We start from the raw sequence: 54,548 nt of genomic DNA on the forward strand, positions 1-54,548 counted from the left end.
GTGAGCCTGCCCAGGACCCTGCTCACCGGAGCCGGGCTCATCGGCCGCTCGTCACGGCACGTGGTGACCGGCTACTTCGACTACCACGGCCTGCCCCGGCGCGACGAGGCCGGCCGGATCGTCGCCGACCTGCCGGGCGGCAACGCCGTCGAGGTCGACTTCGACGCGGCCGGCCGGATCGCGGGCGTCGGGGTCAAGGTGCTGCCCTGACGCCGGCTGCGCAGGCATGGGGGGATGGAATCCCGACGACCGGCCACGCGACGGCGGCGGCTCCGTCTCCGCGGAGGGAACCACGTACCGCTCCCGCATCTTGGAGCGCAAGGCCGGCGCGACCGCGGAGGCGATGTCCAGGACCTGCTCCCGGGTGATCGGCGCCGGGGACCTCGACGGCGACGGGCGCGGCGACGGCCGGCCCTCGACGGCTCCGGCGAGCTGTGGCGCCAGCACGGCACCGGCACCGGCAAGCTCGCCGACCGTGTGCTGGTCGTCCGCGACCGGGGCAAGTCCTACCGCCAGGTGCTCGGCACCGGCGACCTCAACGGCGACGGCAGGGCCGACCTGCTCTCGGCCGGCTCCGACGGCGTGGCCTGGCTGAACCCGGCCACCGGCCACGGCACCTTGGGCAGCCGGGTCCGCGTCGGCTCGGGCTGGTCCGGCCGCCCCCTTTCCTGACCGGCGGCCCGCACCGGAGGGCACCCCTTGGTGCGGGCCCACATCCCCTGGCCGGGTCGAACGGCCTCATGAGCGATGCAGCATCCGGCCCCTGCTCAGCCCGCCGGCACCGCCGGGTGTACTCGGTGGTGCCGGCGAGCGTCATCGACCGGATGCCGCCTTTGCTCGCCGCGTGCGCCGCCATACAGGGGCGCGCGAACCGGGCCGACGCGGAGCTGAAGTCGACGACTCCCGCGTCATGACCTGCCGACGCCGACGGAGGCGCAGTGTCCGTGCCGCCGTACCGCCTCCACGACGTCGTCATCACTGACCGGGGCACTCCCGCATCCCGGAGTCGGTGCCGGACGGCCCGGGCCCCCTGTGTCTGCGGAACGCGGCAGGGGTCATCCAGCCGCGCAGCGTGGCATCGATCGTCGACCGGAACGTGATCTCCGCCGTGGTGGCGTCGAGGGCGCCGGCCAGTTCGAGCATCACCAGGCCGTGCAGCGTCACCCACAGCGAGAGGGCGATCCGGGTCGCCTCCCCGGTGAGTACGGATGCCGTCGACGCACGGTCGATCGCCGCGAGCAGCGGTCGGACGGGGTCGGCGGTGCCGACCGGGCCCGACGGGTCGAACGACTGCACTCCGCCGAACAGGACCGCGTACAGCCGAGGGTGCTCGCGTCCCCACCGTCGGTACGCGACGGCCAGCGCGTGGAGGTCGGAGAGGGGATCCGCCGAGACCGGCACCGCCGAGAGGTGCTGGTGCAGCCCGGCGACGGCTCTGTCCCGTACCTCGACGATCAGTCCGTCCTTGCCGCCGAACAGCGAGTAGACCGCCGTGGTCGACGTGCCTGCCGCCGCGGCGACGGCGCGCACGGTCAGTGACTCGCGCGTGCCGGTGGCCAGCAGTTCGGTCGCGCACGCCACCAGTCGTTCCCCGACTGACTCGTCGTTCGTTCTCGGCCGTCCCATGGGATCAGTCTAGCGAGTTTGATAACGTCGTTTTGAAACGCCGTTCTGAAACTCTGGGGGCTCTCCATGTCCATATCCGCATCCGCTCCGCGGCCGGTGCGTGCCGTCGGACGCTTACTGGTGGTCACCGCCGCCATCGCGGGCCTGGTCGCCGTCTTCCTCGCGATGCTCGTGCTGACCGACGGGGCCGGCGGGGGTCTGGCCGCGTGGGGGACGGTGGTCGTGGCCGGGACGGCCGTCGCGCTCCGGCGCGGCGGGCGCCGCACCGGGCCCGCCCGGCTCGTTCCCTTCCTGCCGGTGGCTCTCGCAGCCGCGTTGACGGCGTCGGTCTGCATCCCGACCGTCCCGACGGCCCGGCGGTACCCGCCCGCGCTGCCCTTCGTGACCGCCCAGCACTGGAAGCTCTCGACGGGCAGCAGGGTCGCGGTCTACCACTACCCACCCCGCGACTCCGGCGCCCGGCACCCCGTCCCGCTGGTCTATCTCAACGGCGGCCCGATGCGCGGCATCTCGCTGCTGGACCACCGCTTCCTGCGTCTCCTGGCGCGCAAGGGCTACGACGTCTACGCCTACGAGCAGGCCGGTGGCGGACGCAGCGACCTGCTTCCGATGAGCCGGTACACGATCGCCAGGTCGGTGCGCGACCTCGGTGCCTTCGTCGACCGCCTGGGCCGGGGCCGAGTCGACGTCCTCGGCTTCTCCGCGGGCGCGGTCGTCCTCACCCGGGGGCTGGCCGACCCGCGTGTCGCCGGGCGCCTGCACCGGGCGGTCATCGCCGAGCCGGGCCCGATGGACGGCCCCACGGCGCGACTCACCGGGCACACCGGACGCCCCTCAGCGCGCGGCCTCGCTCCGTCCCCGACGGGGCCGCGATCGACCCATGTCCCGCGGTACGCCGTCGCGTTCGGGCTGATGCGTCTCGGGCTCCTCAGCCCCGGCAACGGTCTGATCGGCCAGGCCGAGGGCGACAACGCGTTCACCGCCGCCGACCTCGGCGGCGACACCGCCTCCGCCTACTGCGCGCGCGACGCCCATCGCATCCCGGTGGAGGACACGGCGGAGAACTTCTCCTTCAGCCCCGCCGCCAGTCTCCGCATCCAGCAGACGGTCAAGGACTCGGCGTCCCTGGCCCCCCGACTGCGGCGCTCCCGGACCCCCGCGATGCTGATGATCGCCGAGTGCTCCTCCCAGGTCCGCCGGTGGGAGACCGCCGTCCTGGCCACCGATCCCGCCGTCGAGCGCACCCAGTACCTGCCCGGGGTCGGACATCACCTGTGGAACGGCCTCGACGACAACAACGAACGAGCCGCGGCCGTCATCACCGCGTTCCTCCAGGGTGCACGGGCACCCCTTCCGAACTACCCGACCCGTGCGGACATACCGGCCTTCCTGAGCACCGGGAAGTGAGGCCGGCCGCCGGTCCGCCCGGCCGCACCACGGCACTCCGGCCGTTGTCAGTGGTGGCCCTTACGGTTTGATCAGTGAGGACCTGCGGGAAAGGCCGCGGGTCCGCCCTGGGGAGGGGTCTGCCATGACGTCCGCGGTGTCGACGACGTATCTGGAGTTGTCGCAGGAGGGCGGCGGCGCCCACAAGTTCTACGAAGTGACCGTCGACGGCACAGTGGTGACGGTGCGGTACGGCAGGATCGGCGCCGCCGGGCAGATCCAGACGACGACCTTCCCGACCGCCGAGAAGGCCAGGGCGGCCGCCGCGAAGAAGGTGGGGGAGAAGGTCCGCAAGGGATATGCCCCGGCCGTCCAGGGGCAGCGCGCCCCGCGCCCGGTGACCCGGCGTCAGGTCAGCTCGGCCCCGTCCACCGCGCGGGCGGTCGCGCCCGTGCTGTGGCGGTTCCGCACCGGCTCGGCCGCCTTCGGCATCCATGTCGACGACGACCACTGCTGGGTCGGCAACCAGGCGGGTGACGTCTACACCCTGGGCCACGACGGCGCCGTCCTCTCCCGGTTCAGCCTGCCGGACGGGGTGAAGTGCCTGGTCGCCGACGACTTCTGGATCTACGCGGGCTGCGACGACGGCAAGGTTTACGACCTCTCCTCCAAGCTGCCGTTCGCCGCGTACGACATCGCCTCCGACGTCGACATCTTCTGGCTGGACATCCACGAGGGCATCCTGAACGTGTCGGACCGCGACGGCCGGCTCACCGTCATCGACCACGAGGACGAACACCAGTGGGCCCGCCGCAGCCAGGGCGGGCACGCCTGGATGATCCGCGCCGACGACCGCGCCGCCTACCACGGCCACCAGCGGGGCGTCACCGCCTACGCGCCCGACGGCAGCGGCGAGTTGTGGCACAGGGACACCAACGGCAGCGTCCTCTTCGGCTGGCAGGAGGACGCCGCCGTCTACGCGGGCACCCACCACCACGTGGTCCAGCGGCTGTCGAAGGCGACCGGGGCCATCGAGGCGACATACCGTTGTGACAACGCGGTGTATTCGTGCGCGACCTCCCCGGGCGGGCGGTTCGTCTTCGCCGGGGACGCCGCTTCGTCCGTCTACTGCTTCGACCAGGACGGCACGCGTCTGTGGAAGCTCGGCACGGGCGGCGGCTCGGCGCTGTCGATGCAGTACCGCGACGAGCGGCTGTACCTGGTGACCACCGACGGCTCACTGGTGTGCGTCGACGCGAGCGAGACGGCCATCGCCGCGGCCGAGCAGGGCACGGTCCCGGTCGCACGGGACGTCAAGCTCGCCGCGGCCCTGCCCACCTACCAACCCGCCACCGCCGTGGCCGAGGTGGCCACCGTCGCGCAGGCTCCCGCCGGAGCCGTCGTGGTCGAGTGCGTGCAGGAAAGCGGCCGACTCCGGGTCCACGTGGTGTCCGAGGGCTACGACACCTCCTGGAACGTCCAGTTCCCGCGGGCGATACGCAGGCCGGGCGCCCGCTACGTCGTGGACGCCCTGCACCCGGCGGCCGGCGGCTTCTACCGCGTCCGCGGCGACATCCGCCGCCTGCTGTGACGCCCTCCCCGGCTCCGGGCGGCCGCCCGGAGTCCGGGACCGCACAACAGTCGCCTCCGTCGTCAACTCCCCGCCAGGCAGGGACCGTGAGGTGTTTCGTGTGCCGACCGGCACAGCTGGGCGTGCGCCTCAGGGTCGTGCGCTCGCCGCCTGCGCCAGCACCTCCCGCGCCACCGAGAGCACCTCGGCGCGATCCTCCGGCACCAGTCCGATGCGGGTACGGCGGTCCAGGAGGTCCGACTCGTCCAGTGCGCCCTCGTGCCGGACCGCCCACAGCAGTTCCGCGCGGGTGACCGGGTGACCGGGCAGGACCCGCTCGGCCAGCGCGGGATCCTCGGCCGCGAGGGAGTGGACGGCCTCCGCCTCGGTGCCGTAGCGGCGGACGAGACGCGGGGGCGCGGAAAGGTTGCGCAGCCGGCCGGGTGCGGCGGCGCCGACCAGGGGCAGCGCGGCGGTGGGGGAGGGCGCGGCGGGCAGGCCCCGGGCGGCGGTCGCGGCGTCCACGGCGTCCTGGGCCATCCGCCGGTAGGTGGTGAGCTTGCCGCCGACGATCGTGGTGACGCCGTCGGGAGACGTCAGCACCGCGTGCCGGCGGGAGATGTCGGAGGTGCGGGCGGACGAGCCGTCGTGGCCGTCGTGCCCGGAGGCGTCCAGCAGGGGCCGCAGTCCGGCGAAGGCGCCGACGACCTCCTCCCGGGTCACCGGCGTGTCCAGGACCGAGCCGAGGACGTCGAGAAGGAAGCCGATGTCGGTCTCGGGTACCTCCGGGACGTCCGGGATGCCGCCCTCGACCGGCTCGTCGGTGAGACCGACGTACACCCGGCCGTCGCCCTGTGGCAGGACCAGCACAAAGCGGTTCGTCTCGCCGGGGATGGGGATGTGCAGGCCGGCCGGCAGGGTGCCGAGCCGCTCGGAGCGCAGGACCAGATGGGTGCCGCGGGAGGGCCGGATCCGGATGCCCTCGACGAGGTCGCCCGCCCACACCCCGGACGCGTTGATGACCGCGCGGGCCTTGATCTCACCCTCCTCGCCGGTGAGTTCGTCACGGATCCGGGCGCCGCTGCCGGTCAGCTCCAGCACCCTGACCCGGGTGAGCACCCGGGCGCCCTGCGCGGCGGCCGTCCTGGCCAGGGCGGTGACCAGCCGGGCGTCGTCGGTCACTTTGCCGTCCCAGGACAGCAGTCCGCCGCGCAGTGCGGCCGAGCGCACCGTGGGCGCCAGGTGCCGGGCTTCCGTCGCCGACAGCCGGCGCGGGGCGGGCAGGATCCGGCGTGGGGTCCGGGCGGCCAGCCGCAGCATGTCCCCGGCCCGGAACCCGGCCCACGCCAGCGAGGCCTGGGCCCGGGACACCAGCGGGGTCAGCGGCAGGACGAACGGCTGCGCGGCCACCAGATGCGGGGCGGTCCGCGTCATCAGCACCCCGCGTTCGACCGCGCTCTCGTGCGCCACGTCGAACTGCGCGGAGGCCAGATAGCGCAGCCCGCCGTGGATCAGCTTCGAACTCCAGCGGGAGGTGCCGAAGGCCAGGTCGTGGGCGTCCACGGCGACCACGTCAAGGCCGCGGGCCGCCGCGTCCAGCGCGGCTCCGGCGCCGGTGGCACCGAGCCCGACGACCAGGACGTCGGCGACCCTGCCGTCGGTGGCCTCGGCCAGTTCGCGGCCACGGCGGTGTGCGCTGAGGGACGAGCCGGCGTCGGCCCTGGTGTGGCTCATGGCGTGAGGGTCCTCTCCAGGAGGGTGCGCAACTCGCCGAGGAAGGCGGCGGAGTCGAGCTCCGGATCGTCCTCGTCGGTCATCGTGCGCAGGGACAGGGTGAAGGACTGCACGGTCAACAGCAGGGCGCGGGCCTGTCGTTCGACATGCCCGGGGCGCACGGAGCCGTCCGCGTGGCCGTCGCGCAGACCGTCGGCCAGCAGCGTCAGCAGTGCCTCCTGGCTCGCTCCGCGCCGGTCGAGCACATAGGGCAGCAGCAGTTCCGGATCGACGTCGACGATCTTGCGGAAGAGCGGGTGCGCACGGAAGGCCTCGACGCCCGCCACCAGTCCGTCCACGATCCGGGTGCGGGTGTCCGTGCGCGAGGCGGGCTCGGGGATCGCCCGGGTGGCCACGTCGATCCACTCGCGGGTCATCAGATCGCCCACCAGGGTCCGCAGATCCGGCCAGCGCCGGTACAGCGTCATCCGCGAGACACCGGCGCGGCGGGCCACGTCGGCGAGGGTGGTGCGGCGGACCCCGACGGCGAGCACACAGTCGCGCACCGCGTCGAGCACATGATCGTTGTCCGAACCGTTGTGACGAATAGGCGTCATGTGTCACAGTGTAACGCCCCGGGGGTCGGGCGCAGCAGACACCGTCACCCCGGGGGCGGCCCGCCGGCCGTCGCGTGAACCGAGGACACCGAGCACACCGACCTGTGAGGACGACCGTTCAATGGACATGCTGTGGAACGGCTGGGGCGACCCGGCCAAGGCGGCACCGCTGCCCGACTCGGTGACCGGACTGCTCCGCGACCTGCTCGGCGTCAAGCCCCGCACCACCCCCGCCCTCACCCTCGAGGACATCGAACTGCCCGCCACCACGGCCTCCCCGGCCGCGCTCAAGGCGCTCGCCGAGGCCGTCGGCGACGAAGACCACGTCCGCACCGACAGCGACAGCCGCATCCGGCACACCCGCGGCAAGTCCACCCCCGACCTGCTGCGCATCCGCGCCGGGGACTTCGCGGACGTCCCGCAGGCCGTGGTCCTGCCCGCCTCCCACGACGAGGTCCTCGCCGTCCTGCGCGCCTGCGCCGCCCACGGCCTCGCCGTCGTTCCCTTCGGCGGCGGCACCTCGGTCGTCGGCGGACTCGCCCCCCAGCGCACCGCGTTCATCGCCCTGGACCTGCGCCGCATGAACGGCCTGCTCGACCTCGATCCCGTCTCGCGCACCGCCGTGCTCCAGCCGGGACTGCGCGCCCCCGACGCCGAAGCCCTGCTCGCCGAACAGGGCTTCACCCTCGGCCACTTCCCGCAGTCCTTCGAGTGGGCCACCATCGGCGGCTTCGCGGCCGCCCGCTCCAGCGGCCAGGCGTCCGCCGGGTACGGCCGCTTCGACGAGATGGTCCTCGGCCTGACCCTCGCCACGCCCGAGGGCACCATCGAGACCGGCCGCGCCCCGCGCTCCGCCGCCGGCCCCGACCTGCGCCAGCTGATCCTCGGCTCCGAGGGCGCCTTCGGCGTCATCACCTCCGTCACCGTACGGATCCGTCCGCTGCCGCAGGTGCGCGTCTACGAGGGCTGGCGGTTCGCCTCCTTCGAGGAGGGCGCCGCCGCGCTGCGCAGGCTCGCCCAGGACGGACCCCGGCCGACCGTGCTGCGGCTGTCCGACGAGACCGAGACCCTCATCGGCCTGGCCCAGCCCGACGCCATCGGCGGCGACTCGGCGCAGAGCGCGGCCGGCTGTCTCGCCATCACCGGCTACGAGGGCACGGCCGAGGACACCGCACAGCGCCGGGAGCAGGCGGCGGCCGTCCTCACCGCCTGCGGCGGCACCCTCCTCGGCGCCGAACCGGGCGAACGCTGGGCCCACGGCCGCTACTCGGCGCCATACCTGCGCGACGCGCTGCTCGACGTCGGCGCCTTCGCCGAAACCCTCGAGACCGCCGCCTTCTGGTCCTGCATCCCCGACCTCTACACGGCCGTACGCACCGCCCTCACCGACACCCTCACCGAGGCCGGCACCCCGCCCCTGGTCATGTGCCACATCTCCCACGTCTACGAGAACGGCGCCTCGCTGTACTTCACGGTCGTCAGCGCCCAGGGCGAGGACCCGGTGGCCCACTGGACGCCCGCCAAGCACGCGGCCAACGAGGCCGTACTGGCGGCCGGAGGCACCATCTCCCACCACCATGGAGTCGGCACCGACCACCGCGACTGGTACGTCCGCGAGGCCGGACGGCTCGGCATCTCGGCCCTGCGTGCCGTCAAGCGCCGCCTGGACCCGGAGGGCCTGCTCAACCCCGGTGTCCTGCTCCCCACCGACTGACCCACCGATCCGCTGACCGACCCCACCCGATCCGCCTGCTTCGGAGGCACACCGATGCGACAGTTCACCGCCGTCGTCAACCCCACCGCGGGCGGCTCCACCGGGGCGGCGACACTGCTGCACCTGGCCCGGCTGCTGCGCGAGGCCGGAGCCGAGCTGGAGACGGAGTACAGCAACAGCCTCGCCCACGCCCAGGACATCGCCCGCCGCGCCGGCGAACACGGCCGGATCGTCCTGGCCGTCGGCGGCGACGGCATCGCCGGCGGCATCGGCGGCGCACTCAGCGGCACCGGAACCGTCCTCGGCCTGGTGCCCGCCGGACGCGGCAACGACTTCGCCCGCGCCCTGAGACTGCCCGCCGACCCCGCCGCACTCGCCGACATCCTGCTGCACGCCGAACCACGGCCGGTCGACACCATCGAGGTGGAGTCGGCCGTCCACCCGCGCACCGTCGTCCTGGGCAGCGTCTACGCCGGCGTGGACGCGGTGGCCAACCGGCACGCCAACCACGCCCGGCTGCTGCGCGGCTCCGCCTCCTACTACGCGGGCGGCCTGCGTGCCGTCACCACCTGGCGCGCGGCCGACTACCGCGTCACCGTCGACGGCGAGGAACACACCCACCGCGGCTACACCGTCGTAGCGGCCAACTCCCCCTACTACGGCTCCGGTCGGCTCATCGCCCCCGACGCACGCGTCGACGACGGCCTGCTGGACGTCGTGATGATCCGCGAGGCACCGCGCCGGCTGTTCTTCACCCTGATGAACGAGCTGAAGACGGGCGGACATGTGCACCGCCCCGAGGTGCGCGTGCTGCGCGGCAGGGAACTGCGCATCGAGGCGAACCGCCCCGTCCCCTACGGTGCCGACGGCGAGGTCGACGCCACCCTGCCCGTCACGCTGCGGGTACGACCCGGAGACCTGCCGGTGCTGTACTGACCCCGCGCGGCCGCGGCACGGGAATTCCTGACCCGGACCGAGAAGTGACACCGCATCGGTGCAGGACCGGCCCGCCTTGGGTAAGGGAAGGGAACCGGGCCGAGGGCGCCGGGGAGGGGTTGGTCGCACATGACGCTGGAGCCCGCCGAGGGCGTGGTGCAGGCGGTCGTCCTGTACGACGGACGACTGCTGCTCGTGGCGGATGGCCACGGCTGGGCCCTGCCGTCCGGTACTCCCCAACCGGCCGAGTCGGCCGAGGCCACCGCGGCGCGCGTCGTCTACGAACTCACCGGATACCTCGTGGACGGCACGGAGTCCCTGGCCCAGCGCCACGGTCCGCAGGCAGACGGTGCGTCGGCGGCGGCGGTGGTGTGCCAACTGCTGAGCGAGTCCCCCTCGGACGGGGCCGCTCTCGCACCCGAGCAGGTGCGCTGGGCGGCGATTCCCGAGACCACCGAGGTCGCACTCCCGGCAGCCGTACGCGAGTACCTCCGGGGACACACGCCGGTGTGACGGGCCTGCCGGTCAGCCCGCACCGCGAAGGTGAGCCGCCGCCCGTGACGGAGGCGGACGGTCCGGCACTCACCCCCCCCGGCCGACGACCGGCGTGGCACGCAGATGGCGCATCCCGTCACGCCGACGCCGGCGCCGACGGGCCCGGCACGCCGCACGGCTCTGTCGTGGGTGAGGGCCGGCTGTGCTCTCGTTCGTCGGTCGTGGCGGCAGGACCGGCTCACCGGCCGGGCAGGTCCATCACGTCCACTCCGGTGCCGGCCGGCGCGCCTCCCGGTGGGACCACCGCGAGGCTGTCCGCCGGGGCGAGGCCGCGCAGCATCGCCGGGCCGTCGAACGGCAGCGGCGTCACCTCCTGTCCCGCGGTGAACACCGGCAGCAGCCGGGTGTCGTGCGAATGCCCGGGCAGCGCGGAGCCGGCCACCCGCCGGTCCGGCTCGGTGCCGGAGTGCCCGCCGAGGCGGCGCAGCAGCGGCTCGGCCAGCGGAGTCCACGAGCAGCCGGGCGCCCACCACCCGGAGCGTGTCGTGCAGGAAGTCCACCGGTCCGGCGGCGGCGCTCCCCGTCGTGACCACGACGTCGGCGGGCGAGCGGCGCACGGCCTCCCGGCGAGCGGAGACGTCGTCGGCGAGCAGACGATGGCCGATCAGCTCGGCACCGCAGGCGTGCAGCCACGGCGGCAGCAGCGGCCCGAGCGCGTCACGGACCCGCCCGCCGCGCGGCACGCCCTGCTGGAGCAACTCGTCCCCGAGAACCAGCAGTTCGACGCCGGGCCGGCGGTGCAGCGTCAGCCGGTCGTAGCCGGCGGCGGCCGCCAGGCCCAGCACCCGCTCGGTCACTGTGGTGCCGGAGGGCAGCAGCGGCTCACCGGTCGCGGCACTCCTGGCCGCGTGGCCGGATGTCGCGGCCTTCGGGCACCGGCGCAGGGGAGCGGTCGTACAGCAGGCCCGGCCCGGAGTCCGCCTCGCCGTGCTCGCGCCGCAGTACGGCGGTCGCGCCGGGCGGCACCGGGGCGCCGGTGGCGAGGGGAACGGCCGCGTCCGGCGCGAGCGGCCCCGGCTCCCGTCCGGCCAGGACACAGGCGTCGCCGAGCCGCCACGGGCCCGGTCCGGCCACGGCCAGCCGTCCATCGCGGCGGTCGCGAACGGCGGCAGGTCGGTGAGCGCGAGGAGCGGTTCGGCCAGCGCATGGCGCAGCGCCTCGCTGAGGGTGTCGTGCCGTCGGCCGGGTGCGTCCGGGATGCCGGAATGCGGGGCATCATTGGTGAGCCGTCCGACGAAGTCAAAGAGGCCCCGTCTGTCTGGACAGGCGCCCCCCATCTGATAACCCGCGCTTATCACGCCATCGAAAACACCACTTTGACGTGCCTTTCGAAGGAGGCGGATGCTGCCCCGCAGTGCCCATCGGAGAAAGAGGCGGACCGGATCATGAGCGGTATCGAGGACCCCGTCGACGATCTGTCGGTCACCCCGCCCAAACGCTGGGCGACCGGTGTTCCGGCGGTGACGCACGCACTGGAGTACTCGCTGGGGCAGACGACCGTACGACGCACCGCCCTGACCCTGCTGAACATCAACCAGGTCAAGGGCTTCGACTGCCCGGGATGCGCCTGGCCCGAGCCCGCGCCGGGCAAGCGGCACCGCAACGAATACTGCGAGAACGGCGCCAAGCACATCACCGACGAAGCCACCTCGCGCCGGGTCACCGCCGAGTTCTTCCGCGAGCACTCGATCGCCGAACTCGGAGCCAGGTCCGACTACTGGCTCAACCAGCAGGGCCGGCTGACCGAACCCGTGATCAAGCGGCCCGGCGCCGAGCACTACGAACCGATCGCCTGGGACGAGGCGCTCGACGTGCTCGCCGGGGAGCTCCGCCGGCTGGACTCCCCGGACGAGGCCCTGTTCTACACCTCCGGCCGGCTGAACAACGAGGCCGCCTTCCTGCTGCAGCTCTTCGCCCGCGCCTACGGCACCAACAACCTCCCGGACTGCTCCAACATGTGCCACGAGTCCAGCGGTTCCGCGCTGATGGAGACCCTGGGCATCGGCAAGGGCAGCGTCTCCCTGGACGACATCCACACCGCGGACCTCGTCTTCGTCGTCGGACAGAACCCGGGCACCAACCATCCGCGGATGCTCACCGCGCTGGAGGAGACCAAGCGCAACGGCGGCAAGGTCATCGCGGTGAACCCGCTGCCGGAGGCCGGACTCATCCGCTTCAGGCATCCGCAGAAGGCACGCGGAGTGATCGGCCGGGGCACGGCCATGGCCGACCAGTTCCTGCAGATCCGCCCAGGTGGCGACCTCGCCCTGTTCCAGGCGCTCAACCGGCTGCTGCTGGAGGCCGAGGACGAGCGCCCGGGCACCGTACTCGACCACGCCTTCATCAGCGCCCACACCACCGGCTTCGCCGACTTCGCCGACCACGCCCGGAAGATCGCCTGGGAGGACGTCCTCGCCGCGACCGGGCTGAGCCGCGACGAGATCGAGGCCGTCCACGACCGAGTCCTGCGCAGCGGAAAGATCATCGTCTGCTGGGCCATGGGCCTCACCCAGCACAAGCACGGCGTCCCCACCATCCGCGAGGTCGTCAACTTCCTGCTGCTGCGCGGCAACATCGGCCGGCCGGGCGCGGGCGTGTGTCCGGTGCGCGGGCACAGCAACGTCCAGGGCGACCGTACGATGGGCATCTGGGAGCGCATGCCCCAGACGTTCCTCGACGCCCTGGGCCGCGAGTTCGGCTTCACCCCGCCCGCGAAGCACGGACTGGACTCGGTCGACGGCATCCGGGCCATGCGCGACGGCACCGCGAAGCTCTTCCTCGGCGTCGCCGGCAACTTCGTCCGGGCCACCCCCGACAGTCATGTCACCGAAGAGGCGATGCGGCGGTGCCGGCTCACCGCGCACATCTCCACCAAGCTCAACCGTTCCCACACGGTCTGCGGTGACACCGCCCTCATCCTGCCCACGCTCGGCCGCAGCGACCGCGATATCCAGGCGTCCGGCGAGCAGTTCATCACCGTCGAGGACTCCATGAGCGAGGTGCACGCCTCCCGCGGCCGCCTGGCGCCGGCCTCCCCGCACCTGCTCAGCGAGGTCGCGATCATCAGCCGGCTGGCCCGCCGCACCCTCGGCGACGAACCCGCCATCCCCTGGGAGGAGTTCGAGGCGGACTACGCCGCCGTCCGCGACCGCATCTCCCGCGTCGTACCGGACTTCGAGGACTTCAACGCCCGGGTCGCCGGGCCCGGCGGGTTCCGGCTGCCCAACCCGGTCAACCAGCGTGTCTTCCGCACCTCGAGCGGCAAGGCGGTCTTCACCGTCAACGACTTCACGATGCCGCACATCCCCGAGGGCCATCTGCTGCTGCAGACGCTGCGCTCCCACGACCAGTGGAACACCGTGCCGTACGCGATGGACGACCGCTACCGCGGCATCCGCAACGCCCGCCGGGTGGTGCTCGTCAACCCCGCCGACCTGGCGGCCCTCGGGTTCGCCGACCGCGACCGGGTGGACCTGGTCACCGTCTGGCACGACGGACTGGAGCGCCGGGCGGAGGACTTCCGCGTCGTCGCCTATCCCGCCAGCCGCGGCTCCGCGGCCTCCTACTACCCCGAGACCAATGTCCTGGTGCCGCTGGACAGTGTCGCCGACATCAGCAACACCCCTACGTCCAAAGGTGTGTTGATCCGCCTGGAGCCCACGCGCGGAGCAGGAACATGGGACGAGTGACGGTACGGCGGCGGGTGCTCCGGATTCGCGACGGAGTACCCTCCGCCCGGCCGGACACCCTGGCAGCCGAGGAACCGATGGAGATACGGGTCGGCGGGCGCCCCCTCACCGTGACCATGCGCACCCCCGGCGACGACTTCGACCTCGCGGCCGGCTTCCTCGCGGGCGAGGGTGTCGTCCGTGCCGCCGGCGACGTGACCGGCATCCGCTACTGCGCCGGCGCCACGGCGGACGGGGGCAACACCTACAACGTGGTGGACGTCGGCCTGGCCCCGGGCGTGGCCATGCCCGGCGCGTCGTTGGAGCGGAACTTCTACACCACCTCCTCGTGCGGCCTGTGCGGCAAGGCCAGCCTGGACGCGGTGCGCATGGCCACGAGGTGGTCCGTGGGCGAGGACCCGCTGCGCGTGGGCCCGGAGCTCCTCGCCTCCCTGCCCGAGAAGCTCCGTGCGGCGCAGAAGGTGTTCGACAGCACCGGGGGCCTGCACGCGGCCGGACTGTTCACGGCCGACGGCGAGCTGCTGTGCCTGCGCGAGGACGTGGGCCGGCACAACGCCGTGGACAAGGTCGTCGGACACGCCCTGCGCTCGGACCTGCTGCCGTTGCGCGGCACCCTGCTGATGGTCAGCGGCCGCGCCTCCTTCGAGCTGGTGCAGAAGGCCGTGCTCGCCGGAATCCCCCTGCTGGCGGCCGTCTCGGCCCCCTCCTCGCTGGCCGTGGACCTGGCGGCCGAGAGCGGGCTGACCCTGGTCGGCTTTCTGCGCGGTACATCGATGAACGTGTATGCCGGTGCGGAACGACTCCAGCCGCAGCCGGTGGGCTGACGCGAGGGCTCACGTGGGCGGCGGCAGTGCACGCCAGGGAGCCGCAGCCGCGCCCGGTACCGTCGGTTGTCGCCCCGGCGTCGGCTATCGCCCCGGCGCCGTCGGCCATCGCCCCGTCGTCGGCTACCGCCCCGGATCCCCCGGCACGCGCTCCAGGGCCGAGGCCACGTCGGTGGTGCGGGCGATGTCCGTCAGCGCCCTCGCCATCACCGAACCGGGCTCCCGGGCGGCGACCACCAGGCCCACGGGCACGGCCGCGGCGGGTTCGATCAGCGGCACCGCCCGCATACCGTGCGGGACACCGAACACATGGAGCCAGGCATGCGGCACGATGGCCGCCCACTGGCCCGTCCTGACGTGGGCGAACAGCGCCGCCACGGAGTCGGTCTCCAGTCGGGGCGAGGGCTGCGTCCCCGCCTGCGCGAACAGCTCGTCCAGCACCCGGCGTCCCTGCATCGCCGGGGTCAGCATGCACAGCGGCAGTCGCGACGCCTCCGCCCAGGTGGCCGACGTACGCCGGGCCAGGCCGTCGGCGGTCGTGAGCAGCAGCACGTACCGCTCCTGGTACAGGGGCACCGTGTGGAAGCCACCCTCCGACACATCCTCGCGCAGATAGGTCACCCCGGCATCGAGCTCGAAGTTCTGCAGCTGCCGCAGGATGTCCACCGACTGCATGTCCGCGGTCACCTCGACCGTGACCAGCGGGTGCGCCGCGCAGAACGGGCCGGTCAACTGGGCGACGGCACCGGACGCGGTGGGCACGGTGCCGATCCGCATCCTGCCGCTCAAGCCGTTGCGCAGGACATCCACCTCGTCCTTGAGGGCATCCCGGTCGGCGAGGATCCGCTGCGCCCATACGACGATGCGTTCCCCCTCCGGGGTGAGGCCCTCGTACTTGCGGCCACGCCGCACCAGCGGCACGTCGAGTTCCTCCTCCAGCTTGCGCAGCGCCTCCGACAGTGCGGGCTGGGAGACGTAGCAGGCCTGGGCGGCACGGGCGAAGTGCCGCTCCCGGGAGAGGGCGACGAGGTATTCCAGCTGACGAAAGAGCACGGCACGGGTGTACCCGACCGTTCCCCGTAAAGCCAACCCGGGCCCGTCGGCCCCTCCGCCGGTCACAGCGCCGGACTGCGTACGACCTGCCGAGCCGGCCGGGCAGCGCCATGCTGGAACGACTTGGTTCCATGGACCCGACGACTTGGTTCCGAGGCCCTCGTGTCTCCAGGACCTCAGGAGGAGGCGTACTGCCGTGGTCGAACCGCAGCCCGTCATCGTCCCGCCGGCCAGGGCGGCCGTGTTCCTCGTCGTCACCATCGATCCGGGCGGGGAGGACGCGGTCCGCGGCCTGCTCGAGGACGTCTCGGGGCTGCGCCGCTCGGTGGCCTTCCGCGAGCCGGCCGAGGAACTGAGCTGTGTCGTCGGCATCGGATCGCACGCATGGGACCGGTTGTTCAGCGGCCCGCGCCCACGTCGGCTGCATCCCTTCACGGACCTGGTCGGCCCCCGCCATCGAGCGCTCGGCACACCGGGCGACCTGCTTTTCCATGTCCGCTCCCACCGTATGGATCTCTGCTTCGAACTGGCCCGGCTGCTGGGCGAGCGACTCGCGGGAGCGGCCACCGTGGTCGACGAGGTGCACGGCTTCAAATTCTTCGACGAACGTGACCTGCTCGGCTTCGTGGACGGCAGCGAGAACCCCGAGGGAAACGTCGCGGACGACGCCGTGTTCATCGGCGAGGAGGACGCGGAATTCGCGGGCGGCAGCTATGTGATCGTGCAGAAGTACCTGCACGACATGACGGCCTGGAACGCCCTGTCGGTCGAGGAACAGAACCTGGTCATCGGGCGCACCAAACTGGCCAACATCGAACTCCCCGACGATGTGAAACCCGCCGATTCCCATGTCGCGCTCAACACCATCACCGACGAGAACGGCGACGAACGCAAGATCGTACGGGAGAACATGCCCTTCGGTACCATCGGCAAAGGCGAGTTCGGCACCTATTTCATCGGATATGCCCGCACCCCGGATGTGACGGAGGAAATGCTGAGGAACATGTTCCTCGGCAGGGATCCGGGCCGGCACGATCGGATTCTCGAATTCTCTGTGCCGGTCACGGGCTGCCTCTTCCATGTGCCCACCGTCACCTTTCTCGACGACCTGCCCGATGCCCCGAGCGGCTCGTGACCCAGCGTTACCGGAACGGCAATGCGCGTCTTCCGTTTGCGGTGTCGTGCACAGCGGGGTTCAGTGATTACGGACCCCCGGAACAACCACCCGCGGATTGTCGACCTCCCGCGCGCCCAGGAGCTGCCATGTCGATGTCGTTCGGTGCACCGTTCGGTTCGTCGGACCCCTTCAGCGAGTTGTTCAACCGGTTCTTCGGGACGTCACCGGCGTCGTCGCCTCCCGCGGTGCAGCGGGTGCCCATCGGCCGGCTGCTGACGGAGTCGTGCCAGGAACTGCTCAACCTGGCCGCGCAGCGGGCGGTCCAGGACGGCACGTCCGACCTGGACACCGAACATCTGCTGTGGGCCGCCACCCAGGTCGAACCGTCCCGGAGACTGCTCTCCCAGCTGGACGTCGATCCCGACAGGCTGGCGGCCGAGCTCACCAAGATCCTGCCCCGGGAGTCCGGCGAGCCGTCCGCCCGACCGGGCCTCACCCCGGCGGCCAAGCGCACGCTCCGGGCCGCCTACGCACAGTCACAGGCGGCCGGTGTGTCGTACATCGGTCCCGAGCACGTCCTCGGCGCCCTGCTGGGCGACAGCGACACGGGCGCTGCGAGGCTGCTGCGCGCCGAGGGCCTGGACGCGCGGAAACAGGCCGGTCTGACCGAGCAGGCCGCTCGCGGCGACGGCGTTCCCGCCGAACGCAAGAAGACGCCGGCGACGACCCTGGACGAGTTCGGGCGGGATCTGACGGAGGAGGCCAAGGCGGGGAAGCTGGATCCGGTGGTGGGGCGTGCGGAGGAGATCGAGCAGACGGTCGAGGTCCTCTCGCGGAGGTCGAAGAACAATCCGGTGCTGATCGGCGAGCCGGGTGTGGGCAAGACGGCGATCGTGGAGGGGCTGGCACAGCGGATCGTGGCCGGTGAGGTGCCCGACACCCTCAAGGACAAGAGGGTCGTGGCCCTGGACCTGTCGGGGATGGTCGCGGGGGCGCAGTACCGGGGCCAGTTCGAGGAGCGGTTGAAGAAGGTCATCGAGGACGTCCAGGCCGCCGAGGGCCGGATCATCCTGTTCATCGACGAACTCCACACCGTGGTGGGTGCGGGGGCGACGGGAGAGGGGTCGATGGACGCGGGCAACATGCTCAAGCCCGCCCTCGCGCGCGGTGAACTCCACGTCGTGGGCGCCACGACCATCGACGAGTACCGCAAGTACGTGGAGAAGGACGCGGCGTTGGAGCGGCGGTTCCAGCCGGTGATGGTGCCCGAGCCGACGGTGGAGGAGACCGTGCAGATCCTGGAGGGTCTGCGGGACTCCTACGAGGCTCACCACCAGGTCCGGTTCGACGATGGCGCGTTGGCGGCCGCGGCGGAGCTCTCCGACCGCTACATCACCGACCGTTTCCTGCCCGACAAGGCGATCGATGTGATGGACCAGGCTGGTGCGCGGGTGCGGTTGCGCAGCGTGGGCCGGTCCACGGAGGTGGTCGGCCGCGAGGACCGCATCGCCCAGCTGCGCCGCGAACTCGACCAGGCCGTCTCCGTGGAGGACTTCGAGAAGGCGTCGGAGCTGAAGCGGCAGATCTCCGAGGTGGAGGGCGAACTCGCCGGCATCGAGGAACGCCGCGAGGGTGTGGTGTCGGTGACGGCCGCCGATGTCGCCGACGTCGTCTCGCGCCGTACGGGGATCCCCGTGTCGCAGCTGACGGCGAGTGAGAAGGAGAAGCTGCTCAGGCTCGAGGAGGAGATGCACGCCCGGATCGTCGGCCAGGACGAGGCCGTCACCGCCGTCTCCCAGGCGGTACGGCGCAACCGGTCGGGAATGGGGGATCCGAACCGGCCGGTGGGATCCTTCCTCTTCCTCGGCCCCACGGGTGTCGGCAAGACCGAACTCGCCAAGACCCTCGCGGCGTTGCTGTTCGGGGGCGAGGACCGGATGATCCGGTTCGACATGAGCGAGTTCCAGGAGAAGCACACCGTCGCCCGGCTCGTGGGTGCCCCTCCGGGATACGTCGGCTATGAGGAAGCGGGCCAGCTGACGGAGAAGGTGCGCCGCCGGCCCTACAGCGTGGTGCTGTTCGACGAGGTGGAGAAGGCGCACCCGGACGTCTTCAACACCCTGCTGCAGATCCTGGACGACGGCCGGCTCACCGACGCCCAGGGCCGTACCGTCGACTTCCGGCACTGCGTGATCATCATGACGTCCAACATCGGCGCGCACCGGATCCTGGACCACAAGGGTGATGTGTCGGAGCTGAAGGACGAGTTGATGGGGGACCTGCGGACCAGGTTCCTGCCGGAGTTCCTCAACCGGATCGACGACATCATCATCTTCCACGGGCTGACCGAGGACGATCTCGGGAAGATCGTGGACCATCTGCTGGAGCGCAGCAAACGCCGCGTCCACGCCCAGGGGCTGACTCTGGAGGTGACCGAGGCGGCGAAGAAGCTGCTCATCGCGCACGGCCACCAGCCGGAGTTCGGTGCCCGGCCGCTGCGGCGCACGATCCAGGCGGAACTCGACAACCGGATCGCCACCCTGCTGCTCAGTGGTGAAGCGGAGCCCGGGGACGCCATCGTCGCCGACGTCGAACACGACTCCCTCCACTGCACGGTCCGCAGGAGCAGCGGGCCTGCCGGGGCAGGGGCCGCGCCGGCGGAGAAGTGACGGCGGGGAGGACGGAGGAGGGGCGGCCTCTGGCCGCTCATCCGTGCTCGCTCTGCTCCCCGATCGACACCACGACCACGCTCGACGGGCCGTCCGGCGTGACGAAGTCGACCGAGTCACCGGGGCGGTGCCCGAGCAGCGCGCGGCCGAGCGGGCTGTTGGAGGTGACCAGGTTCTGGTCCAGGGCCTCGGCGACCTCGCCGATCTGAAGCGTCTCCACCGAGCCGTCCGGGAAGCGGACGGCGACCGTGCTGCCCACGCCGACCACGTCCGTGGGGGCGGGCCCGGCCACCTCCGCCTGGCGCAGCCGCTCGGTGATGGCCTCGATACGACGGTCCAGGCGGTCGAGCTGATTGGCGCGCTGCAACTGCTCGGCCTGGTCGGCCTGGTCGCCCACATCCGTGCGGTCCCGCAGGATTCCGGCGACGAGCCGGCGCTCGTCACGCAGGTCGGCCAGCTCCTGCTCCAGCGCGCGGCGGGCAGCGGCACTGATCGGCTCCGGGTCACCGGTCATTCCGGCTCCTCTGGTCCAGGGGAGAAACATTGACGAGTCGGGCATTTTTCGCATCGTATCAACGAGTGCCCGAGGTCGTGCCGCCCCGCGCTGGGGGTCGGGGAGGCGGCTGCGGTGGAGGCCCCCACTGTCTCGATATACGGTGTTTTAAGGTGTTTTTCCACCTCTGTTTCCCTCTCTCCCAGGAGGTTTCCATGTCCTCGAAGCGACGCCGGAAGAAGAAGTCGCGGCGCAACCATCGCGCCAACCACGGCAAACGGCCCCAGTCCTGAGGCCTCGGGCGGACACGCACGGACCTGAAGGGCGCCGGCACCATCCCGGACCGGCGCCCCTCTCGTGTGCCCCGCCGGATGCATGGGGACATCGGGCCGGTGCACCGCCAGACTCGGACACATGAGACTGATGACGTCACCTCACGCACCGTCGGCCCCGATCGCGTCGAGGTGCACCACATGACCTCCGCCGTGGTGGTCGGTGGCGGACCCAACGGCCTCGCCGCCGCGGCCCTCCTCGCCAGGGCGGGCCTGCAGGTCACGCTCCTGGAGGCCGCGGACGAGGTCGGCGGAGGCACCCGCAGCCACGAGGCGATCCTGCCGGGACTGGTGCACGACCACTGCTCGGCCATGCATCCCATGGCCGTCGGCTCCCCGGCGCTGCGCACGCTGGGCCTCGAACGGCACGGGCTGCGCTGGCTGTTGCCGGACATCGACTGCGTGCACCCCTTGGACGACGGCAGCGCCGGGGTCCTGCTGCGTTCCGTGGCGGACACCGCCCGTATGCTCGGCCCGGACGGTGACCGGTACCGCGCACTCCTCACCACCCCGGTACGCCACTGGGACGCCCTGGCGCACGATGTGCTGGGCCCCCTGCCGCGCCTCCCCTCGCACCCGCTGCTCCTCGCCCGCTTCGGGCTGCCGACCACCCTCCCCGCCTTGCTCCTCGCCCGCCTCTTCACCACCCCGCGGGCGCGGGCCCTGTGGGCGGGCGTCGCGGCACACGCCTTCCGGCCGCTGTCGCAGCCGTTCACCTCGGCCATCGGGCTCGGCATCCTCACCGCGGGCCATGCCGACGGCTGGGCCGTGGCCGAAGGCGGCTCACAGTCCATCGCCCGCGCCATGGAACGCGTGCTGCGCCTGCACGGAGGCACCGTCCACACCGGCGTGCGCGTCACCGACCACCGGCAGCTGCCGCCCGCCGACGTGACCCTCCTCGACCTCGACCCCGGCCAGGTCGTCGCCCTCTACGGCGACCGGCTCCCGGCCCGGGTGCGCCGTGCCTACCGGCGGTTCCGGCGTGCCCCCGCGGTCTTCAAGCTCGACCTGGCCGTCGAAGGCGGCGTGCCCTGGACGAACGAGCACGCACGCCGGGCGGGCGCCGTGCACCTCGGCGGCCCGCTCGCCGAGGTGGCCGACGCCGAGCGGGCCGTGGCGGCCGGACACATGCCGGAACGCCCCTTCGTGCTGGTCGGCCAGCAGTACCTGGCGGACCCCTCCCGCTCCGCGGGCGACGTCCGCCCCGTCTACACCTACGCCCATGTCCCGTACGGCTACGACGGGGATGCGAGCGACGCGATACTCCGTCAGCTGGAGCGGTTCGCCCCCGGTGTCCGCGACCGCGTCGTGGGTCGCCTGGTCACCTCGCCCCACCGGTTCGCCGCCGCCAATCCGAACTTCGCCGGCGGCGACGTCATCACCGGGGCCAGTACGATCCCTCAGCTCCTCCTGGGCCCCCGCCCGACCGTCGAGCCGTACTCGACCGGCCTGCCGGGCGTGTTCCTGTGCTCGGCGGCGACCCCGCCCGGGGCCGGGGCGCACGGCATGTGCGGCGCCGGAGCCGCAGCGGCCGCACTGCGCCATCTGGGGGTGGGGGCCGCGGACCGGCAGTGACCCCGCCGCCGGGGCGCCTTGTGACGCCCTCCGGTCCGGACGCGGGGTCGACCGCAACTGAGGGCCCGCCGGACGAGGTGCTCCCAGCTCGGCGGCCCCGCCCCGATCCTCCTGCCGCCGCCGGAGGGAACCTCGCGGAGCGCGTCCATCTCGTGGTGGGGAATGCCCAGCGGACCGCTCCCACCGCGCGGCGAGCGGCGGCATTCCGGCGCCGCAGATCCCCGCCATCGAGATCCGCTCAGTGGGCGCCTCCTACGCCTGGGACTCCCGGGCTGCGGAGGTGAGGGACATGTCCGCATAGCGTTCGCCCGCCACCTGCCCGGCGATCGGCTCCAGTACGGCCAGTTCGTCGGCGCTCAGCGTGATCCGGGTGGCCTGGGCGTTCTCGAGCAGGCGGCCGCGCTTGCGGGTACCGGGGATCGGCACCACGGTCAGGCCGTGCACCTCGGCCCGCTGGTGCACCCAGGCCAGCGCGATCTGCGCCGTGGTGGCCCCGTGCTCGGCCGCGATCTCGTGCAGAGGGGCGAGCAGAGCGGCGTTCGCCCTGGCGTTGTCGCCGGTGAAACGGGGCAGCAGCTGCCGGAAGTCACTGCCGGACAGTTCCTTGCTCGCGTCGGAGAAGGAGCCGGTCAGAAAGCCCCGGCCGAGCGGCGAGTACGGCACGAAGGCGACCCCCAGCTCGGCGGCGGTGCCCACCACACCGCGCTCCACGTCCCGGCTGAACAGCGACCACTCCGTCTGCACGGCGGCGATGGGGTGCACGGCGTGCGCCTCGCGCAGTTCCGCACCGGTGACCTCGCTCAGGCCGAGGTGCCTGACCTTGCCCTCCCGGACCAGCTCGGCCATGGCTCCGACCGACTCGGACAGCGGCACTTCGGGATCGCGGCGGTGCAGGTAGTAGAGGTCGATGACCTCGACGTCCAGGCGGCGCAGACTCGCCTCGGCGGCCTTCTTGATGTAGCCGGGATCGTTGCGGATGGCACGGTAACCCGGGTCGTCCGCGCGGTATTCGATGCCGAACTTGGTGGCCAGGGTGATCTCGTCGCGGTGCGCCGCCACGAACGGCGCGAGGAACTCCTCGTTGGCGCCGACGCCGTACATGTCGGCGGTGTCGATCAGGGTGACACCCGCCTCGACGGTGGCCTCCAGGGTGTCGCGGGCCGCGGCGTCGTCGGTCTGCCCGTAGGCGGCGCTGATGCCCATGGCGCCGAAGCCCTGGACGCCGACGAGGGGGCCACCGGTGCCCAGTTCGACCTTGCGGATCTGTTCGATGGTGTTGCCCATGGTGGCGCTCAGGCCCTTTCCGACGCCCGGCGGGCGTCCGCGTAAAAGTCGATCTTGGCGTCGAGCACGGTGAGGGTGTCGTGCAACTCGGCGATGCGCGCGAGGACTTCGCGCCGGGTCCGCTCCAGCATCCGCTGCCGTTCCTCGTAGGTCTCCGCTCCCTGGCGGACCAGCTCGGCGTAGCGCACCATCTCGGCGACCGGCATCCCGGTCAGCCGCAGCTTGCTCACACACGCCAGCCACTCCAGGTCCCGGTTGTCGAACCGGCGTTGGCCGGCGTGCGACCGCTCCACCTGGGGCAGCAGGCCGATCTGCTCGTACCAGCGCAGCGTGTGCGGGCGAAGTCCCGTGAGCGCCGCGACCTCCTTGATGGTGTAGCGGTCCCGGCCATCGGGCCGAGGCGGCTGAGGCACCACGGGCGCACAGGCGTCCACGGACGAGGAATTCACGGGGGTGCTGTCGATCACCGTCATGCGGGACACGCTAGGACGTTCAAGTGGGCTTGAAGCAAGTGCGTTCCGTGCGCCGCCCCTTCGGCACCGCCCGGGACGGGAAGCGGTGAGGACCCGAGGCCCGGAGATCAGGGGTGGAGCTTCTGCCGCGCGGCGAGCATCGCGACGAACTTCTCGATCCGCGCCGCCCGGGTCTGCGGCCTCTTGGCGTCCTGGACGCGGTAGAGGATCGCGTACCGGTTGCGGCTGTCCAGCGTCGCGAAGAAGTCCCGCGCCTGAGGACATGCCTCCAGGGCCGCCTGGAGGTCATCGGGCACCGTCGCCGTGCGCTGACCCTCGTACGCCGCCTCCCAGCGGCCGTCCGCCCTGGCCTTCTCCACCTCCCGCAGTCCGGCCGGTCGCATCCGGCCCCGTTCGATGAGCTCGGTGGCCTTCTCCCGGTTCACCTTCGACCACTTGCTGCCCGGCCGGCGCGGGGTGAAGCGCTGCAGCCAGTGCCGCTCGTCCAGCTTCTTCTTCTGCCCGTCGATCCAGCCGAAGCAGAGCGCCGACTCCAGCGCTCCCGCGTAGTCGACGCCCTCTTGCCCCGAGCCTGTCTTCGGGATCTTCAGCCAGATCCCACGCACGCCGACGTGATGCTCCTCCAGCCACCCCTCCCACGCCTCCTGCGTGGGGAAGGCCAGGACCGGATCGGCCCCGTTCCCCGCTCCACCCGTCTGCGCTGCACCCGGCATGCGCCACATCAAAACCCACCCCAGCGGTGCGGTCAATCGGGGGGACACGCCCCGATGACGGCGCAGGACGCCGCTCTCAGTCCGCCAGTTCCGCCTTGCCGAACAGGGTGGCATAGCTCGACGGGAGCTGGCTGAGGACCTGGTTCAGCTCTCCGCCGCTGACGCTGTCGGCAACCGTGGTCAGAACCGCGCCGGTGTCCCACCGGGCGGTGCCCGGCCTGCCTCCGATCCGCTCGGCGACCCGGCGGTGGAACTCCTCGATCCCGAAGCCCTCCGGCCGCCCTTGCTTGGCGTCGGCCAGACCGGGGCCCAGGGGGCCGGGCAGCTGGGAGGCGAGGTCGTCGATCTCCCCAGGGCCGATGCGCTGCGCCAGCACGCCCAGCACGGCCTCCGTGACCTCCGCCGCTTCGTCCTGGCTGTCGTACTCGCCGCGCTCGCGTACCCGGGCGAGGAACTCGTCGTACCTCATCGTCACCTCCACTTCGGTGCGGTCTCACCGCGGTGCCGTGTTCACGGCACCCGAGCACTCTCGAGGGCGTCCGGCCCGTACGCCGGGCCTCCCGGTCCCAGTACCCAGCCCGCCGGGGTATGCACGGCCGAATCCCGCGGGCACGCCCGCGTGAGACCCCGGGCTCGGGTTACCCGGCCGGTATGCCGAAACTGCATCTTCCCGGGCACGGCCACCGCCACGGGGACGAGGCCCCGCGGCGGCGTGCGCCGGCGCCCGAGGAGGCCGGGCCTGGCCGGCGGGTCGAGCGGGCCGCGCCCGACACACCGGCGCAGCCGCCCGAACGGGCCTGGGGCGCCGTACTCAAGGGCTCGCTGCACGAGTTCCGGGACGACGAGCTGACCGACCGGGCCGCCGCCCTCACCTACTACGGGGTCCTCGCCCTGTTCCCGGCGCTGCTGGTGCTGGTGTCGCTGCTCGGCGTCGCGGGCCGGTCGGTCACCGGCAAGGTGCTGGCCGACCTCGGGCACCTCGCGCCCGGCTCCGTCCGGGACATCCTCACCAGGGCCGTGGAGCAGCTGCAGAACAACGCCGGCACCGGCTCGGTGATGGCCGTGGTCGGCATCGTACTGGCGGTCTGGTCCGCCTCCGGGTACGTGGCCGCCTTCATCCGCGCCGCCAACGCCGTCTACGACATGCCGGAGGGCCGCCCGGTGTGGAAGATCCTCCCGGTGCGGATCGCCGTCACCGTCGTGCTGATGCTGCTCGCCGTCGCCGGCGCCCTGATCGTCGTCTTCACCGGCAGCCTGGCCCGGCACGCGGGTCAGGCGCTGGGCGTCGGCGACACGGCCCTGACGGTGTGGTCGGTCGCGAAGTGGCCGGTGCTGGTCCTGCTGGTCACGGTGATGATCGCGATCCTGTACTGGGCGACCCCGAACGCCAGGGCCAAGCGTTTCAGGTGGATCACTCCGGGCAGCCTCCTCGCACTCGTCATCTGGATGGCCGCCTCCGCCGGGTTCGCCTTCTACGTCGCCGGGTTCGCCTCCTACAACAAGACCTACGGCACCATGGCCGGCGTGATCGTCTTCCTGGTCTGGCTCTGGATCAGCAATCTGGCGATCCTGCTCGGTCTCGAGTTCGACGCGGAGACCGTATGCCGGCGGGCCATCGCCGGCGGTCATCCGCCCGGGGCCGGGCCCTGCACCCAGCCGCGTGACACCAGGAAGTGGGAAGAGGACGACGTACGCCGACTGCACGGGACATGACCCGGGCCGGGCGGGGCGGGCCGGGGCACACCGGGCCCGAGAGCACGGCACGCCCCGCTCGTTCACGCCGCGTATCCACCGTCCACGGAGAGCTCCGCTCCCGTGATGTACACCGCCTCCGGGCCCGCCAGATAGGCCACCGCGGACGCCACCTCCTCGGCCGTGCCGAAGCGGCCGAGGGCGGTCATCGCCGCTTGGGCGGACGCGAAGGGACCGTCCGCGGGGTTCATGTCCGTGTCGGTCGGGCCCGGATGCACGACGTTCGCCGTGATCCCACGCCCGCCCAGCTCACGGGCCAGCGCCTTCGTGAGCCCGACCACCGCCGACTTGCTCATCGCATACAGGGTGGCGCCGGAGCCCGGCGTGTGGTGGGTGATGCAGCTGCCGACGGTGATGATCCGGCCGCCCGGCACCATGAGTGCGGCAGCGGCCTGGGCGGCCAGGAACATCCCGCGGATGTTCACCGCGATCAGGCGGTCCACGTCGGCGAGCGAGAGACTCTCCAGCGGCTGTATCAGCCCGACGGCCGCGTTGTTCACGAGGATGTCCAGGCCGCCGAGGACCTCTGCCGCACGTCCCACCGCGCCCCCCGCCTCCTGCGCGTCCGCGGCGTCGGCGCGCAGGGCCACCGCCCGCCGCCCCAGCGCCTCGACGGCCCGCACCACGTCCTCCGCCGCCTCCTTCCCGTGCACATAGGTCACGGCCACATCCGCGCCAGGCGCAGCGCCGCCGCCGCACCGATGCCCCGGCTGCCGCCGGTGACCAGGGCCTTCCTACCGTCAAGGGTTGCGTGTGAAGTCATGCGTCCATCTCACCGGCGAAGTGCGCGGACGGCTGGCGGCGAACGGACCTCGAGCTGAAGTCCCGGAGGACGGCGTTGTCAGTGGCGGGCCGTAGTGTGCCGAACATGGCCCGTTTCCGGACGCGATGGGGGTGACGCTGGTGCGCAGGCCGGTCGAAGGAGAAGTCCATGTCCACTACGGCCAGCTCTACGTCGAGAGCGATCCGGACAGCTACGGCCCGGACCTCGCGGAGGCGTTCGCCGGCCAGTGCTCAGGGCTGTGCGGCGCGGCGATCCCCGGGACCCTGTGGCTGACGACGGGACTTCATACGGGTGACGTCGGCTTCACTGTCGAAGTGCACGATGAGGCCCCGCCGGTGGACCCGGACTGGGAGGACGTCGTGGAGGTGTCCTTCCGACCGCTCTCGGACGACACCGAGCTCGTGCTGTGGGGCGGAGAGGGCTCCTGGGAGCTGGACCTGGAAGCGGCCGACTACCGGGTCCGCTACTGCGCCAAGGGCATGGACGCGGCGCAGGAGGAGGACACCCGTCTCGGCGGCGAGCCCCAACTGGACTGCTATCTCCTGCAGTTCTGGCCCGCGCCGGCCGCGCCGGACCGTGTTGTGAGGCAGACCTCGAGAATGGCGGCGTACTGGCACGACTACGCCCGTCGGCTGCCACCGCCTCCCACACCGGCCGAACGCGCCGAGGCCCTGCGCCAGGCCCGCCTGGCGCAGGAACAGGCGGAGAGGGAACGCGAACTGGCCTACGAACGCTGGGAGTGGGGCGGCCGGGCGCCGAGCCGGGCACTGCGCGACGTCGAGGGAAACGTGCGTGGCCTGCTCGACTTCGACGCGCCGCTCGTGCACGCCATAGACGCGGCGGGCCCCGTCACACAGCGCGCCGTGGCCCTGCTGGCCGCGCGCCGCGCGGTTGAGGCGGCGGGTCTCGCAGAGCTGGACTGGATCGCCGCGGGACTCGCGGCCGTCGCCGAGGGACGGCCGCTGCCACCGCCCCTCGACGACGAGGACCAGGTCTGGCGGGCCCTCGACGCCGACCCACGGGTCCCGCACCGGACCGTCGGCCGGGCCGTGCCGCCCGAGCGCCCGCCCTTCGAAGCGCCGGCGCCGTCCTGGGGCGAGGTGTCGCTGCCGATCCCCGTGTCCGAGCCGACAGCGCCGGACCCCGGTCCCCCGACCGACCGGCCACCGGCGCCGACACCACCCGGGGCGCCGGTACCCGAGCCCACGGGAGGCACGCGGTACACCATCTGGGCCACGATCGGCGAGCCGGTGCCTTCCCTGCCCGTCTCACAGCCGCACATGGCCGTCCCCGCACTGCTCGGCGCCGCCGAACCCGACCCGCTGCGAGCGGCCCTCGACGCGGTGTACGCGAGCATCGCCACGCATGGCGAGGGCTACCCGGCCCTGCTCCGGCAGGTCTGGTCGCTGTGCGACGGCAGCGGCTCCTGGTAGGAGCCGGGCAGTGGTGTCCGTGCCCTCGGACCGTGTGTGCAGGGCCGAGGGAAGGGCGCGGACGGCCAGGTCGATCGCGGCCCGGGCCGCATGCGTTTCGCGCAGGGCGTTGGGCGTGACGAAGTCGTGGATGATGACGGAGTTGTTCCGCCGCGCCCATGGACACGGCTGTGCGATCGAGGCGGCTTGCGCCGTGCCCGACGCCGCTGCCGCGACCGGGCGGAAGCGGCCGTGGGCGACGGTGCGGGCCTGGAAGGCGCCGGCGTTCCGGGTGCTGGAGAAGCCCGGCTTCGGGGTGACCGGGGCAGCGCCGACGACCGCGGTCGGGCGGTATGGCTCACCCGCGCGCTGCCGTGACGAACAGGAGCCGTACAACCCGTAGTTCGGTCACCGGGGCGCTGCCGTTGAGCGGGCGCGCCGGTGGGCCGCGACGCGTTCGCGGGTGGCGCAGCGCCGGGAGCAGTAGCGCCGTTCGGGGCCGGGACCCTGGGTGATGAAGACATTCCGGCAGGCGGCCGACGCACAGATCCTGCCGGGCGGGAGCTGGCGGTCCCAGACCAGGACGGTCAGGGCCAGGCAGGACGAGGCGAGGAGCCACTCACCCCAGGGAGCGTCGTCGTCGCGGTCGAGGTGGGGATGCCAGGGCGTGCCGCCGCCGTGTGAGGTGAGGCGCAGCCGTCCGGTGTGCTCGCCCAGCAGGCGGTTCAGGACGGCGGCGGCCCCGTCGGCATGCTCGGCGGCGAAGACCTCCCGCAGCCGGCCCGCGGCCTCGCGCATCTGCGAGACATCCCGCGAGGTGAGGTCCACGGGGGCCGTCTCGCCGTGGGCGACGAGCACCTCCGCGACATGGGCCGGGTCGGGGCAGTCCTCGGCGAGTGCGTTGACGAGAGCGGCCGTGCGGCGGGCCATGGCCAGGACCGAGTGCCGGGTGGACCAGTCGCCGTCGGCATCGTTGCTGGGGGACACCAGCGCACTGTAACGCATATTGCAGAGTTTTGAGTTACTTCCGTAACGTCACTCGGATGAATAGGCGTTACGCGATGGCCCGCTATTTCGCGGGGGCGGTGGTGGCGCGCGTCGGGGACGAGATGTCGGGACCGGCGCTGATGCTGGCGGGATACGCTGCCGCCGGCTCGGCCTCCGAAGCCTCGGCGCTGCTCGCGGGCATCACGGTCGCGGCGGCGGCAGGCGGCCCCGTGCTCGGGGCGGTGCTCGACAGACAACAGCGGCCGGGACGGCTTCTCGCCGCTGCACTCGTCCTGTACGCGACCGGCCTCGCGATGATCCTCGTGGGACTCGGCCGGCTTCCGTTCGGCGTCACCGTGCTGATCGCCGTCTTGACCGGGCTGCTGGGACCGGCGCTGTCGGGCGGCTGGACGGGCCAGCTGCCGAGGGTGGCCACGGGGAACCGGCTGCCGCGGGCCAACGCGGTCGATGCCATGACCTTCGGCCTGGCGAGCCTGTCCGGTCCGGTCCTCGCCGGTGCCCTGGCCGAGGCACTGGGGGCGTCGACGGCTGTCGTGGTGTCGGCGGCGCTCATCGGCTCGGCGGCACCTGCGGCGTGGACCCTGCCGGCGCGCTCGGCACGGGAGCCGGACGCGCAGCCCGGTGGACTCCTCGATGACCTCGCCGCCGGAGCGCGGGCCATCGTGGGAAAACCCCGGCTGGCCCGGGCGACCCTCGCTTCGGTCGTGTGCTGTGCCGGGCAGGGCATGCTGACGGCCTGCGTCCCGCTGCTGGGCCGGCGTGTTTTCGGCGGAGCAGGGCGCGGTGCGCTGCTCTTGTCCTGTGCGGCCGTCTCGGCACTGGTGGCCAACGCCGTACTGGCACGGTTCCCGCGGCGCGCCGCCCCCGACCCGATCATCTGGGTCGGTGCGCTGGTCCAGGCCGGCGCGTTCGCCCTGGCGGCGACAGGCCGGCCGGCGGTGCTCGTCCTGGCCCTGCTGCTGGCCGGGATCGGTGAAGGGCCGCAGCTCACTGCCCTGTTCGCGATACGCCACCGGGAGGCTCCGCACCGTCTGCGCGGCCAGGTCTTCACCACCGGAGCCAGCCTGAAGATCACCGCCTTCGCATCGGGCGCGGCGGTCGCCGGCCCGTTGGCGACCTGGTCCGTGCCCGGCACACTGGCCACGGCAGCGGGCGTGGCGGCCTGCGCGGCGCCCGCCTTCTTCGCCGTACCGCTGACCACCGGCGAAGCCACCGAGGGATCCCTGCGGCCGGATTGACCTGTTCCGGCTCGGCGAACCAGGTGGCCGTTGCGCCCGGCCGAGCGGTGAAATCCGCGAGACTGCGCAGATACGACAGACCGGGGCGACCGGAGAGCCGGGTCTCGCCGACGACGGCGAACCCCGAACGGGCCAGGCCGGCCCGCGATGCCACGTTGTCGAGGGTGGTCGCGGCACGCAGCGCCGTCAGCCCCTAGCGGTGGGCTGCCAGGTCGCAGATCTGCCGCACGGCCCAGGTCGAGCCCCCGGCCCGCGGCACGTTCTGCGATGCGATACCCGAGGTCGGCCGGCGCCCTCCGCGACAGCCACGAGATTCAACCGGCCCAGCACCTCGCCTCCGGCGCCCACCAGCACAGGGAAGCAGCAGAGACCGGCCTCCCGCTCGGCGAGCAGCATGAGCCGGACGGAGCAGCTGCATCTCGGGCATAGACCGCAATATAGGCAAGTTGTATGAGCAAGTTGTACGTGTAAACCATAACGATCTCGGTCCCAGCCCTTGCGCGCCCACCGATCCGCCCTAGCCTCCGGACATGGCATTTCTCTCCAGTCGCCGCAGACGGGTCCGCCTCGCTCCGGAGCTCGACGACCAGGACCTGGGCAAGCTGCTCAAGTCACTCGTGGCGACCACCAGGACCGGCACCATCGCGACCAGCGAGCTGTGTGTGGCGCAGATGTCCCGCCTCCTGGAGCAGGACCCCGGCGACTGGGACCGCCGGACGCATCGTATGGACGTCCTGGCGGGATACCTCGCCGGATCGCATCTGCCCCGGTCCTGGGCCACGCGCGAGCCCCGCAGCGTGGACGCACTCGTCCTGCACGCCTGGACCCAGGTGGCACAGGCCCGCGCACAGGGGCGCCTGGAGGACCCGGCCGGCACCGTCCAGACCTGTCTGCGCGCCGCCGAACTCGCCCCCGAGGACCCCACCCCCTGGGTGGCCCTCCTCACCGTGGCACGCCTGGAGCGCCGGGAGCAGTCGCAGGTCTTCGGGGTGTGGAACGAGGTGCTCGCACGCGATCGCTGGAACCGCGAGGCCTACCTGAACATGCTGGCCTACCTCAGCCCGGACGAGGCGGGGTCGCGCATCCAGGTCCTGGAGTTCGTGGACACCCTGCGTGCCCGCATGCCCGCCAACGCGCCGTGTGTGGGGACCGAACTCACCGCCCAGGTCCACCAGTACCACGCCATCCTCCACCGCGGCGGGCTCGAGGCGCTGGTGGCACGGAACCACTGGGCCCAGGTCATGGCCACGCAGGCCCTCGACCGCGCGGCACACACCTGGAGCCAGCCGGGGTTCCTCCGGCACGCCAAGGCGCTCGCCGACCTCAACCTCCTCGCCTACGCGCTGGTCGCCGCGGACCGGCGCGCCGAGGCGCGTGCCGTCTTCGAGCAGATCGGTGGTGTCGTCACCGCGTGGCCCTGGCAGACCGGCGGCGACCCGGTGACCGAGTTCGACCAGACGCGACAGAAGTCCATGGCCGGGTTGTGAGCCCCTGAGCCGACTACGAGTCAGCTGCGCCGGATCGCCCCGTCCGGACCTCGTCGCCCCTTGTGGGTGCAGGACGGGGCGATGTCGCCACCGCTCATTCGGCAGCGTCGGGCCGGGCCTCCTTCGAGTTCGCCGCCGCCGACTCGGATGCGGTGGCGAGGGTGTAGAAGACGGACGAGCCCTGCTTGGTGCGCTGGGCGTTGTTGCGGGCCACGAGGTTCTCCAGAGTGGTGCGGATGACCTTGGTCTGGATCTCCCGGTCGGGATGTGCCTTGTCGAGCGCCTCGGTGACCTCCGCCGCGGAGCGGGGCTCCTGCTGTTCGGCGAGATGGCGGCGGACCAGTTCGACGAGGGTGGGCTGGGCGGCCTGGCCGGTCGCCTTCTTCGCCGAGGGCTTCGCGGGGGGCTTCGTGGGGGAGGACTTCGCGGGCTTCGCCGCCGCGGGCTTCTCGGCGGGCTGCTTCCTGCGCCCGGACTGCTCCGGGACCGCCTTCTTCGGCGCCCGGCGCGTCTCGGAGACAGTGGTGGTCTTCTTGCGCGGGGCGGGCACCACGGCGCCCTCAGACGGGGCGGGTGTGGTCACAGTGGTCGCGACGCCGAGTGCCTGCCGCATGTTCACCAGAATCGTCTGGTCGTGCTGCAGAGCGGTCAACTGCTCCTGGAGCGCTGCGATTTCGGCGGTGATGCGTTCCTGCTCCTTGACGTTGTGCTCGAGGTCGTTGGTCACCTGGCTGACGTACTGCGAGGTCAACTCGGTAACGGGGGCGGTGGGCTCAGGCATCTGTGGCTCCAATCGTGACTCTGGTGCGCTCCCATCGCCTCCGGTTGCGGCAGGCGGGGAACGGGAGTTGTCCTGCGGGTCCCCCGACACATGGATGATACGGATGGACCGGCGGGTTTCTACCGAGTGAACCCTGTGCGTTGCACGATGGTGTGCCGTTCACCCCCCATGTCACTCTTCCGATGTCTCCTGCAGCACGGAACCGGGATGCGGGAACAGCCATGCCCTCGGCAGAATGCCGAGATGGGATCCTTCATCGCGTACGACGGCGCCGAACTCGCCTACCGTGTCTCCGGGGACGGCGCACCCGTGGTGTGCCTGCCCGGTGGTCCGCAGCAGTCGACGTACCTGGGCGACCTGGGCGGACTGTCCGCGCACCGGAAGCTGATCACGCCGGACCTGCGCGGCACCGGCCGGTCGGCTGTGCCCCGGGACCTCGCGGCCTGCCGCTGTGACCGGCTCGTCGACGACGTGGAAGCCCTGCGCCGGCACCTGGACCTGGAGCGGATGGACCTCCTCGCCCACAGCGCCGGAGCCAATCTGGCCGTGCAGTACCTGAGTCGGTACCCCGAACGCATCGGCAGGCTCGCGCTCGTCACACCGAGCGTCCGGGCCGTCGGCCTGACCATCACCGACCGGCTCCGGCGCGAGACCGTACGGCCCCGCCGGGGCGAGCCGTGGTTCCCGGCGGCGTTCGCGGCCCTGGAGGCGATCGGGGCGGGCGCGGCCACGGCCGAGAACTTCCGGGCCATCGCGCCGTTCTCCTACGGCCGTTGGGACCAGGTGGCCCAGGCGCACAAGGCAGCGGAGGACGAACAGGTGAACCCGGATGTCGTGGCCGCGTTCGGCGCCGAGGGCGCGTTCGATCCGGATGCCACCCGTGCCGCGCTCGCCCGCTTCGGGGCACCGGTGCTGCTGCTCGCGGGGGAGGTCGACCCGGGCGCCCCTCCGCCCGCGATCGCCGAGTTCGCGGCCCTCTTCCCGAAGGCCGAACTCGTCGTGCAGCCCGGAGCGGGACACTTCCCATGGCTGGACGACGCCGACCGGTTCGTGGCAACCACCGCCACCTTCCTGCGCGCAGCGGCCACCCACGGCCCGTGAAGTCGTCGACCCCGGGAACCGGGCAATCCCGCCGCGCCGGCATCACGATCACGGCGGACTGGCAGATGCGTCCCGCATCGGCGGCGGACGTCGAGGCGGTGGCCGAGCTGCGGGCCGTGGTGCTCAGAGCGGACCTGGAGCGTCTCGGGCGCTACGACGAGCACCGGGTGCGGCAGCGGCTGCGGGACGGGTTCGCGCCGGACCACACCTGGGTGATCGAGGCCGCGGGTGCCCTGGCCGGATGTGTCGCGCTACGGCCGGCCGGCGACGCTCACTGGCTGGAGCATTTCTACCTGGACCCGGGCCTGCAGGGCCGGGGCATCGGATCGGCCGTGCTGCGGCTGCTGCTGGAGCGGTGCGACAGCGACGGCACCCGGATCCGGCTGAACGTGCTCCGGGGCAGCCGGGCCCGGAGCCTCTACGAGCGGCACGGCTTCGGCGTCGAGACCGAGAACCCGGTCGATGTGTTCATGGTCCGCGAGCCGGCGCCCGCCCACGTGCCCGCACACGACGGCGTGAGCGGGAACGAAGAGCAGCGCCGCCGGTAGCGGCCGAGGCGTCCCCCGGCGCTCAGGCGCCACCGGTGCCCACCCGTCCGGGAGGAGGCCTGCCGCGACCAGGTCGGCCCACCGGGCACCCGTCGTGCAGCGCGTCGTGGGTGGCTACAGAGGGTTGCCGCGCAGCCAGGTCAGCACCTGCTGGGCGTGCTCGTTCGGCGGGAACACCGGGTAGAAGACATGTTCGATCACACCGGCGCGGAGCACGAGCGTCAGGCGCCTGAACAGCCGCATCCCCTCGACCTCGAACGTGGGCAGACCGAGCGTGTCGGCCAGACCGAGGTCGGGGTCCGAGAGCATGTCGAAGGGCAGTCCCAGACGCTCCACCACCTCGCGTTGGTAGTCGGTGTCCTGGCTGGACAGCCCGTAGACGCGGCCCGCGCCGGCTTCGAGCAGGTCGTGGAAGTGGTCGCGGAAGCCGCATGACTCGGGCGTGCAGCCACGGGCTCCGGGAATCGAGTTCCAGCCTTCCGGCAGGTCGGTGCCGGGGCGGCCGGTCAGGGGGTAGACATAGACGACCGTGCGCCGGGGGCCGAGCGCGTCCAGGCGGACCGTTCGGCCCGCCGTGTCGACCAGCTCGAGACCCGGCACCTTCATGCCCGGGAGGTGTTGCGCCGCGCCGTCGTCCTCGGGGACGGGCAGGTCCGCGGGCAGCGTCAGGTAGTCCATGTGTCCGGCACCTCTCTCCTCGGGTGGTACGACGCCGCTGCCCCGGTGGGCGGCGGCGTTCAGGTTGGCGATCAGCGTCGCGCGGCGGGCGGTCAGGGACTCGATGCGCCCGGTGAGCTCGTCGATGGCCTCGCGGTAGCTCGCGAGGGAGGCGGGACAGTCGTCCGCGTGTGCGCGCCCGGCCGCCAGGCACTCGAGGAACGGCCGGGTCCGCTCGACGGGGATACCGAGCCGGTGGAGCGTCCTGATCTCCCGCACGTGACGTACGTCGTCCTCGCCGTAGTCCCGGTAGCCGTTGGGCAGGCGCTGGGGTGCGATCAGCCCCAGCGACTCGTAGTACCGCACCGCTTTCGCCGTCACCCCGGCCCGACGCGCCAGCTCACTGATCCTCATGCCGTTCACCTCGCCCACACGCTAAACCCTGCCCTCAGTGGCAAGGTCAAGGCGGCGGGTGCAACAGTCCTCCCGGGCCGATGTCCTCGACAGACCGCCGCGCCGTGCGGCCGGGGCACCGCCCACAGGGTGGCCTCGGCGAGCCGGTGCCCCGGGGCGTGCCGCGAACGGCGTGCCGGAGCAGTGCCGTCCGGCGGCCGCCTGCCACCACGCCGGCAGACCGACACGGACATCACCGTGCGCCCGCCGTGACGGTACCTTCCTCTCCGAGGACGTGTTCCCGCCGCAGCGCCGGGCCGCTTCCCGCCTGCCGAGCGACGATCCGCAGCCGCTCGGGTTCCTGGCGTGGCCCGTCGTCGGCCTCCACCTGGTACGCCGCGCCCGCTGCCAGGTGTCGGCCCTGGCGATGACGCCGTCCTGGAGGGGTCAGGAGGACTCGCGGGCCAGCCGCCGCAGGACGTCCAAGGCCTCCTCCGCCCGCTCATAGGGCACGAAGAGATGGTCGTGGTGGAAGCCGGCGACGACGTTGCAGCTCAGGTCCGCGTCGGCGAGGGCGCGGGAGACAGCGGCGGTCAGCCCGACCGAGGCCAGCGCGGAGTGCACCCGCAGGGTGATCCATCCGGCCACATAGTCGTACGCCATTCCCGCCGCGTCTGCCTCGGCCTGGGGCACGACGACGGTCAGGCCCTCCTGTTCGGCTACCGTCACCACGGGGGTGACGCCGGACGGCACGCCGCCCTCCGCCATGGTGAAGACATAGCGTCCCGGATTCAGTTCCGGGCGCATGTCCCTGAGCAGTGTCTGCAGATCAGTCTCGCCGGTCACGGACCCACCCTACGGGCCGACCGGCCGCTTGCCCGGGAGGCGAGCGGTGACGGCGTCGCGATCGACGGAATGTGGCTCGGCCTCCCGCGAGCGGTGGCAGCCTGCCAGGCCCCGGGGGGACACGGCTCCAGGCATGTCGTCCCCGCATGTCGGCCCCGCGACCAGCACACCCTCGCCGCACAGGGCCTGTCCACGGCCCACGCGGCCATGCACCTCAACATCTGCCCGACACACCTCGACACCCCTGTACGTCCGCTAAGTTGACGCGGTGCGCTTCGCTTTCAAGACATCGCCGCAGGGGACCTCGTGGGAGGCCATGCTCGACGTATGGCGTGCGGCCGACGAGATCGAGATATTCGAGTCCGGATGGACCTCCGATCACTTCCAGGCCATGCACGGCACGAACCCGGCGACACCGCGCCTGGAGGGCTGGATCACCCTGGCGGCACTGGCCCAGGCCACCCGGAGGCTGCGGCTGGGCACCCTGGTGACCGGTATCCACTACCGCCACCCGGCGGTCCTCGCCAACATGGCCGCCACACTCGATGTCATCTCCCACGGACGACTGGAACTCGGCATCGGAACGGGGTGGAACGAGGTGGAGTCCCGGGCGTACGGCATCGATCTGGGCACACCGCGACAGCGGAGCGACCGCTTCGAAGAGGCCTGCGAGGTGCTCACCGGGCTTCTCGGCCCCGAACAGACCACCACCTTCGAGGGCGCCTACTACGAGCTGTCGGAGGCACGCTGCAACCCCAAGCCGGTTCAGCGCCCTCATCCGCCGCTGTGCATCGGCGGCAGCGGGGAGAAACGCACACTGCGGACGGTGGCGAGGTTCGCCCAGCACTGGAACTTCGACACCGGGACCCCGGCACAGTTCCGCAGGGCACGCGAGGTGCTGTTCGAACACTGTGGCCGTATCGGACGCGACCCCGCGGAGATCCGCCTCTCGGCCCAGGTCCGCCTCACCGGCGATCCGTCCGAAGCCGCCGCGAGCGCCGCCGCGTTCGCCGCCGAGGGTGCCGAACTCGCGATCTTCCACCTTCCGTTGCCCTACTCACCACACGTACTGGAGCCTCTCGCACATGAGTTGGCCATGCTCACCTGACCGGGGCACAGGGGAGAGGCGAGTCGGTTGCCGCCGCTCCTAGAGTGATCCACATGCCGATACCCGTACACGCCCTCGCGCACCGCCCTCTGACCGCCGAGGCCGTTGCCGAGTTCCTCGCGCTGCCCTTCGTGCCGTACGTCCCGGAGGACGTCGATGCCGTTGACCAGGAGATACGGCGTCGCGGCTGGAACTGGGAGCACGAACTGGTCTGCGACTCCTTCCGTACCGCTCATGAGTACGTGTTGTGCAGTGACGGCCTCAGCCCGTTCGGAAGCCTCGACGCGCGGTACTTCCTCGTCTTCGGCGAGATGTACCCCGTGGACCCGGACGATGAGTCCATGGCCAACGGTCCGTGGCTGTCCGGCTACATGGACGGCTGGCGGCAACTGCCCGGCTGGACCACCCAGGAACCGTGTACGGACCAGGACTGCGAGGCCGTCCTCGCCGAGGCGGCACGGGCGGTGACCGAGTGTCTGGGTGCGCCCGCCGCACGGACGGTCATGTCGTCCGCCACCGTGGTCACCGGGCCTCCGCTGACACATCGCGTCTGGCGCACTCCCACTCACGCCCTGGTGCTCGGGCCGTCGGCGGACAACGGCCCGTACGGCTACCTCACCCATCTGCAACTGTCCTGCACACCACTCACCTGTGGTCCGGACCTGCCCCCGGCGGGCGACGAAGCCGGCTTGGCCGCATGGATCACCGCACACGTCGACTGGTGACCCCGGCCCGGACGGCGCCGCCGGTACCCTGCGGCAGATGGGAGTCGGTACCGAACAGACCCGGCTCGTGGTGCTGCGCGGCAACAGCGCCTCGGGCAAGTCGTCCGTCGCGGCGGGTGTCCGCGACCGGTTCGGCCGTGGGCTGGCCCTGGTGGAACAGGACAACCTCCGGCGGATCGTGCTGCGTGAGCGCGACCGGCCGCGAGCGGCGAACATCGGCCTGATCGACATGGTGGCCCGCTATGCCCTGGACGCCGGCTATCACGTGATCGTCGAGGGCATCCTGTACGCCGACCGCTAGGGCGACATGCTCGCCCGGCTGCGCGCCGACCACCGGGGGCCCACCTACGGCTACTACCTCGACGTGCCGTTCGACGAGACCCTCGCCCGTCACGCGACCAAACCGATCGCCGGCCACGTGAGCGAGGCCGACCTGCGCGACTGGTACCGGCAGCGCGACCTGCTGCCCGGGGGAGTGGAGACGCTCATCGGCGCCGACAGCTCCCTGCCGGAGACGGTCGAACGGATCATGCGCGACACGGGCCTGGCCGGCCTTCCGCCCCGGGACCTCTGACTCCGCCCGCCCGTCCGAGCGGCTGCACCACCCGCGTGGAGTCTCGACGCGTTCCTGCCGGTGGGGGACACCCGGATGGCCGTCGGGGGCACCGGCCGGGTGGCGATCGGCATGTGCGTCCGGGTCACCGAGCCCGGCGCTGTGCCGATCGCCCGTCCGACTGCCGTAGGGGACCCGGAGTCCCCCGGGCGGCGCTGTGCCGTCAGGCGCCGACGGCAGGGGCGCGGAAGTATCCCGTCCCCAGGTCTTCGAGGAGGCCCGGCTGGGTCGGCTTCCAGCCCAGGACGTCGCGGGTCAGTGTGCTCGACGCCGGAAGGTCGAGGCCGATGAAGCCGGCGAGCCACCCGAAGTGCCCGGCCGCCGCTTCGGGTGCCACGGAGACCACCGGCACGTCGAGGTGCCGGCCGATCACCTCGGCCACGTCACGGATCGTGACGCCGTCCTCCGCGACCCCGTGCAGCACCGACCCGGCCGGGGCCTGCTCGACCGCCAGGCGGAACAGATGTGCGGCGTCGAGGCGGTGGACGGCCGGCCAGCGGTTGGCGCCGTCGCCGATGTAGCCGGAGACGCCCTTCTCGCGGGCGATGGCGACCAGTGTCGCCATGAACCCGTTGTCTCCCTCGCCGTGACAGGTCGGCGAGAGCCGCACGACGGAGGAGCGGATGCCGCGCGAGGCGAACGCCAGCACCTCCTGTGCGGTGACGGCACGGATCGTGATCGGCGAGCTGTCCAGCGTGGGAATGTCCCGCTCGGTCGCTGCCCGTCCGAGTGAGAGACCGGCCAGGCCGGAGGCGAGGACGAAGGGCCGGTCGCTGCCGGCGAGCGCCTCGCCGAAGACGTCGACGGCGCGGCGGTCGGCCTCGGCGGCGCCCTGGAAGTCGCCGCTGAAGGCGATGTCGTGTTTGAAGGCGAGGTGGATCACCCCGTCCGATGCGGCGGCCGTGTCCCGCAGCAGGTCGAGGTCGTCGACGGTGCCGCGGACGACCTCCGCGCCCGCCGCGACGAGCGCGGCGGCGGAGGCGTCGGAGCGGGCGAGCCCGACGACCTGGTGCCCGGCTTCGAGGAGCTCGGGTACGACGGCGGATCCGATCCAGCCGGAGGCGCCGGTGACGAAGATGCGCATGGGAGACCCCAGACAGTCGATGTCAGTGACTGACATAGACGCTACACCTGATGTCAGGCTCTGTCATCACGGTAGGATCCCGGCATGGGTAGATGGGAGCCGGACGCGCGCGGACGCCTGGCGAAAGCCGCACTGGAGCTCTATGCCGAGTACGGGTACGAGCAGACAACCGTGGCGGAGATCGCCAGGCGAGCCGGGCTCACGGAGCGGACCTTCTTCCGGCACTACGCCGACAAGCGCGAGGTGCTCTTCGCCGGCGCGGGCGAGCTGGAGGAGCTGATCGTGCGGAATGTCGCCGGCGCCCCGGAGACCGCGGCGCCGCTCGACGCGCTGTCGGCCGGGCTGGACGCGGTCGCCGAGGCGTTCGCCGACCGGCGGGAGTTCGCGCGCCGGCGCCACGCCGTGATCACCGCGAACGCCGAACTCCAGGAGCGCGAGCTGATCAAGCTCGCCTCGATGGCGGCCGCGCTCGCCGACACCCTGCGTGGCCGCGGCGTCGCGGAGCCGACCGCGAGCCTGGCCGCCGAGGCGGGGATGGCCGTCTTCAAGGTCGCCTTCGAACGCTGGATCGCACCGGGCGAGGAACGCGCGATGCGGCAGCTGATCCGGGAGTCACTGGCCGAACTCAAGGCCGTGGCCTCGGGCGCGTAGGCGCACCGCGACCGGTGGTGCCCGTCGCCGGACGTGAGTACGGCCGAACCGCCCCGTCGGCGCAGGGCGGTTCGGCCGCTCGGGCGGGAGGGGGCAGCGGTAGCAAGTGGTGATGCCGGGGTGCCAGGGGCAGGCGATGCCGGCGAAACCGCCGTTCGCGGTGATGTCGACGCCGAACGTGTCGCCGTCGCGCAGTACCCGCCGGCCCTGGACGAGTCCGTCACCCCGCCGAGGAACCAGCCGTCGCCGCTGCGCCGGCAGGTCGAACGCGGAGGTCTCGCCGAGGACGTCGCCCATACCCGGTGGGCAGGACGTACCGGTAGGCGACGCCGTCGGCGGAGGCGCGGACCACGAGGCCGAGGCGGGCGCCCGCGGCGGAGGCGAAGGACAGCAGGGTCTCGTGCACAGGGACCCTGCGGCCGAGTCGCTTCCCGGACCATGAGAACCCTGCCCGTCCGGGCGGCGGTTACGGCAGGCCCCACGCCGCACCCGGCTCGCTGACCGCGACGGGGGCGATGACGAGGTCGGGCCGGGAACCGGAGTGCACGAGAACCTCGCGGCCCTTCGGCAGATCGATGGCGAGGGTGCCGTCGCCGAGGTCCCGGGTGTGGGCCGGGGTGCCGTCGTCCAGCAGCACGGTGAGGGTCCCGCTCAGACCGTGCCGGAGCCTCAGTGGCTCGCCCGCCAGGCTTCTGACCCGGATGAACCGGGTGGCCCCCGCCGTGCGCACGGCACTGACCAGGAAGGCGCCCTGGGTGCGGAAGTTGTGCAGGGTCACGTCCTTCCAGGCGGACGGAACGGCCGGGAAGACGCGGACGACGCCGCCCCAGCTCTGGCAGAACATGTCGTGCAGGGACTGCGAGGCGGACAGGGGCGTCTCGATCACCGGGCCGGCCTCGGTGTAGTGCGTGTTGGCGCGGCACGGGTACCGGGTGCTGGGGTCGAAGAACTTCCGCAGGTAGCCGATCGCGGTGTCGCCGTCCCCGGTCATCGCGTAGATCGAGGCGGCGCCGGTGTAGCTGTAGCCCCGGTGGGCTCCGGTCAGCGCATGCCAGCGGACCACCGACTTCGTGATCAGGTCGCGGTTCTCGGGCTGGTCCCAGTTGACGAGGTAGAGCGGGTACACCATGAGCAGGTGCGAGTAGTGCCGGTGGGACTGGGCGTACGGGGTGTCGGCGCCGATCATGAAGCCGTTGTCGTCGACCGGGTACGGCGTGAGCCGGGCCAGCACCTCCTGCCAGCGCGGCTTCAACGCGTCATCGATTCCCAGCAGTTGAGCCGACTCGAGGAGCGTCTGGCAGCCCCAGCGGATCAGGGCCAGGTCGTAGTTGGTGTCCTGTGGCGGCACCACGGGATATTCCGGTGACAGCGTGCTCGGCAGATGCAGCTTGCCGTCGCTGCCGGGGGTGAGGAAGTGCAGGTAGTAGGTGATCGTCCGGCGCAGTACGGGGTAGATCGTGTCACGCAGCAGGGACTGGTCCATGGAGTGCCGGTACGACAGCCACACGGTGTGCAGCGCCCAGGTGAGGTCGCCGGTCTCGGCTCCGGTGCCCGGTTGTCCCACCTCGCGGTTGCAGAACATGTCGGAGCTGCGGCCGATGCCGGAGCTGTCCGAGCGGTAGGCGGCGGGCACGTTGGCGGTGAGCTGTTCCTGGCTCCGGCGCAACGTGCCGGCGAGCGAGTCGAGTTCGGGATGGTTGAAACCCTGGATGAGCCAGTACTCCAGCTGGACGTTGAGGTTCCACCAGACCGCCGGCCAGGGCGTGGGCTCCAGCCACGGCCCGGAGGTGGCCATCACGGGGCCGCCGGCCCGGCTGGCGGAGGCCACCTTGTAGAGCTGGATCCAGTGGAAGCTCTGCAGCCGCTGGTCGGGGAACGACACGAAGCTCTTCCGGTAGAACGCGTGCCACCAGCCGGTGTGCCGCCGCCGCAGGACGCCGTACGACGGTGCGCGCCGGAGGTTGCGCAGGGAGTCGGCCTCGGCGGCGGAGGACGAGGGGAAGCTGTGGCCGACGCTGAGCAGCAGGTCGTCGCCGGAGCGGCGGTAGGAGGTCGCGGTCCGGCCGCCGCCGGTGAGCGGCTGGAGCACCTGTGCGGTGCCGTCGGCGGTGGTCCGGGTGGTCCAGGGCGGGTTGGCGGTGTATCCGGCGGGCGGGGCCTCCTGGATCTTCCGGGGGCTGACGGCGTCCTCGGGGTGGAACGTCCAGGTGACCTTCTCGCCGCCCGCCGCCGTCACGCGGGCGGCGAAGACCTCGTCGTGGATGAGGGCGGAGAGGGTGAGGGTGCCGGCGGTGGTGGTGACGGTGCCGGTGAGTTCGGCGTTCCACAGGCTCAGCCGCCAGTCGACCGCGGTGATGGTGCCGACCGGATCCAGCGTGAGATGTCCGACCGGGAGCCGGCAGGTGCCCCACCCACTGCCGAACTCCGGGCGATGGTCCTGGACTCGGCCGTGCTGCACGGTAAAACGGATCCGGTTGGCCCCCGGCTCCTGGTAGACCATGCTGCCGAGCAGCCCGTCCCCGAGGAACGGGCCTTCGTACCAGAGCGTCGGCAGCCTGGTCCACAGCAGGTCCTGGCCGCGCAGGAACTCTTCCCACGCGCTGTCGGAGGTCATGGTGTCGCGGAGTCTCCAGGGCCGCCCGGCGCCTTCGCCCGCCGATCCGGTGCCACCGGACGGCCCCGCCCCTTCGGACTGTTCCGCCCGGGCCGTCCCGGGCAGCGCCGCCACCGCCGCCCCGCCCAGCGCGGTGCCGAGTACGGATCTGCGGGGAACCGGCGAGCGTTTCTCCGGCTGCGAGGTCATCGTTGCCCTCCAAACCTGACGGTTCATCGAAACATCGGGTGTATCGGGGAACGTAGGGATGGCGGGGGGACGTGTCAATGAGTTCGACGGCTGCTACTGCTTAACACATCCGATGTGTGGCGGGAGTTGAGAGTGGTGGCCGGCCCCAGCCTCGGCGGTGCCGTACCGAAGCAGCCGACAGCAGGATCCCTGACGTTCCGATAACGATCTACCGACGATCCGCACACTGTTTCACGGAAACCCGTACGCACATTCATGGAACATACATACGATCCCGTGCATGAACAGAGCTGTGAAGATCGGCCTCGCCGGTACCTGCACCGCGCTGCTCGCCCTCGGGGGGATCGGTACCTACAACATCCTGCACGGCCTCACCTCAGGCTCGGCGGGTGACGCAGACTCCAAGGACGCGCGCGCTTTCGACCCGTCGGCGCTGTCGAGCACGCCCCCGTCGGACGCCGAGGCGGTGAAGCGGGCCAGCGCCTTCCTGGACGGCTGGTCCCGGCAGCGCCCGGACGGCGCGGCGGGCGACACCGACGTACCCGGGACGGCCTCGCAGGCGCTGCGGGACTACGCCGACGGCCTGCACCTGAAGAAGCTGTCGTTCGGTCACATCGTGTCGGCGGGCCCCTCGTCGGTGACGCCGGGTGCCACCAAGGTCACCTTCGACGTGACCGCTCAGGTCGAGGGCGGTACCTGGAGCTACCCGAGCGCGGTGGCCGTGCTGAAGAGCACGAACGGTGGCTCGGCGGTCCACTGGAACAACTCCGTGCTCTATCCGGGTCTGGGGGACGGGCAGTCGCTGACCGCGGGCAAGCTGCCGGCCGGAGCGGGCGGCACGAAGGTCGTGGCGAGCGACGGCAAGACCGATCTGTCCGGCTTCGTGTCACTGCGGGACATCGCGGCCACGATCGGCAAGAACGCGAAGCCCGCGGGCGGTACGCCCGGAACCGGTGTGGCCGTCGTCGACGCCGCCGGTGCGGGCGTGAAGACGCTGAAGGTCTTCTCCAAGGGCCGTCCCGCGGTCGTCAGGACCACCATCGACGCCGGTCTCCAGGCGGTGGCCGAGCGCGCCGTGCTGGATGCCCACCTTCAGCAGAAGCCCGCCGGTACCGTGGCGCTGGACTGGCGTAACGGCCACATCCTGGCGATCGCGCACTCGGGCGACGACGGCGACATCGCCATCAACGGCATCAAGTCCCCCGGCTCCACGATGAAGATCATCACCTCGGCGGCCCTCTTCGACAAGGCAGGTCTCACGCCGAGCAGCCCGGCGCCGTGCACGGACTCGCTGATGGCCAACAGCCAGTTGTTCCACAACGACTCCGGCGTGCGGGCCGACCCGGGCTCCTCCCTCGCCCAGGCCTTCACGGTGTCCTGCAACACCTCCTTCATCAAGGACGGTTTCCACGACCTCGTACACGACGGCGACGCCTCCGCCCTGAACGACGAGGCCGTGAACGTCTTCGGCCTGGGCGGCTGGTCCATCGGCGGGGGAGTCGCCACGACCGACCCGAGCATTCCGCCGGACGTCCAGGGCGGCGACCAGGCGGCCCAGTTCATCGGCCAGGGCAAGGTCACCGCGACGCCCCTGGTCATGGCGTCGGTGGCGGCCACCGTCCGGGGCGCCGGCTTCCAGCAGCCGGTCATCCTGCCGGGACAGCACCAGGAGGCGGCGCCGCGGCCCATCTCCGCCCGCACGGCCGGCTATCTGCAGTCGATGATGCGCAATGTGGCGACCAGCGGTACGGCGGCGCCGCGTCTGGGCGGGCTGGTGGGCGTCGGTGCCAAGACCGGCACCGCGGAGGAAGGCGATCACACCAACGGCTGGCTGACCGCCTACAACTCCCGCATCTCGGTCGCGGCGCTCGTCGAGGGCGGCAGCTCGGGCGTGGACTCCGCGGGCTATGTCGTACGACGGCTGCTGACCGGCAGCTGAACCCCGCCGCCCCCGGCGGCAGCCGGCGGGCGATGTCGTCCCGCCGGTCGGTCGCTCACTCGGTGACCAGGGCGAGGGTGAAGCCGTCGTAGCCCTTCGAGCCGACCGTCTGCAGGGTGGTGGCGGTCAACCGCGGGTGTTCGGCGATGAGTTCGGTGAAACGGCGGACGCCCTGCACGCGCGGGTCGTCGTCGGCCGCGTCGGTGACCGCCCCCTCGCGGACCACGTTGTCGCCGACGATGACGCTCCCGGGCCGGGTGAGCTTCAGCGACCACTCCAGGTACTCCGGGTTGGAGGGCTTGTCGGCGTCGATGAAGACCAGGTCGAACGGGCCGGCTTCCTCGGCCGCGAGCAGGGGCAGCGTGTCCCGGGCCCTGCCGACGCGGATGTCGACGATGTGGTCCAGCCCGGCTCGGGCGATGTTGGCGGTGGCCACGGCGGCGTAGTGCGGGTCGCTCTCCAGGGTGACCAGGCGGCCGTCGTCCGGCAGGGCCCGGGCGAGCCAGATGGTGCTGTAGCCGCCCAGGGTGCCGATCTCCAGGATGCGGCGGGCGCCCCGGATCCGGGCGAGGAGGTTCAGCAGCTTGCCCTGGTTGGGGGCCACCTGGATGGCCGGGAGGCCTGCGGCATCGCTGTCCCCGGCGGCCGAGAGCAGGGCGTCGTCCTCCTTCACGAGCAGCCCGTTGAAGTAGTCGTCGACAGCGGTCCACGTCTGCTGGGACATAGTGAGTTCCCTTTCGATACTTATCAAGTTCCGAAAGGGAACCTACTGTGGAGGTCCGACAGCCTGTCAACGGCTTTGCCTGAGGAGCGCGACGATGAGTTCACGGCGGGTGGCCGACGACGCCTGCGGCATCGCGCAGGCCGCGGCGGTGGTGGGGGACTGGTGGAGCCTGCTCGTCCTGCGGGAGATCGCGCGCGGCCATGTGCGCTTCGACCGGCTCGCCGGCGAACTGGGCGTCTCGCGCAAGATCCTCACCGAGCGGCTGCGCACCCTGACCGAGCACCGGGTGCTGGAGCGGCGCCCGTACCAGGACCGGCCGCCCCGCTACGAGTACGTACTCACCGAACAGGGCCGCGGCCTGGTGCCGGTCCTGGTGGCGCTGCAGGACTGGGCCGACCGGTGGCTGCTCGGTGACGGCACGCTCACCGGCGAGGCCCCCGACCACGGCGCCGAGGCCCGGCGGGTCGCCTCGCTCGTCGGCGAGACCGTACCCGCCGCTCTCCGGCTGCCCGGAACCGATGGCCGCTCGCACGACCCCGTGGCCGCCGCGCCCCGCCCCACGGTGCTGTTCGCCTATCCCGCGGCCGGCATCCCGGGCGTCCCGGCGGGCCTCGCCGGGCCGCCGATCCCCGGCAGTGCCGGCTGCACCCTGGAGAACCGCCAATTCCGCGCCGCCTGGCCGCAGTTCGAGGCCGCGGGCATCGCCGTCCACGGTGTGAGCACCCAGACCCCCGAGGAACAAGCCGCCTTCGCGCGGGCCGAGGACCTGCCCTTCCCCCTGCTGTCCGACGCCCAGCTCCAGCTCACCGCGGGCCTGCGGCTGCCGGCCTTCCGGGCCGGACAGGACCTGCGGATCAAGCGGCTCATCCTGGTCGTCGGTCCCGACCGGACCGTACGGCACACGCTGTTCCCGGTCACCGACATCCCCGCCGCCGTGGAGCGGGCGTTCACCCTCGCCATCGCCGCCACCGGGAATCCGCCCGCGTGAGCTTGGTCCTGTGGGGAGCGCAGGGCACGCGGCTCTCCGTCGAGCGGGGCGAGCGCGGCCGAACGGCACCTAGGCCGGCGTCCTGGTGAAGTGCGTGACCGGGCGTTCGAGGCGTTCGCCGTCCAGCGTGATGTCGACGGCTTCGTTGTAAAAGGCGAGCAGCCCCTTGATCGCGGCCACCGCGGGCAGCGGCTCGGGGTAGCTCCACACGACGTCGGGCGGAACATCCGCCTCGCCGTGCCCGGCGTGCCAGGACCAGTACTCGGCGGTGCCCTTGTAGGGGCAGCCGGTGTGGTGGTCGGTGGGGTGGAACAGGTCGAGGCGGACGTCCTCGCGGGGGAGGTAGTAGCGCGTGGGCAGCCCGGTCTCGAAGAGGAGCACCGGACGGCGGGTGTCGGCGACGACCGTGCCGCCGATCTCGACGACGACGTGCCGGCTGCTGGGGATGGCGTCGACCCGTTTGTGCGGGTCGCGGGGGTGGACGAAGATCTCCTCTTCCTCCTCGTACCAGTGGTCCAGGCCCCGGCCGGTGCGCCGGAACCACTCGAAGGCGATGTGGCCGGCCAGGGCGTCGGCGGGAAACGTCCATGCCGCGTTCTCCAGCAGCTCGCCGTCCATGTCGAGGTCGTAGAAGGCCGTCGACCCGGTATGGGCTGCAGCTGGTGGGTTCTTGGCCGGCCGCAGCAGGTCCGCGCGGACCTCCGAGCGCGGGAAGGCGTACAGCGGGACGGGGACTCCGGGCTCCCAGACGAGTACGGGGTGGCGGCTGTCGACAACGGTGACATCGCCCTTCCGGCCCCGCACCCAGCGCTCACTGGGCTCCCAGAGCAGGCCTTCCGGGGTGGTGTACGGGGGCTGGGCGGTGCTGAGCGTGGTCATGACCGGATCTCCGGAGGGGTGTCTTCCACGGCGGTTCCATGGTTTCGCGCACGGAGGCCTCTTGCCAGGCGGGAGTGGAAGGGCTCACACGGTTGCCCTCACGGGCTATGCATGGGCATGCGTAATGATGCATACTCTTCCTATGTCCAAGGTCCTCACTTCCCTTCCGGTCGGCGAGCGCGTCGGCATCGCCTTCTCCGGCGGCCTCGACACCTCGGTCGCCGTCGCGTGGATGCGCGACAAGGGCGCCGTCCCGTGCACCTACACCGCCGACATCGGCCAGTACGACGAGCCCGACATCGCCTCGGTACCCGGCCGTGCGACGGCCTACGGTGCCGAGATCGCGCGCCTGGTCGACTGCCGTGCGGCCCTGGTCGAGGAGGGGCTGGCCGCGCTCGCCTGCGGCGCGTTCCACATCCGCTCGGGCGGGCGTGCCTACTTCAACACCACGCCCCTCGGCCGCGCCGTCACCGGTACCCTCCTGGTCCGGGCGATGCTCGAGGACGACGTACAGATCTGGGGCGACGGCTCCACCTTCAAGGGCAACGACATCGAGCGGTTCTACCGCTACGGCCTGCTGGCCAACCCGCACCTGCGGATCTACAAGCCCTGGCTGGACTCCGACTTCGTGACCGAGCTCGGCGGCCGCAAGGAGATGTCCGAGTGGCTGCTCGCGCACGGCCTGCCGTACCGCGACAGCACCGAGAAGGCGTACTCGACCGACGCCAACATCTGGGGTGCCACCCACGAGGCGAAGACCCTGGAGCACCTGGACACCGGCGTCGAGACCGTCGAGCCGATCATGGGCGTACGGTTCTGGGACCCCTCGGTCGAGATCGCGCCCGAGGACGTGACGATCGGCTTCGACCAAGGCCGCCCGGTGACGATCAACGGCAAGGAGTTCGCCTCGCCGGTCGAGCTGGTCATGGAGGCCAACGCCATCGGCGGCCGGCACGGGCTCGGCATGTCGGACCAGATCGAGAACCGGATCATCGAGGCCAAGAGCCGCGGCATCTACGAGGCGCCCGGCATGGCTCTGCTGCACGCGGCCTACGAGCGCCTGGTCAACGCGATCCACAACGAGGACACCCTCGCCCAGTACCACAACGAGGGCCGCAAGCTCGGCCGCCTCATGTACGAGGGCCGCTGGCTGGACCCGCAGGCGCTGATGATCCGCGAGTCGCTGCAGCGCTGGGTCGGCGCCGCGGTCACCGGCGAGGTGACGCTGCGGCTGCGGCGCGGCGAGGACTACTCGCTCCTCGACACCACGGGCCCGGCGTTCAGCTACCACCCGGACAAACTGTCCATGGAGCGCACCGAGGACTCCGCGTTCGGCCCGTCGGACCGGATCGGCCAGCTCACCATGCGCAACCTGGACATCGCCGACTCCCGCGCGCGCCTCGAGCAGTACGCCGGGCTGGGCATGGTCGGCACCGAGCACCCGGCACTGATCGGCGCGGCCCAGGCCGCCTCCACCGGCCTGATCGGCGCCATGCCGCAGGGCGGCGCCGAGGCGATCGCCTCCCGCGGCGAGGTCACGGAGGAGGACGAGGCCCTGGACCGCGCCGCGATGGAGTCCGGCACGGACTGAGGCGCTGCACCGGCCGCACACCCTTGGGCAGCGGGCCCCGTCGGTTCACCTCCGACGGGGCCCGCCGTCGTACGCCCGCCGTCTGGGAAGCCCCACCGCAGGGAGCTTCTCGTACCCTGTGTCCCGTGCCCTCCCCCCGTCTGCGACGCGTCGCCGTCCTGGTGCTCGAAGGCGCCAAACCGCTCGATGTCGGGATCCCCGCCCAGGTGTTCACGACACGGGCGAGCATGCCCTACGAGGTACGGGTGTGCGGGGCGGAGCCCGGGCTCGTGGCGGGCGGTGACGGGCTGTCGTACCACGTCGCCCATGGGCTCGACGCGCTCGCTTGGGCGGACATCGTCTTCATCCCCGGATACCGGTTCCCGGACCGCGAGGATCCGCCGCGGTCCGTCGTCGACGCGCTGCTCGCCGCCCACGCCCGGGGCGCGCGGCTCGCCGCCATCTCGACCGGCGCGTTCGCGCTCGCGGCCACGGGACTGCTCGACGGCAAGCGGGCGACGACGCACTGGCACTACTCGCGGGCCCTCGCCGCTAAGCACCCGCTGATCCGGGTGGACGAGAACGTTCTCTTCGTCGACGAGGGCGGCGTGCTGACGTCGGCCGGCGCCGCCTCCGGCATCGATCTGTGCCTGCACATCCTGCGCAAGGACCTCGGGGTCGCCGTGTCCAACCACGCGGCACGGCGTCTGGTCGCCGCCCCCTACCGCAGCGGCGGGCAGGCCCAGTACGTGCCGCGCAGCGTGCCCGAGCCGCTCGGCGAACGGTTCGCCGCGACCCGCGAGTGGGCACTGCACCGCCTCGGCGAGCCGCTCACCCTCACGGTGCTCGCCCGGCACGCCGCGGTCTCGCCGCGCACGCTGTCCCGACGCTTCGTCGAGGACACCGGATACACGCCCATGCAGTGGGTGATGCGCGCCCGCATCGACCTGGCCCGGGAACTCCTCGAACGCTCCGAGCGCAGCATCGAGCAGATCGCCGCCGACGTCGGCCTCGGCACCGGCACCAATCTGCGGACCCACTTCCAGCAGATCCTCGGCACCACCCCGAGCGAGTACCGGCGAACCTTCACCCAGGGCGAATAGCCCCCGGCGCGACCCCTGGCGCGATCCTTGCGAACCATGGCGCTCTCGACACAGTCATGCGCGCAGGCGGCACGCGACGCTGGTGGGGAACCGAGGGAGCCGAGCGGAACCGAAGGGACTTCACCCATGACTCGCATTGCCATCAACGGATTTGGCCGTATCGGACGCAACGTGCTGCGCGCCCTGCTCGAACGCGGCAGCGCCCTCGAAGTCGTCGCCGTGAACGACCTGACGGAACCCGCGACCCTCGCACGGCTGCTCGCCTACGACACCACGGCCGGCCGACTCGGCCGCCCCGTGACCGTCGACGGAGACGCCCTCGTCGTCGACGGCCGCCGCATCACCGTCCTCGCCGAGCGCGAGCCGGCGCAGCTGCCCTGGGCCGACCTCGGTGTGGACATCGTCCTGGAGGCGACCGGCCGCTTCACCTCGGCGAAGGCCGCCCGGGCACACCTCGACGCCGGAGCGAGGAAGGTGCTCGTGAGCGCGCCGTCCGACGGAGCCGACGTCACGCTCGCGTACGGGGTCAACACCGACGCCTACGACCCGGACCTGCACACGATCGTCTCGAACGCCTCCTGCACCACCAACGCGCTCGCGCCGCTGGCCGCCGTGCTGGACGAACTCGCCGGGATCGAGCACGGCTTCATGACGACCGTGCACGCCTACACGCAGGAGCAGAACCTGCAGGACGGCCCGCACCGCGACGCCCGCCGTGCCCGCGCCGCAGCCGTCAACATCGTGCCCACCACGACGGGTGCGGCCAAGGCGATCGGCCTGGTACTGCCGAACCTCGACGGCAAGCTGTCGGGCGACTCGATCCGTGTGCCCGTTCCGGTGGGCTCGATCGTGGAGCTCAACACGACCGTCGCGCGTGACGTGACCCGCGACGACGTCCTGGCCGCGTACCGCGCCGCGGCGCAGGGACCGCTCGCCGGCATCCTCGAGTACTCGGACGACCCGCTCGTGTCCTCCGACATCACCGGCAATCCGGCCTCGTCGGTCTTCGACTCGGCCCTGACCCGCGTCGACGGACGGCACATCAAGGTGGTCGCCTGGTACGACAACGAGTGGGGCTTCTCCCACCGCGTGATCGACACGCTCGAACTCCTCGCCGGGTAGTCCCCCCGAGAAGCCTGAGGTCAGCGGCCCTGCAGGGGGGCAACACCCTGGGCGTCGTAGGGAAAGCCCCCCATCCGGTCGGGGGTCTGACCGGCTGTTCCGTTCGAACGGGCGCGCCGAGACTCGACGGCATGACGATCTCCACTCATGCCTCGACCGCCGCCGAGGCGCCCGCCGTCCGTGCCCGTACGTCCGGCTCCGGAGCCGGCAGCGACTTCGCGCGGCTGTCCCGGCGTATCACCGAGGCGGGCCTGATGAGGCGGCGCCCCGGCTATTACGCGGCACGACTCGCTCTGGTGACCGCGCTGCCGGCGGCGGGCTGGGCCACCTTCCTCGTGCTGGGCGACACCTGGTGGCAGCTGGCCGTGGCGGCCTTCCTGGCCCTCGCCTTCGGCCAAGTCGCCCTGGTCGCCCATGATCTGGCGCACCGTCAGGTCTTCCGGCGCGGGCGGCCGAGCGAGACATGGGGCCGGCTCTTCGGCAATCTCGGCATCGGCATGAGCTACGGCTGGTGGATGAACAAGCACACCCGCCACCACGCCAACCCCAACCACGAGGAACTCGACCCGGATGTCGCCCCGGACATCCTGGTGTGGTCCACCGCCCAGGCCCGCGACAGCCGTGGCCTGGCCCGCCTCATCGGGGGACACCAGGCGTGGCTGTTCTTCCCCCTGCTGACCCTGGAGGGCTTCAACCTGCATGTCGCGAGTCTGCGGGCGCTGCGCTCGCCCGCCATGAAGCACCGGGCCCTGGAAGGCGGCCTGCTCCTGCTTCACCTCGCGGCCTATGTGTCGGCGCTGTTCCTGGTGCTCTCGCCCGGCAAGGCGGTCGCGTTCCTCTTCGTGCACCAGTGCCTCTTCGGCGTCTACCTCGGCTGCACCTTCGCACCCAACCACAAGGGCATGCCCACCTTCAGCGGCGACGAACGCCCCGACTTCCTGCGCCGCCAGGTCCTCACCTCCCGCAACGTACGCGGCGGCCGGCTCACCGATGTGCTGCTCGGCGGGCTCAACTACCAGATCGAGCACCACCTGTTCCCGAGCATGCCCACACCCCATCTGCGGCGGGCCCAGGTCATCGTCCGCGCGTACTGCGCGGAGATCGGCGTGCCGTACCACGAGACCGGCCTGATCCGGTCCTACCGCGAGGCCCTCACCCATATGCACCGGGTGGGAGAACCGATCAGGCGGCAGCGCAGGGCATCCTGACGACGGGCGCGGGGCATGACGACGATGGGCCGCCAGGACCGCCGGCCTCCTCGGCAACCGCGTCACCGTCTCCCCTTCCAGTGGGCGGGCCGACCGCCGATCCACGAAGATCGTCCGCTGCTGACCGGAGGACAGGGTTCCGGGCAGGGCATACGGCCCTGGTCCGAAGCAGCGCCGTGTCGCTCTGCTCGCCACCGCCGCGGACACACGAGAGGATCACACCGCGCATGTCCCCCACGCCGTCCAGGAGCTGGAGCCAGGAGGACATCTCCGACCTGTTCGAGCTCGACGAGGAGCACGAACGGCACGCCATGGAGACCGTGGTCGCCTGCATCGGCGAACTCGCGGACCGAGGAGTGGACGTGGAGGACGTCGAGCGGGACATCGACGCGGAGAGCGGCCGGATGGTCGCCGCCGGACTCCGCGTCGAGGGCACCCGTGAACTGCGCGCCCACTTCCCCTCGGTCCCGCTTCCCTGGCTGCGCTCGCGCGCCGACTTCGCCGAGGAGCGGCGTGTCTGGGCGGAGGAGGAGATCATCGAGATGTTCGTCCAGGGAGAGGGGTACGTGGACTGGGCGGAGGCCGTGGAAGCGGGCGTCCGGGTGGCGCGCACCCACGCATGACGGGCCGGCCGTGCCCCCTCGGGGGCAGGGCTCATCGTCGTACGGTGCTCAGTTCCACGCCCCCGTGACCAGCCGCGCCTCGCAGAGGTCCTGTGCGACCTGGGAATGCCTGCGACCCCTGCGTGGTTCACCCATCGAGTCCGCTGGCATGCCCTGGCCAATCCCGGGGTGCCGATCAAGGGAGATTCTCATGGCACGCAGCACTGTGCGTCCCGTCGTCAGGCTGAAGTCGACGGCGGGTACCGGCGTCACCTATGTGACGCGCAAGAACCGTCTGAGCGACCCCGACCGGCTCGTCCTGCGCAAGTACGACCCGGTCGCCGGCCGGCACGTCACCTTCCGCGAGGAACGCTGAAGCGCGCCGCCGCCCTCTCGGGCCGACGGCCACAAGGAGGCACATCTGGGAAAACGGCACCACCTACCCGCTGATCGACGTGGACATCTCGCGGGCGAACCATCCCTTCCACACCGGCACCGCCGTGTGTACCTGAGTACGAGGAGAATCCAGCCATGAAGGTCCGCACGTCCCTGCGCTCACTGAAGTCCAAGCCGGGCGCCCAGCTGGTGCGCCGCCGCGGGGTGGTCTTCGTCGTGAACAAGAAGAACCCCCGTTTCAAGGCCCGCCAGGGCTGACCGGCCTCGACGGGAAGACATGTGCATCGGTGGTACGGGCGGATCGCCGAAATCAGACTGAAGTCCCCCTCCGGCGGGGCGTCCTCCGCCGTACGGCGGAGAGGGTCGGGCTTGGCGGTCGAGGCGCAGGCCGCCCGCCCCGACCAGCATGGTGGACATGACCACAGCATCCACGCCGCCTCCTCTCCGTACCCTCCCACCCGCTCCCCTCTGGGCGCGGCGCGCCGCCCACGCCATCGCCTGGTGCGCGGCACCCTCGGGCCTGTGGCGTCTGGCCATGGCATCGGGTATCTACGTGGGTTACAGCGACAAGGTGTTGCGCGATGCCTACGCCATACCGGGCTGGGGAGTCGCCTACGTGGTCGGCCTGTCGGTCCTGACCGAGCTGGCCGCTCTGTTCCCCCTCCTTCTCGTCCGCGACCGGCCGTC

Annotated in this window: 53 protein-coding genes and 5 pseudogenes (2 of these 58 only partly in view); 35 read left to right on the top strand and 23 right to left on the bottom strand. The window is 71.8% G+C overall.

Features of this window, described 5'->3' with window-relative positions:
- The 3 genes from ABT288_RS07805 to ABT288_RS50125 all read left to right on the top strand — a co-directional run.
- Positions 1 to 210 carry the 3' portion of a DUF6882 domain-containing protein gene (locus tag ABT288_RS07805; protein WP_351603877.1) on the top strand. The gene continues 480 nt to the left of window position 1, outside the view, so 210 of the gene's 690 nt are visible here — the last part of the coding sequence; its start codon lies beyond the left edge, outside the window; it ends in the stop codon at positions 208 to 210.
- Positions 211 to 477: 267 nt separating this feature from the next.
- Positions 478 to 672 carry an FG-GAP repeat domain-containing protein gene (locus ABT288_RS07810; RefSeq protein ID WP_351603996.1) on the top strand — a complete coding sequence of 65 codons (195 nt, stop codon included), beginning with the start codon at positions 478 to 480 and terminating at the stop codon, positions 670 to 672.
- 68 nt (positions 673 to 740) lie between these two features.
- Positions 741 to 914 carry a hypothetical protein gene (locus tag ABT288_RS50125; RefSeq protein WP_502972734.1) on the top strand — a complete coding sequence of 58 codons (174 nt, stop codon included), beginning with the start codon at positions 741 to 743 and terminating at the stop codon, positions 912 to 914.
- A gap of 61 nt (positions 915 to 975) precedes the next feature.
- On the opposite strand, the gene ABT288_RS07820 is transcribed toward ABT288_RS50125, so the two are convergent.
- The gene (locus ABT288_RS07820; protein WP_351603879.1) at positions 976 to 1,626 is read right to left on the bottom strand and encodes a TetR-like C-terminal domain-containing protein; all 651 of its coding nucleotides are present in this window, start codon (positions 1,624 to 1,626) and stop codon (positions 976 to 978) included.
- 66 nt (positions 1,627 to 1,692) lie between these two features.
- Here ABT288_RS07820 and ABT288_RS07825 point away from each other — a divergent pair, with 66 nt between their 5' ends.
- Entirely contained in the window at positions 1,693 to 3,033 is a 1,341-nt protein-coding gene (locus ABT288_RS07825; protein ID WP_351603881.1) for an alpha/beta fold hydrolase, read from the top strand.
- Positions 3,034 to 3,157: 124 nt separating this feature from the next.
- A complete protein-coding gene (locus ABT288_RS07830) occupies positions 3,158 to 4,603 on the top strand; it encodes a WGR domain-containing protein (RefSeq protein WP_351603883.1) in 1,446 nt (481 codons plus the stop codon).
- A 129-nt stretch (positions 4,604 to 4,732) separates the two neighbouring features.
- Here ABT288_RS07830 and ABT288_RS07835 read toward each other — a convergent pair whose 3' ends face one another.
- Both ABT288_RS07835 and ABT288_RS07840 read right to left on the bottom strand, forming a co-directional pair.
- Complete coding sequence (locus ABT288_RS07835) at positions 4,733 to 6,316, bottom strand: glycerol-3-phosphate dehydrogenase/oxidase (RefSeq protein ID WP_351603885.1); 1,584 nt, start codon at positions 6,314 to 6,316, stop codon at positions 4,733 to 4,735.
- Positions 6,313 to 6,912: a TetR/AcrR family transcriptional regulator gene (locus ABT288_RS07840; protein ID WP_351603887.1), complete on the bottom strand. Its 600-nt coding sequence runs from the start codon at positions 6,910 to 6,912 to the stop codon at positions 6,313 to 6,315. The genes ABT288_RS07835 and ABT288_RS07840 overlap by 4 nt, the downstream gene beginning before the upstream one ends.
- A gap of 121 nt (positions 6,913 to 7,033) precedes the next feature.
- Between ABT288_RS07840 and ABT288_RS07845 the strand changes: the two genes are divergently transcribed.
- The 3 genes from ABT288_RS07845 (at position 7,034) to ABT288_RS07855 (ending at position 10,075) form a co-directional block, all read left to right on the top strand.
- Positions 7,034 to 8,626 carry an FAD-binding oxidoreductase gene (locus ABT288_RS07845; RefSeq protein WP_351603889.1) on the top strand — a complete coding sequence of 531 codons (1,593 nt, stop codon included), beginning with the start codon at positions 7,034 to 7,036 and terminating at the stop codon, positions 8,624 to 8,626.
- A 54-nt stretch (positions 8,627 to 8,680) separates the two neighbouring features.
- Entirely contained in the window at positions 8,681 to 9,562 is an 882-nt protein-coding gene (locus ABT288_RS07850) for a YegS/Rv2252/BmrU family lipid kinase (protein WP_351603891.1), read from the top strand.
- A gap of 129 nt (positions 9,563 to 9,691) precedes the next feature.
- Positions 9,692 to 10,075, top strand: coding sequence for an NUDIX hydrolase (locus ABT288_RS07855; protein ID WP_351603893.1), 384 nt, complete (start codon positions 9,692 to 9,694; stop codon positions 10,073 to 10,075).
- Positions 10,076 to 10,295: 220 nt separating this feature from the next.
- On the opposite strand, the gene ABT288_RS50130 is transcribed toward ABT288_RS07855, so the two are convergent.
- The 3 genes and pseudogenes from ABT288_RS50130 to ABT288_RS50140 form a co-directional block, all read right to left on the bottom strand.
- On the bottom strand, positions 10,296 to 10,499 hold the full coding sequence (locus ABT288_RS50130; protein ID WP_451334414.1) for a hypothetical protein: 204 nt from the start codon (positions 10,497 to 10,499) through the stop codon (positions 10,296 to 10,298).
- 130 nt (positions 10,500 to 10,629) lie between these two features.
- Positions 10,630 to 10,914, bottom strand: a pseudogene (locus tag ABT288_RS50135) (molybdopterin-binding protein); the annotation flags it as partial.
- A 25-nt stretch (positions 10,915 to 10,939) separates the two neighbouring features.
- Entirely contained in the window at positions 10,940 to 11,191 is a 252-nt protein-coding gene (locus tag ABT288_RS50140; RefSeq protein ID WP_451334413.1) for a hypothetical protein, read from the bottom strand.
- A gap of 311 nt (positions 11,192 to 11,502) precedes the next feature.
- Between ABT288_RS50140 and ABT288_RS07865 the strand changes: the two genes are divergently transcribed.
- Positions 11,503 to 13,806, top strand: a complete 2,304-nt coding sequence (locus tag ABT288_RS07865) for an FdhF/YdeP family oxidoreductase (protein WP_351603895.1) — start codon at positions 11,503 to 11,505, stop codon at positions 13,804 to 13,806.
- Positions 13,794 to 14,630, top strand: coding sequence for a formate dehydrogenase accessory sulfurtransferase FdhD (fdhD, locus tag ABT288_RS07870; RefSeq protein ID WP_351603897.1), 837 nt, complete (start codon positions 13,794 to 13,796; stop codon positions 14,628 to 14,630). The genes ABT288_RS07865 and fdhD overlap by 13 nt, the downstream gene beginning before the upstream one ends.
- Positions 14,631 to 14,753: 123 nt before the next feature.
- Here the strand turns inward: fdhD and ABT288_RS07875 are convergent, their stop codons facing one another.
- On the bottom strand, positions 14,754 to 15,683 hold the full coding sequence (locus ABT288_RS07875; protein WP_351603899.1) for a LysR family transcriptional regulator: 930 nt from the start codon (positions 15,681 to 15,683) through the stop codon (positions 14,754 to 14,756).
- 196 nt (positions 15,684 to 15,879) lie between these two features.
- Between ABT288_RS07875 and ABT288_RS07880 the strand changes: the two genes are divergently transcribed.
- Both ABT288_RS07880 and ABT288_RS07885 read left to right on the top strand, forming a co-directional pair.
- The gene (locus ABT288_RS07880; protein ID WP_351603901.1) at positions 15,880 to 16,818 is read left to right on the top strand and encodes a Dyp-type peroxidase; all 939 of its coding nucleotides are present in this window, start codon (positions 15,880 to 15,882) and stop codon (positions 16,816 to 16,818) included.
- A gap of 128 nt (positions 16,819 to 16,946) precedes the next feature.
- The gene (locus ABT288_RS07885) at positions 16,947 to 19,469 is read left to right on the top strand and encodes an ATP-dependent Clp protease ATP-binding subunit (RefSeq protein WP_351603903.1); all 2,523 of its coding nucleotides are present in this window, start codon (positions 16,947 to 16,949) and stop codon (positions 19,467 to 19,469) included.
- Between the two features lie 37 nt (positions 19,470 to 19,506).
- Here ABT288_RS07885 and ABT288_RS07890 read toward each other — a convergent pair whose 3' ends face one another.
- Positions 19,507 to 19,983, bottom strand: a complete 477-nt coding sequence (locus tag ABT288_RS07890) for a GreA/GreB family elongation factor (RefSeq protein WP_351603905.1) — start codon at positions 19,981 to 19,983, stop codon at positions 19,507 to 19,509.
- Between the two features lie 194 nt (positions 19,984 to 20,177).
- On the opposite strand from ABT288_RS07890, the gene ABT288_RS50145 reads away from it, so the two are divergent.
- Both ABT288_RS50145 and ABT288_RS07895 read left to right on the top strand, forming a co-directional pair.
- Positions 20,178 to 20,255 (top strand): 50S ribosomal protein bL37, encoded by a 78-nt coding sequence (locus ABT288_RS50145; RefSeq protein ID WP_468370288.1) that lies wholly within the window; start codon positions 20,178 to 20,180, stop codon positions 20,253 to 20,255.
- A 78-nt stretch (positions 20,256 to 20,333) separates the two neighbouring features.
- Entirely contained in the window at positions 20,334 to 21,869 is a 1,536-nt protein-coding gene (locus tag ABT288_RS07895) for a phytoene desaturase family protein (protein WP_351603907.1), read from the top strand.
- A 252-nt stretch (positions 21,870 to 22,121) separates the two neighbouring features.
- Here ABT288_RS07895 and ABT288_RS07900 read toward each other — a convergent pair whose 3' ends face one another.
- The 4 genes from ABT288_RS07900 to ABT288_RS07915 all read right to left on the bottom strand — a co-directional run bounded on the left by ABT288_RS07900 (position 22,122) and on the right by ABT288_RS07915 (position 24,808).
- Complete coding sequence (locus tag ABT288_RS07900) at positions 22,122 to 23,153, bottom strand: aldo/keto reductase (RefSeq protein ID WP_351603909.1); 1,032 nt, start codon at positions 23,151 to 23,153, stop codon at positions 22,122 to 22,124.
- An 8-nt stretch (positions 23,154 to 23,161) separates the two neighbouring features.
- The gene (locus tag ABT288_RS07905) at positions 23,162 to 23,626 is read right to left on the bottom strand and encodes a MerR family transcriptional regulator (RefSeq protein ID WP_351603911.1); all 465 of its coding nucleotides are present in this window, start codon (positions 23,624 to 23,626) and stop codon (positions 23,162 to 23,164) included.
- Between the two features lie 107 nt (positions 23,627 to 23,733).
- On the bottom strand, positions 23,734 to 24,339 hold the full coding sequence (locus tag ABT288_RS07910) for a YdeI/OmpD-associated family protein (protein ID WP_351603913.1): 606 nt from the start codon (positions 24,337 to 24,339) through the stop codon (positions 23,734 to 23,736).
- A 76-nt stretch (positions 24,340 to 24,415) separates the two neighbouring features.
- On the bottom strand, positions 24,416 to 24,808 hold the full coding sequence (locus ABT288_RS07915) for a DUF2267 domain-containing protein (protein ID WP_351603915.1): 393 nt from the start codon (positions 24,806 to 24,808) through the stop codon (positions 24,416 to 24,418).
- A 182-nt stretch (positions 24,809 to 24,990) separates the two neighbouring features.
- Here ABT288_RS07915 and ABT288_RS07920 point away from each other — a divergent pair, with 182 nt between their 5' ends.
- On the top strand, positions 24,991 to 26,052 hold the full coding sequence (locus tag ABT288_RS07920) for a YihY/virulence factor BrkB family protein (RefSeq protein ID WP_351603917.1): 1,062 nt from the start codon (positions 24,991 to 24,993) through the stop codon (positions 26,050 to 26,052).
- A 62-nt stretch (positions 26,053 to 26,114) separates the two neighbouring features.
- On the opposite strand, the pseudogene ABT288_RS07925 reads toward ABT288_RS07920, so the two are convergent.
- Positions 26,115 to 26,854: pseudogene (locus tag ABT288_RS07925) on the bottom strand (SDR family oxidoreductase).
- Positions 26,855 to 26,979: 125 nt separating this feature from the next.
- Here ABT288_RS07925 and ABT288_RS07930 point away from each other — a divergent pair.
- On the top strand, positions 26,980 to 28,308 hold the full coding sequence (locus ABT288_RS07930; RefSeq protein ID WP_351603919.1) for a hypothetical protein: 1,329 nt from the start codon (positions 26,980 to 26,982) through the stop codon (positions 28,306 to 28,308).
- A gap of 33 nt (positions 28,309 to 28,341) precedes the next feature.
- Here ABT288_RS07930 and ABT288_RS07935 read toward each other — a convergent pair.
- Positions 28,342 to 28,443, bottom strand: a pseudogene (locus tag ABT288_RS07935) (esterase); the annotation flags it as partial.
- On the opposite strand from ABT288_RS07935, the gene ABT288_RS07940 reads away from it, so the two are divergent.
- Positions 28,424 to 28,690: a hypothetical protein gene (locus ABT288_RS07940; RefSeq protein ID WP_450857330.1), complete on the top strand. Its 267-nt coding sequence runs from the start codon at positions 28,424 to 28,426 to the stop codon at positions 28,688 to 28,690. The pseudogene ABT288_RS07935 and the gene ABT288_RS07940 overlap by 20 nt on opposite strands.
- A 5-nt stretch (positions 28,691 to 28,695) precedes the next feature.
- On the opposite strand, the gene ABT288_RS07945 is transcribed toward ABT288_RS07940, so the two are convergent.
- Entirely contained in the window at positions 28,696 to 29,292 is a 597-nt protein-coding gene (locus ABT288_RS07945; RefSeq protein WP_351603921.1) for a CGNR zinc finger domain-containing protein, read from the bottom strand.
- A gap of 38 nt (positions 29,293 to 29,330) precedes the next feature.
- On the opposite strand from ABT288_RS07945, the gene ABT288_RS07950 reads away from it, so the two are divergent.
- Positions 29,331 to 30,533, top strand: coding sequence for an MFS transporter (locus tag ABT288_RS07950; RefSeq protein ID WP_351603923.1), 1,203 nt, complete (start codon positions 29,331 to 29,333; stop codon positions 30,531 to 30,533).
- Positions 30,534 to 31,063: 530 nt separating this feature from the next.
- Entirely contained in the window at positions 31,064 to 32,020 is a 957-nt protein-coding gene (locus ABT288_RS07960; RefSeq protein WP_351603925.1) for a hypothetical protein, read from the top strand.
- Positions 32,021 to 32,114: 94 nt separating this feature from the next.
- Here ABT288_RS07960 and ABT288_RS07965 read toward each other — a convergent pair whose 3' ends face one another.
- Entirely contained in the window at positions 32,115 to 32,801 is a 687-nt protein-coding gene (locus ABT288_RS07965; RefSeq protein ID WP_351603927.1) for a hypothetical protein, read from the bottom strand.
- A 243-nt stretch (positions 32,802 to 33,044) separates the two neighbouring features.
- Between ABT288_RS07965 and ABT288_RS07970 the strand changes: the two genes are divergently transcribed.
- Entirely contained in the window at positions 33,045 to 33,902 is an 858-nt protein-coding gene (locus ABT288_RS07970) for an alpha/beta fold hydrolase (protein WP_351603929.1), read from the top strand.
- A gap of 65 nt (positions 33,903 to 33,967) precedes the next feature.
- On the top strand, positions 33,968 to 34,450 hold the full coding sequence (locus ABT288_RS07975) for a GNAT family N-acetyltransferase (protein WP_351603990.1): 483 nt from the start codon (positions 33,968 to 33,970) through the stop codon (positions 34,448 to 34,450).
- A 114-nt stretch (positions 34,451 to 34,564) separates the two neighbouring features.
- On the opposite strand, the gene ABT288_RS07980 is transcribed toward ABT288_RS07975, so the two are convergent.
- Together ABT288_RS07980 and ABT288_RS07985 are read right to left on the bottom strand one after the other, a co-directional pair.
- Positions 34,565 to 35,521: a MerR family transcriptional regulator gene (locus ABT288_RS07980; RefSeq protein WP_351603931.1), complete on the bottom strand. Its 957-nt coding sequence runs from the start codon at positions 35,519 to 35,521 to the stop codon at positions 34,565 to 34,567.
- A gap of 426 nt (positions 35,522 to 35,947) precedes the next feature.
- Positions 35,948 to 36,346 carry an ACT domain-containing protein gene (locus ABT288_RS07985; RefSeq protein WP_351603933.1) on the bottom strand — a complete coding sequence of 133 codons (399 nt, stop codon included), beginning with the start codon at positions 36,344 to 36,346 and terminating at the stop codon, positions 35,948 to 35,950.
- Between the two features lie 268 nt (positions 36,347 to 36,614).
- Between ABT288_RS07985 and ABT288_RS07990 the strand changes: the two genes are divergently transcribed.
- From ABT288_RS07990 to ABT288_RS08000, 3 genes and pseudogenes are all read left to right on the top strand, one after another.
- On the top strand, positions 36,615 to 37,454 hold the full coding sequence (locus ABT288_RS07990) for an LLM class F420-dependent oxidoreductase (RefSeq protein WP_351603935.1): 840 nt from the start codon (positions 36,615 to 36,617) through the stop codon (positions 37,452 to 37,454).
- A 53-nt stretch (positions 37,455 to 37,507) separates the two neighbouring features.
- On the top strand, positions 37,508 to 38,179 hold the full coding sequence (locus ABT288_RS07995; protein ID WP_351603936.1) for a hypothetical protein: 672 nt from the start codon (positions 37,508 to 37,510) through the stop codon (positions 38,177 to 38,179).
- A 37-nt stretch (positions 38,180 to 38,216) separates the two neighbouring features.
- Positions 38,217 to 38,753: pseudogene (locus tag ABT288_RS08000) on the top strand (AAA family ATPase).
- Positions 38,754 to 38,955: 202 nt separating this feature from the next.
- Here ABT288_RS08000 and ABT288_RS08005 read toward each other — a convergent pair.
- Positions 38,956 to 39,876 (bottom strand): SDR family oxidoreductase, encoded by a 921-nt coding sequence (locus ABT288_RS08005; RefSeq protein ID WP_351603992.1) that lies wholly within the window; start codon positions 39,874 to 39,876, stop codon positions 38,956 to 38,958.
- 84 nt (positions 39,877 to 39,960) lie between these two features.
- On the opposite strand from ABT288_RS08005, the gene ABT288_RS08010 reads away from it, so the two are divergent.
- Positions 39,961 to 40,527, top strand: coding sequence for a TetR/AcrR family transcriptional regulator (locus ABT288_RS08010; RefSeq protein WP_351603938.1), 567 nt, complete (start codon positions 39,961 to 39,963; stop codon positions 40,525 to 40,527).
- Between the two features lie 252 nt (positions 40,528 to 40,779).
- On the opposite strand, the pseudogene ABT288_RS50150 reads toward ABT288_RS08010, so the two are convergent.
- Together ABT288_RS50150 and ABT288_RS08020 are read right to left on the bottom strand one after the other, a co-directional pair.
- Positions 40,780 to 40,963 (bottom strand): annotated as a pseudogene (locus tag ABT288_RS50150) (glycoside hydrolase family 97 N-terminal domain-containing protein); the annotation flags it as partial.
- A gap of 30 nt (positions 40,964 to 40,993) precedes the next feature.
- Positions 40,994 to 43,330, bottom strand: coding sequence for a glycosyl hydrolase family 95 catalytic domain-containing protein (locus ABT288_RS08020; RefSeq protein ID WP_351603941.1), 2,337 nt, complete (start codon positions 43,328 to 43,330; stop codon positions 40,994 to 40,996).
- Positions 43,331 to 43,610: 280 nt separating this feature from the next.
- On the opposite strand from ABT288_RS08020, the gene ABT288_RS08025 reads away from it, so the two are divergent.
- Positions 43,611 to 45,269 (top strand): penicillin-binding transpeptidase domain-containing protein, encoded by a 1,659-nt coding sequence (locus ABT288_RS08025; protein WP_351603942.1) that lies wholly within the window; start codon positions 43,611 to 43,613, stop codon positions 45,267 to 45,269.
- Between the two features lie 55 nt (positions 45,270 to 45,324).
- Here the strand turns inward: ABT288_RS08025 and ABT288_RS08030 are convergent, their stop codons facing one another.
- Positions 45,325 to 45,993, bottom strand: a complete 669-nt coding sequence (locus ABT288_RS08030; protein WP_351603943.1) for an O-methyltransferase — start codon at positions 45,991 to 45,993, stop codon at positions 45,325 to 45,327.
- A 94-nt stretch (positions 45,994 to 46,087) separates the two neighbouring features.
- On the opposite strand from ABT288_RS08030, the gene ABT288_RS08035 reads away from it, so the two are divergent.
- Positions 46,088 to 46,981, top strand: a complete 894-nt coding sequence (locus tag ABT288_RS08035; protein ID WP_351603945.1) for a winged helix-turn-helix transcriptional regulator — start codon at positions 46,088 to 46,090, stop codon at positions 46,979 to 46,981.
- Between the two features lie 69 nt (positions 46,982 to 47,050).
- Here ABT288_RS08035 and ABT288_RS08040 read toward each other — a convergent pair whose 3' ends face one another.
- Positions 47,051 to 47,860, bottom strand: coding sequence for a DUF427 domain-containing protein (locus tag ABT288_RS08040; protein WP_351603946.1), 810 nt, complete (start codon positions 47,858 to 47,860; stop codon positions 47,051 to 47,053).
- A 142-nt stretch (positions 47,861 to 48,002) separates the two neighbouring features.
- Between ABT288_RS08040 and argG the strand changes: the two genes are divergently transcribed.
- From argG to ABT288_RS08080, 8 genes are all read left to right on the top strand, one after another.
- Positions 48,003 to 49,451 carry an argininosuccinate synthase gene (argG, locus tag ABT288_RS08045; protein ID WP_351603948.1) on the top strand — a complete coding sequence of 483 codons (1,449 nt, stop codon included), beginning with the start codon at positions 48,003 to 48,005 and terminating at the stop codon, positions 49,449 to 49,451.
- 125 nt (positions 49,452 to 49,576) lie between these two features.
- The gene (locus tag ABT288_RS08050; RefSeq protein ID WP_351603950.1) at positions 49,577 to 50,533 is read left to right on the top strand and encodes a GlxA family transcriptional regulator; all 957 of its coding nucleotides are present in this window, start codon (positions 49,577 to 49,579) and stop codon (positions 50,531 to 50,533) included.
- A 126-nt stretch (positions 50,534 to 50,659) separates the two neighbouring features.
- Positions 50,660 to 51,655: a type I glyceraldehyde-3-phosphate dehydrogenase gene (gap, locus tag ABT288_RS08055; RefSeq protein WP_351603952.1), complete on the top strand. Its 996-nt coding sequence runs from the start codon at positions 50,660 to 50,662 to the stop codon at positions 51,653 to 51,655.
- A gap of 131 nt (positions 51,656 to 51,786) precedes the next feature.
- A complete protein-coding gene (locus ABT288_RS08060; RefSeq protein WP_351603954.1) occupies positions 51,787 to 52,863 on the top strand; it encodes a fatty acid desaturase family protein in 1,077 nt (358 codons plus the stop codon).
- 227 nt (positions 52,864 to 53,090) lie between these two features.
- Positions 53,091 to 53,486, top strand: a complete 396-nt coding sequence (locus ABT288_RS08065; RefSeq protein WP_351603956.1) for a hypothetical protein — start codon at positions 53,091 to 53,093, stop codon at positions 53,484 to 53,486.
- Positions 53,487 to 53,676: 190 nt separating this feature from the next.
- On the top strand, positions 53,677 to 53,841 hold the full coding sequence (gene rpmG, locus ABT288_RS08070) for a 50S ribosomal protein L33 (protein ID WP_153537563.1): 165 nt from the start codon (positions 53,677 to 53,679) through the stop codon (positions 53,839 to 53,841).
- A gap of 155 nt (positions 53,842 to 53,996) precedes the next feature.
- A complete protein-coding gene (ykgO, locus tag ABT288_RS08075; protein ID WP_067117676.1) occupies positions 53,997 to 54,119 on the top strand; it encodes a type B 50S ribosomal protein L36 in 123 nt (40 codons plus the stop codon).
- Positions 54,120 to 54,276: 157 nt separating this feature from the next.
- Positions 54,277 to 54,548, top strand: partial view of a hypothetical protein gene (locus ABT288_RS08080; RefSeq protein WP_351603959.1) — the 5' portion only. It continues 253 nt past the right edge of the window; 272 of the gene's 525 nt are visible here — the first part of the coding sequence; the start codon lies at positions 54,277 to 54,279; the stop codon falls past the right edge of the window.

It is taken from the genome of Streptomyces sp. NPDC001093, from assembly GCF_040298985.1.
Lineage (GTDB): Bacteria > Actinomycetota > Actinomycetes > Streptomycetales > Streptomycetaceae > Streptomyces.

What these genes read in the sequence shown, in the direction of transcription:
- gap (WP_351603952.1), top strand. Translation starts at nt 50,660, where the DNA reads ATGACTCGCATTGCCATCAACGGATTTGGCCGTATCGGACGCAACGTG.
- argG (WP_351603948.1), top strand. Translation starts at nt 48,003, where the DNA reads ATGTCCAAGGTCCTCACTTCCCTTCCGGTCGGCGAGCGCGTCGGCATC.
- ABT288_RS50145 (WP_468370288.1), top strand. Translation starts at nt 20,178, where the DNA reads ATGTCCTCGAAGCGACGCCGGAAGAAGAAGTCGCGGCGCAACCATCGC.
- ABT288_RS07930 (WP_351603919.1), top strand. Translation starts at nt 26,980, where the DNA reads ATGGGGGTGACGCTGGTGCGCAGGCCGGTCGAAGGAGAAGTCCATGTC.
- ABT288_RS08010 (WP_351603938.1), top strand. Translation starts at nt 39,961, where the DNA reads ATGGGTAGATGGGAGCCGGACGCGCGCGGACGCCTGGCGAAAGCCGCA.
- ABT288_RS07965 (WP_351603927.1), bottom strand. Translation starts at nt 32,801, where the DNA reads ATGCCTGAGCCCACCGCCCCCGTTACCGAGTTGACCTCGCAGTACGTC.
- ABT288_RS08040 (WP_351603946.1), bottom strand. Translation starts at nt 47,860, where the DNA reads ATGACCACGCTCAGCACCGCCCAGCCCCCGTACACCACCCCGGAAGGC.
- rpmG (WP_153537563.1), top strand. Translation starts at nt 53,677, where the DNA reads ATGGCACGCAGCACTGTGCGTCCCGTCGTCAGGCTGAAGTCGACGGCG.
- ABT288_RS08020 (WP_351603941.1), bottom strand. Translation starts at nt 43,330, where the DNA reads ATGACCTCGCAGCCGGAGAAACGCTCGCCGGTTCCCCGCAGATCCGTA.
- ABT288_RS07840 (WP_351603887.1), bottom strand. Translation starts at nt 6,912, where the DNA reads ATGACGCCTATTCGTCACAACGGTTCGGACAACGATCATGTGCTCGAC.
- ABT288_RS07850 (WP_351603891.1), top strand. Translation starts at nt 8,681, where the DNA reads ATGCGACAGTTCACCGCCGTCGTCAACCCCACCGCGGGCGGCTCCACC.
- ABT288_RS07950 (WP_351603923.1), top strand. Translation starts at nt 29,331, where the DNA reads ATGAATAGGCGTTACGCGATGGCCCGCTATTTCGCGGGGGCGGTGGTG.
- ABT288_RS50125 (WP_502972734.1), top strand. Translation starts at nt 741, where the DNA reads ATGAGCGATGCAGCATCCGGCCCCTGCTCAGCCCGCCGGCACCGCCGG.
- ABT288_RS07825 (WP_351603881.1), top strand. Translation starts at nt 1,693, where the DNA reads ATGTCCATATCCGCATCCGCTCCGCGGCCGGTGCGTGCCGTCGGACGC.
- ABT288_RS08025 (WP_351603942.1), top strand. Translation starts at nt 43,611, where the DNA reads ATGAACAGAGCTGTGAAGATCGGCCTCGCCGGTACCTGCACCGCGCTG.
- ABT288_RS07830 (WP_351603883.1), top strand. Translation starts at nt 3,158, where the DNA reads ATGACGTCCGCGGTGTCGACGACGTATCTGGAGTTGTCGCAGGAGGGC.
- ABT288_RS07900 (WP_351603909.1), bottom strand. Translation starts at nt 23,153, where the DNA reads ATGGGCAACACCATCGAACAGATCCGCAAGGTCGAACTGGGCACCGGT.
- ABT288_RS08030 (WP_351603943.1), bottom strand. Translation starts at nt 45,993, where the DNA reads ATGTCCCAGCAGACGTGGACCGCTGTCGACGACTACTTCAACGGGCTG.
- ABT288_RS07915 (WP_351603915.1), bottom strand. Translation starts at nt 24,808, where the DNA reads ATGAGGTACGACGAGTTCCTCGCCCGGGTACGCGAGCGCGGCGAGTAC.
- ABT288_RS07885 (WP_351603903.1), top strand. Translation starts at nt 16,947, where the DNA reads ATGTCGATGTCGTTCGGTGCACCGTTCGGTTCGTCGGACCCCTTCAGC.
- ABT288_RS07975 (WP_351603990.1), top strand. Translation starts at nt 33,968, where the DNA reads ATGCGTCCCGCATCGGCGGCGGACGTCGAGGCGGTGGCCGAGCTGCGG.
- ABT288_RS07910 (WP_351603913.1), bottom strand. Translation starts at nt 24,339, where the DNA reads ATGCCGGGTGCAGCGCAGACGGGTGGAGCGGGGAACGGGGCCGATCCG.
- ABT288_RS07820 (WP_351603879.1), bottom strand. Translation starts at nt 1,626, where the DNA reads ATGGGACGGCCGAGAACGAACGACGAGTCAGTCGGGGAACGACTGGTG.
- fdhD (WP_351603897.1), top strand. Translation starts at nt 13,794, where the DNA reads ATGGGACGAGTGACGGTACGGCGGCGGGTGCTCCGGATTCGCGACGGA.
- ABT288_RS08065 (WP_351603956.1), top strand. Translation starts at nt 53,091, where the DNA reads ATGTCCCCCACGCCGTCCAGGAGCTGGAGCCAGGAGGACATCTCCGAC.
- ABT288_RS07865 (WP_351603895.1), top strand. Translation starts at nt 11,503, where the DNA reads ATGAGCGGTATCGAGGACCCCGTCGACGATCTGTCGGTCACCCCGCCC.
- ABT288_RS08035 (WP_351603945.1), top strand. Translation starts at nt 46,088, where the DNA reads ATGAGTTCACGGCGGGTGGCCGACGACGCCTGCGGCATCGCGCAGGCC.
- ABT288_RS07970 (WP_351603929.1), top strand. Translation starts at nt 33,045, where the DNA reads ATGGGATCCTTCATCGCGTACGACGGCGCCGAACTCGCCTACCGTGTC.
- ABT288_RS07855 (WP_351603893.1), top strand. Translation starts at nt 9,692, where the DNA reads ATGACGCTGGAGCCCGCCGAGGGCGTGGTGCAGGCGGTCGTCCTGTAC.
- ABT288_RS07890 (WP_351603905.1), bottom strand. Translation starts at nt 19,983, where the DNA reads ATGACCGGTGACCCGGAGCCGATCAGTGCCGCTGCCCGCCGCGCGCTG.
- ABT288_RS07960 (WP_351603925.1), top strand. Translation starts at nt 31,064, where the DNA reads ATGGCATTTCTCTCCAGTCGCCGCAGACGGGTCCGCCTCGCTCCGGAG.
- ABT288_RS07845 (WP_351603889.1), top strand. Translation starts at nt 7,034, where the DNA reads ATGGACATGCTGTGGAACGGCTGGGGCGACCCGGCCAAGGCGGCACCG.
- ABT288_RS07895 (WP_351603907.1), top strand. Translation starts at nt 20,334, where the DNA reads ATGCATGGGGACATCGGGCCGGTGCACCGCCAGACTCGGACACATGAG.
- ABT288_RS08005 (WP_351603992.1), bottom strand. Translation starts at nt 39,876, where the DNA reads ATGCGCATCTTCGTCACCGGCGCCTCCGGCTGGATCGGATCCGCCGTC.
- ABT288_RS07920 (WP_351603917.1), top strand. Translation starts at nt 24,991, where the DNA reads ATGCCGAAACTGCATCTTCCCGGGCACGGCCACCGCCACGGGGACGAG.
- ABT288_RS07945 (WP_351603921.1), bottom strand. Translation starts at nt 29,292, where the DNA reads ATGCGTTACAGTGCGCTGGTGTCCCCCAGCAACGATGCCGACGGCGAC.
- ABT288_RS07995 (WP_351603936.1), top strand. Translation starts at nt 37,508, where the DNA reads ATGCCGATACCCGTACACGCCCTCGCGCACCGCCCTCTGACCGCCGAG.
- ABT288_RS07835 (WP_351603885.1), bottom strand. Translation starts at nt 6,316, where the DNA reads ATGAGCCACACCAGGGCCGACGCCGGCTCGTCCCTCAGCGCACACCGC.
- ABT288_RS08060 (WP_351603954.1), top strand. Translation starts at nt 51,787, where the DNA reads ATGACGATCTCCACTCATGCCTCGACCGCCGCCGAGGCGCCCGCCGTC.
- ABT288_RS07980 (WP_351603931.1), bottom strand. Translation starts at nt 35,521, where the DNA reads ATGAGGATCAGTGAGCTGGCGCGTCGGGCCGGGGTGACGGCGAAAGCG.
- ykgO (WP_067117676.1), top strand. Translation starts at nt 53,997, where the DNA reads ATGAAGGTCCGCACGTCCCTGCGCTCACTGAAGTCCAAGCCGGGCGCC.
- ABT288_RS07905 (WP_351603911.1), bottom strand. Translation starts at nt 23,626, where the DNA reads ATGACGGTGATCGACAGCACCCCCGTGAATTCCTCGTCCGTGGACGCC.